This window comes from Streptomyces odontotermitis, assembly GCF_050510915.1.
In the GTDB taxonomy this organism is placed as follows: Bacteria; Actinomycetota; Actinomycetes; order Streptomycetales; family Streptomycetaceae; genus Streptomyces.
The window spans coordinates 1-55,500 of the sequence record NZ_JBNJLS010000032.1 but is presented as its reverse complement, the minus strand read 5'-3'; the positions used below and the strand labels follow the sequence as shown (position 1 = coordinate 55,500).

Sequence of the window (55,500 nt, the reverse complement as noted above, 5' to 3'; positions counted from 1 at the left end):
CGGGCGGCAACTCCGTCCTCCAGTGGACGCCGCACGGCATGGGACGGCACGCGGCGGAGCTCGCGGACCTCGCGCGGGACTCGGGGGTGCGGATCGTCGCCGCGACGGGCCTGCATCAAGCAGCCCACTACACCCGGGAGTTGCTCGACGGCCTGCGCGCGACCGGCCTTGCCGAGCTGTTCGTGCGGGAGCTGACCAAGGGCATCGGCACGACCGGCGTACGGGCGGGTCTCATCAAGGTCGCGGGCGGCTTCCACGGTCTGGACGCGCACGCCCGCTGGACGATGGCGGCGGCCGCCGAGGCGCACCACGCGACCGGCGCCGCCATCACGGTCCACCTGGAGCTCGGCACCGGCGCGCTCGACGTACTCGACCTGCTCTGCGGCGAGTTGGGGGTGCCGCCGCACCGGGTGGTCCTCGGTCACCTCAACCGCGCCCCCGACCTCGTCACCCACCGGCAGGCCGCCGACGCGGGCGCCTATCTCGCCTTCGACGGGCCCTCCCGTGCGCACCACGCCACGGACTGGCGGATGCCCGACGCCGTACGGGCCCTCGCCGACGCCGGGTTCGGGGAGCGGATCCTGCTGGGCGGCGACACCACGACGGCCGGGGCGCGTTCGGTGAGCGGCGGGCCGGGCATGCCGCATCTGCTGCGCCGGGTGCGGCCGCGGCTCGAACTCGCGGTGGGCAAGGACCTGGTGGACACGATCCTCACGCGCAACCCGGGGCGCGCGTTCGCGGTGGAGTGGCCCGCCTGAGCCCCTCCCCGGTCCGGACGTGAGCCCGAGCCACGGGTCCGATCCACGGGTCCGATCTACGTGTCCGATCCACGTGTCCGAGCCGTCAGCGCCCGGCCGCCGGCCGCACCCGTCAGGCCGCCACCTGGCGGAACTCCGCGGCGACATGGGCCAGCAGGCGGCCGGGCGCGTCCTCCTGGATCGCGTGCCCCGCCCCGTCGACCCAGATGAGCTCGGCGTGCGGAACGCGGTCGTGCAGGAAGTGGGCGAACTCCGGGGGCAGCAGGCGGTCTTCGGTGCCCCAGATGATCCGTGTCGGCACCTCGACGGAGCCGAGGAGGTGCTCGAACTCGGCGGTCTCGGCGGGGCCGATGTGCCGGTACTGGCGGTAGAAGGCGTCCTGCCCCTCCTCCCCGCGCCAGGGCGCCAGATGGGCGTCGAGGACCTCCGGCCGGTAGCCGGTGTGCGTGGCACGCCTCAAGTGGGCGGCCACCAGCGCCTCGTGGGCGTAGTCGGGGAGGCGGCCGAACACGTCGGTGTGCTCCCGGATGAGCTTGAAGTAGCCGGTGCCCCAGGGGCCGCCGCCCACCGCGTCGACCAGCGTCAGGTCCCGGTAGTCGGCACCCTCCAGAAGCAGCGCCCGCAGCGCCACCGCTCCCCCGATGTCGTGCGCGACGACGCCCGGCCGCTCCAGGCCCCAGTGGTCGAGGAGCCGCCGGAAGATCCTCGCCTGCGCGGTGATCGAGACGTCCTGGCCCGCGCGCCGCTCCGACTGCCCGTAGCCGAGCAGGTCCCAGACGTAGACCGTGCGGGTGCGGGCGAGGGCCGGTGCGATCTCGCGCCAGATGTACGAGGAGAAGGGCGAGCCGTGCAGCAGGACGACCGGGTCGCCCTGGCCCGACCGGGACCAGCGCACCGTTCCGTCGGGCGTCTCGAAGCTCTTCTCAAGGTTCCAGCTCATGCGTGCCGCCACCTCTCCAGGCGTTGCCGGGGCGTCGTCGTCCGTCAGTTCGTCACGACCAGTCCGTCAGTCCGTGACCACCAGTCCGTCAGTCCGTCAGTCCGTCACGGCCAGACGTTACCAGTTAGACAGCTTTAGAGGTAACGCACGAGAAGGCGGACCCCGCCCCGTATTGCACTGTGCGTTCCAAAACAGGTACGGTTCCCCCATGGCCCGACCGAGGACTTTCGACGAGGAGCGGGCCCTGGACGCGGCGATGCACGCCTTCTGGTCAAAGGGCTTCGAGGCCACCTCGACCCAGGACCTGTGCGACGCCACCGGACTGGGCCGCAGCAGCATCTACAACACCTTCAGCAGCAAGCAGGACCTGTTCCGGCGGGCCCTCACCCACTACATGGACTCCATGACCAACGCCCAACTGGCCATCCTGGAGGACGAGAAGAGGACGCCGACCGCACGCATCCAGGCCATGTTCGACCGGGTCGTCGACGGCGACTTCGAGCACCGCGAGGACGGCCGGAGCATCGGCTGCCTGACCGTCAACACGACGATCGAGCTCGCCGGGCGCGACCCCGCGACGGCCGCGATGCTGGAGCGCGACCTCCAGCGGCGCCTCACGGCCCTGCGGGCCACCCTCGAAACGGGACAGCGGACCGGAGAGATCACCTCGCGACGGGACCCGGGCGAGCTCGCCCGCTTCCTCAATGCCGTGATCGGCGGGATGCGGGTCTCCGGGCAGGGCGGCGCCGACCGTGCCACCCTGGAGTCCATCGCGGCCACGGCGATGGACGCGCTCATCCGCTGACCCCGCATCCGCTGACCCCGCATCCGGCGGCCCCTTCCCTCCCCTCGACTCCCCTCAACTCCCCGCAGTTGCCCTCGACTGCCCTCGGGTGCCCTCACTCGGCTCAAGCCCCTTGCTCGGGGCGGCTCTTGCCTGCCCATATTTTGCACTGAACATTCCAATACTCCTGGAGCTTCCATGCCCCGCGCCGTATACGTCCTGGCCCTAGGCATCTTCGCCATGGTCACGAGCGAATTCGTCGTCGCCGGACTCATGCCGCAGATGGCCGACGGACTCGACGCCACCATTCCGCAGGTCGGGTATCTCATCACCGCGTACGCGGCGGCGATGGCGATCGGCGGGCCGTTCCTGACGGTCGCCGTGCTGAAGATGCGTCAGAAGTCGGCCCTGATGGTGCTGTTCGCCGTCTTCCTGGGCGGCAACGTGCTCGCCGCCCTCGCTCCCGACTACTGGACGATGCTCGTCGCGCGCCTCGTCACGGGCGTCGCCTCACAGGCGTACTTCGGCGTGGCCATCTCACTGTGCGCCCGGCTCACCCGGCCCGAGGTGCGCGGCCGGGCCGTCGCCGTCGCCCTCAACGGGCTGATGCTGGGCACGCTGCTCGGCCTGCCGCTGTCCACGGTCGTCGGGGAACACTTCGGCTGGCGCGCCGCGTTCTGGGCCATCACCGGTCTGACGGTGCTCGCCGCCCTGGCCACGCTCGCCGGGGTGCCGCGCCTGGAGAGCGCCGCGGAGGAGGGCGGACTGCGCCAGGAGCTCGGCGCCTTCCGCAGCCCGCGGCTCTGGCTGACGCTCACCACCAGCACGTTCGTCATCGGCGCCACGTTCTCCGCGTTCAGCTACCTCAACCCGATCCTCACCGAGGTGACCGGCTTCGCGACCGGCACCGTGCCGCTGCTGCTCATCGCGTACGGCGCGGCCACCGTCGTGGGCAACACGGTCGTCGGGCGGCTCGCCGACCGGCGCACGCTGCCGGTCCTCGTCGTCGGCCTGCTGCTCAACCTCGGGTTCCTGACCGGCTTCGCGCTGCTGGCCCAACTGCCGGTGCCCGCCGTGGTGTTGATGATGGGCATCGGGCTCGTCGGCGTCACCATGAACCCCGCCCTGGTGACCCGGGTCCAGCGCACCGGCAACGCCCGGCCGCTGGTCAACACCGTGCACTCCTCGTTCATCACGTTCGGCATCATCATCGCGACCTCGGTGGGCGGACCCGCGATCGACGCCTTCGGCCTGCGCGCGCCGCTGTGGATCGGCGCCGGCCTGGCCGTGCTCGGGCTGCTGAGCCTCGTACCGGACCTGAGGCGCCGTCAGGAGAGCGCGCGGGCCGCGGAGTCGGAGCCCGCGCCGGAGCGGGAGCCCGCGCCCGTCGCCCAGATCAGCCCCGCGTCCGCGGCCTAGCCCAGCACCCCGAGGGGGTCGTCGAGCACCGGCTGCCAGGCCAGCTCGGCGGCCCCCACCAGGCTGTTGTGGTCGAGGGTGCAGGCGAGGATCGGCACGCTGCCGCTGCGCCCCCACAGGCTGCGGTCGGCGACGACGGCGCGCAGCCGCTCGGCGTCCGCCTCCAGGAGGGTGCGGTGCAGCCCGCCGAGGATGATGCGGTCCGGGTTGAGGATGTTGACCAGGCCCGCGAGCCCCTGGCCGAGCCGGTCGATCATGGCCTCGGCGGCGGCGCGTACGCCCGGGTCCGCGTAGGCGTCCCGGAGCAGGGCGTTGGCCTGCTGGAGCAGGCCCTCGGGGCCCGGCTCGCGTCCGGCCTCGGTGAGGAACGCGAGAGGGTCCGTCTCGACGTCCAGGCAGCCCCGGCTGCCGCAGTGGCAGGGGCGGCCCTCGGGGTTCACGGTGAGGTGCCCCACTTCGAGGGCGAGGCCCGAACTCCCGGTGTGCAGGCGCCCGTCGAGGACGAGGGCGCCGCCGACGCCCCGGTGCCCGGTCGCCACGCAGAGCAGGTCGCGGGCGCCGCGGCCCGCGCCGTGCCGGTGCTCGGCGAGCGCGGCGAGGTTCACGTCGTTGCCGGTGAACGCCGCGCCCTCGATGCCCGCCACCCGCACCTGCTCGGCGAAGAGGGCGCGGACGTCGGCGCCCGCGGGCCAGGCCAGGTGCAGCGGGTTGAGGGCGGTGCCCTCCGGCTCGGCGACGGCGGACGGCACCGCGAGCCCCGCGCCCACACACCGCCGCCCGGTCTCCCGCAGCAGCCCGGCACCCGCCGCGACGACGGCGCCCAGCACCTCGGCGGGGTCGGCGCCGACCGTCTCGCAGCCCGGCGCCGTGGCGACGATGCGCCCGCCGAGACCGACGAGAGCCGCCCTGAATCCGTCGGTGTGGACCTGGGCCGCGAGCACCACGGGTCCCGCGTCCGCCACCGAGAGCCGGTGCGAGGGCCTGCCCTGGGAGCCCGCCGCGGCGCTCGGCCTGGCGTCGATCCGGATCAGGCCGAGCGACTCCAGCTCGGCGGCGACGACGCCGGCCGTGGCCCGGGTGACACCGAGTTCGGAGGTGAGCAGGGCCCGGGTCGGGGCCCTTCCCGTGTGGACCAGTTCAAGAGCGGGACCGAGCGCGCCGCGCCCCCGTTCGAGCCGGGTGCGCGCGGTCCCTGCCCCCTCGGCTCGGGGGGCCGCCTTGCCGTTCATGACGGTGAGTCTCCCATGATCCGTACGCCGTCCGGCCGTTCGGCCGCCGTCGGCTCCATCTCCGCTGTTCTCTGTTCGCCGGTCGCCCTTTGCCGGTCGCCGGTGGTGGGGCGGGGTGGGGACGCGGCGGTATGTCCGTCCTCGAAAAGCCGGGGGCGCCGGACGAGTACACGAGTACTCGGGTGGGTGGGGTGCTGTACTGCGGGTGGACATACCGCCGCGTCCCCACCCCTTGCGCCGCCGTCTGACTGCGCGTGCACGGCGGGTGAGGGATCCATCGCGTCCGGCGGTCACAGTGGGAACCGACTTGCTTGCTCGTACGTGGGGACCTTCCCCCCTCGCACGAGGGCACGTCCCTTGCCCGCAAGGTCGATACCCCCTGGCCACAACCCCGAACTCCCTTGTCCCCGCGCACGCGTGACCACCCGCACGGCCCTCCCGGCCGCCGCCGCAAACCGCCTTGTCCACAGCTGTCCCACACCCTACTCTGACTTTGTGCCGCTACTAAACAAACTCGGGACCGCAACGTCGCGGCCCCCCTCGCCCACCCCTTCCGACCTCGTCCGCCTCCGAGTCGTCCTCACCGTCTTCTTCGCGCTGGACGGTTTCATCTTCGCGGGGTGGGTCGTGCGCATCCCCGCCATCAAGGAGCAGACCGGCGCCTCGTCCAGCGCCCTGGGGCTCGCGCTGCTCGGCGTCTCCGTGGGGGCGGTGATCACGATGATGCTGACCGGGCGGCTGTGCCGCAGGTTCGGCAGCCACCCGGTGACGGTCGTCTGCGGCGTCCTGCTGTCGCTGAGCGTGGCGCTGCCGCCGCTGACCCACTCGGCGCTCGCGCTCGGCCTGGTCCTGCTGGTCTTCGGCGCGGCGTACGGCGGCATCAACGTCGCCTTCAACAGCGCCGCCGTCGACCTCGTGGCCGCCCTCGGCCGGCCCATCATGCCGAGCTTCCACGCGGCCTTCAGCCTCGGCGGGATGGTCGGCGCGGGCATCGGCGGGCTCATCGCGGGCTCCCTCTCCCCCACCCGGCACCTGTTCGGCCTCACCGTGATCGGGCTGATCGTGACGGCCGTCGCGGGGCGCGCGCTGCTGCGCCTGCGGCCCCCGGCGCCGCCGGGCGGCGGCCCCCGGCAGGACGGCGCTCCGCGCAGCCTCACCCCGCGCACCCGCGGGCTGGTCGTCGTCTTCGGCCTGATCGCGCTCTGCACGGCGTACGGCGAGGGGGCGCTCGCCGACTGGGGCGCGCTCCACCTGGAGCAGGACCTCGACGCCCACCCGGGCGTGGCCGCCGCGGGCTACTCCTGTTTCGCGCTCGCCATGACGCTCGGCCGCGCCACCGGCACCGTCCTGCTCGAACGGCTCGGCCGCACCAGGACGCTGGTCGCGGGCGGCGCGACGGCCGCCGTCGGCATGCTGCTCGGCGCCCTCGCCCCGTCCGTGGGGGCGGCGCTCCTCGGCTTCGCCGTCACGGGCATCGGGCTCGCCAACATCTTCCCCGTCGCCGTCGAGCGCGCGGGCGCCCTCGCCGGGCCCAGCGGTGTCGCGATCGCCTCCACTCTCGGCTACGGCGGCATGCTCCTCGGGCCGCCCGCCATCGGGTTCATGGCGGACTGGTTCACCCTGCCCACGGCGCTCACCAGCGTCGCCGTGCTCGCCGGAGTGGCCGCCGTCATCGGCTTCACCACCCGCCGGGCGGCGGTGAGTTGACGACCTGCGCGGACTCCGGGGTCCGGGCCCGCCGGGATGCCCCCCTCCCGGCCAGAATGGCGTCTATCCCCTGAGGGCCTGGGTGATCTGGCGCGTGGTCTGCTCGGCGACGCGGGGGTTGACGGCGGCGTACGCGGTGTAGGCGTTCAGACCTGTGGCGAGGGCCCACCCGCGGCCCCGCTCCCAGGTGGCGTCGTCCACGTCGAGCGCCGCACGGAACACCTCGCGACTCCTGGGCGACATCAGCGTGAAGGCGATCGTCAGGTCGCAGGCCGGGTCGCCGACGCCGAGCTCGCCGAAGTCGATGACCGCGCTGAGGCGGCCGTCGACGGTGAGGAGGTTCCCGGTGTGCAGGTCGCCGTGGAACCACACCGCGGGACGCTCCCATCCCGGAGCGCTCAGCGCCGCGTCCCACAGCTCGTTCATGGCCCGCGCGTCGAAGGCCGCGGGGCCGCCCGCGCCTCCGGCGACCTTCGCGATCGCGGCGCGGGTCGCGTGGTCCCGCCCGGCCAGCGGGGAGGCCGCGGGGGTCCCGTCCGGGTCGTCCGCCCCCACCAAGTCCGCTTCCGGAGGCACGGATTGAAGGGCCGTCAGAAAACCCGCAAGCTCGACGGCCGCCTCGGTCGAGTCGCCCAGGGCCGCCACCGTGGCCACCTCGCCGTCCAGCCAGCGCGACACCGCCCACGGCCAGGGATAGCCGAGGTCCGGCTCCCCGACGCCGACGGGCTCGGGGACGGCCAGCGGAAGCCGCGGGGCGAGCCTCGGCAGCCACCGGAGCTCCTTCGCGGCCTGCCCGACGGCCCCGGCGTGGCGGGGCAGCCGCACGGCAAGCGCCCGGCCGAGCCGGTAGATCACATGGTCCGAACCGGCCGGGTCGACGAGCCGCAGCGGCAGCCCGGCCCACTCGGGAAACTGCCTCGCGACCAGACGCCCGGCCAACGCCGCGTCGACGGCGGGCGGAACGTCCGTCCCGGTCTCGGTCACCAAGAGCAGCTCCAGCCGTCCGGCCCGCTCTGCGCGGCGGGCAGCCGGAGCCATCAGAAGGGGTCGAGGACCCGCCTGTCCACCGAATTCCGCGGCCCGCTCCGTGAGTTGCGGCCATGAGCCACAATCGCCGCATGGAGATTGCCGAGCACATTGACGTCCTGGAACGCGAGGGTCTGCTGCTCGCGCGCGCCGCGCAGGCGGCGGGGCCCGACGCCGAGGTGCCCACGTGCCCGGGCTGGCGGGTGCGCGACCTGCTGCGGCACATGGCGATGGTGCACCGGTGGGCCACGGCCTTCGTGGGCGAGGAGCGCACCGAGTACCGCAACGGCGGCGGGCCCTCGCCGCTGGACGGGGACGCGCTGCTCGACTGGTTCCGCGAGGGGCACGCCGCGCTGGTGGAGACCCTGCGGGCCGCCCCGGGCGACGTGCGGTGCTGGACGTTCCTGCCCGCACCGTCGCCGCTCGCCTTCTGGGCGCGGCGGCAGGCGAACGAGACGACCGTGCACCGCGTGGACGCCGAGGCCGCGCTCGGCGGTGAACTCAGCGCGAGCCAGGTGGAGTTCGCGGTCGACGGCATCGAGGAAGTGCTGTTCGGGTTCCACGCCCGCCGCTCCAGCAAGGTGCGCTCGGCCGAGCCCCGGGTGCTGCGGCTGCGGGCCACGGACGCGGGGGCGGACGCCGTGTGGACCGTACGGATCTCGCAGGACCCGCCGGTCGCCGAGCGCGGGGCGGCCGGTGACGCGGACGCCGAGGCGGTGGGGGACGCGGCGCGGCTGCATCTGGCGCTCTGGAACCGGGTGCCGTTCCCGGGGCTCACCGGGGACGCGTCGCTGGCCGCGCTGTGGCGGGAGACCTCGGGCGTGGTGTGGAGCTGAGCGCGGTCAGCCCGCGCAGGCTTCGCCCCGCTCCGCCCCCGTCAGCATCCGCCGCAGCACCGCGCGCTGCACCGGCAGCACCTCCGCGTGCAGCACGCGCCCCTTGCCGGTGAGCTCGACCCGCACCCCGCGCCGGTCCTCGCTGCACATGCCGCGGCAGACGAGGCCGTCCTTCTCCAGACGCCCGATGAGACGGGACAGCGCGCTCTGGCTCAGATGGACCCGGCCCGCGATCTCCTGCACGCGAAAGGCGGCGGAGCCGTCCTCGGCCACGCCCTCCGCGAGGACGTCCAGGACCTCGAAGTCGCTTGCGCCCAGGCCGTGTTGGTGCAGCTCACGGTCGAGCTCACAGAGGGTGCGCGCATGCACCGCGAGGATGTCGCGCCACTGGTCCACGAGCGACTGCTCGGCCGTCTTCGCCGCCATGGACGCACCGTAGCAGAGTTCGGCCATTTTGTTGCATCGGAATTAATTGCGCGCGCATACATCTTGGGCCGCACAAGTGGTTCCTTGTCCCTCCGCACGCCGCCCCCGACACTCGAGGGATGGGCCGACGCACACAGGCGGAGCGGGACGCGACCACCGTCGAGATCGGGTTCGCGCTGTTTGTCGCGGTCGGGCTCGCGGGCGCCGCCTTCCTGGCCGTGACGGGGCCCGCCCTGCTGCTCGACGTCTCGCCGGACACCTGGCGGACGGCGAAGCGGGGCGGCGCCCTCCTGGGGGCCGCGGTGTTCGTCCTGACCCTCGTGGTCGTGCTGGTCCGGCACAGCCGTACCGTCGAGGACTGGCGGCGGCGCGAGGCCGAGGATCAGCCCAGCCAGCCGGGCCGCACGAGCCCCGACTCGTAGGCGAGCACGACCAGTTGGGCCCGGTCGCGGGCGCCGAGCTTCACCATCGTGCGGCTCACATGGGTCTTGGCCGTGAGCGGGCTGACGACGAGGCGGCGGGCGATCTCCTCGTTCGACAGGCCGATGCCCACCAGGGCCATCACCTCCCGCTCCCGCTCGGTGAGCCCGCCGAGCGCGGCGGCGTCGGCGGGCTGCTTGGAGCGGGCCGCGAACTCCTCGATGAGGCGGCGCGTCACACCGGGCGAGAGCAGGGCGTCGCCGTGCACCACCGCCCGTACCGCGCGCAGCAGTTCGTCCGGCTCGGTGTCCTTCACCAGGAAGCCGGAGGCGCCGGAGCGCAGCGCCTCGAAGACGTACTCGTCCATCTCGAAGGTGGTGAGCATGACCACCTTCACGTCCGCCAGGTCCGCTTCCCGGGTGATGTGCCGGGTGGCTTCGAGGCCGTCGAGCCGAGGCATGCGGATGTCCATCAGGACGACGTCCGGGCGCAGTTCGCGCACCATGCGGACGGCCTCCTCGCCGTCCGCCGCCTCCCCGGCCACCTCGATGTCCGCCTGCGCGTCGAGCAGTGCCTTGAAGCCCGCCCGGACGAGGGACTGGTCGTCGGCGAGGAGTACGCGGATCACTGGTCCTCCTGGGGCGTGGGTGGTGCCGTGCGGGTGGGCAGAACCGCCGTGACGCGGAAGCCGCCGTCGGGCCGCGGGCCCGCCTTGATCGTCCCACCCAGGGCCGCCGCGCGCTCCCGCATTCCGGCAAGTCCGTTGCCGCTGCCGCCCGCGTCGGCGCCGGTGGCGGGCCCGTCGTCGTCGACGCGCAGGGTCAGCTCCGCCTTCTCGTACGAGACGAGCACGCCCGCGCGCCGCGAACCGGAGTGCCGTACGACGTTGGTGAGCGCCTCCTGGACGATGCGGAAGGCGGCGAGGTCGGTGCCCGGCGGGAGCTTCGGCGCCCGGCCGCGGGTGTCGACCGTGACGGTGAGGCCCGCGCTCGCGGCCTGCTCGACGAGTTCGGGGAGCCGGTCGAGGCCGGGGGCGGGGGCGCGCGGCGCGTCACCGGGGGCCCTGAGGGTGTCGAGGACCTGGCGCACCTCGCCGAGCGCCTCCTTGCTCGCCGACTTGATGGTGGTGAGGGCGGTGCGGGCCTGCTCCGGGTCGGAGTCGAGCAGCGCGAGGCCCACGCCCGCCTGGACGTTGATGACGGAGATGGAGTGGGCGAGCACGTCGTGCAGCTCCCGGGCGATGCGCAGCCGCTCCTCGTCGGCGCGCCGCCGCGCGGCCTGCTCGCGCTCGGCGCGGGCCTGCGCCCACTGCTCCCGGCGCACCCGGACCAGCTCGGACAGGGCGACGACCGCCACGATCCAGGTGGCGATGATGCCCTCCTGGCCCCAGGGGGCCCGGCCGTCGTCCGGCGGCAGATACCGGTACAGCCAGTGCCCCACCAGCAGATGCCCCAGCCAGAACATCGCGACGGCCCCCCACGCCGCCCTCCGGTGTCCCGCCACGATCGCGCCGTAGCAGCCGATCGCCACGGTCAGGAACACCGGCCCGTACGGGTATCCGGCGCCGAGGTAGACCATGGCGCAGGCCGCCGTGCCATAGGCCACGACCACGGGGTGGCGCTGGCGCCACAGCAGCAGGGCGGCGGCCGTGAAGAGCAGCAGCCAGCCGAACCAGTTCAGGCCGACGCGCTCTTGCGCCCCCTCGTTGTGTCCGGCGAAGTTCGAGCCGATGAGCACGAAGGCGGTGACCGCCGCCGTGGAGCGCCACGGCCACCGGCCGCTCCGCCCCTGCTCGCCCCACCACGGCGGCCCGTCCCGCAGGACGTGGGGTGGTCCGCGCCAGCCGCGCGGCGGACCGCCGCGCTGGGCTCTCTGCTGCTCTTCCATGACCGTCACGCTAGACGGCGGGGGCCGCCGCGGGCGTCAGTCGAGCGTGGCGATCACGCGTACTCCCGAGGGAGTACGGCGCTCGCCCGCCCCTCGTCCGGCCGCTCCTCGCGCAGCCCGAAGCGCCGGTGCAGGGCGCGCAGCGGGGCGGGGGCCCACCAGTTGGCGCGGCCCGCGAGCCGCATCGCGACGGGCAGGAGCAGGACGCGGATCAGGGTCGCGTCGGCGAGGATCGTCACGGCCGTGCCGACGCCGAGTTCCTTGAGGAACACGATGCCGCTGCCCGCATAGGTGAGGAAGGACAGCGCGAGGATCCCGGCGGCCGCGGTGATCAGCGGCGCGCTGCGCCTGAGTCCGGCGGCGACCGCCCGCGCGGTGTCGCCCACGCGGTCGTGCTCCTCCTTGATCCGGGCCAGCATGAACACCTCGTAGTCCATCGACAGGCCGTAGGCGACACAGAACATCAGCACCGGAATGCTGGGCTCGACGGCTCCGGCCGGGGTGAAGCCGAGGGGCCCCGAGAGATGGCCCTCCTGGAAGACCCAGACCAGGCAGCCGAACATCACCGCCAGGCTGAGCAGGTTCAGGACGGTCGCCTTCAGCGGCAGCAGGAGGCTCCCGGTCATCAGGAACAGGATCACGAAGGTGGCCACCAGGACGAGGGCGACGGCGTACGGGAGCCGGTCCAGCAGGGTGGCCCGGAAGTCGGAGGTCTCGGCCGGGTAGCCGCCGACGAACGCCGGAGCGGGCGCGGGCGTGTCCCGGATCCGGTCGACGAAGGCGGGCACGTCGCCGTACATCGCCGCCTGCGCGGGCACGACGCCGAGGCGGACGGCTCCGCTCCGCGCGGCGAGGCCGCCGGTGGCCGCCGGGCCCGTGCGGTGCCCGTCGCGGTAGCTGCCGGTGGGGGCGTCGACCTGGAAGACGCCCGGGACGCGGGACAGCCGGACGGCATACGCGCGCACCGCCGGGGCGTCGGCCGGGGCGCGCAGCACGATCTGCACGGTGTCGGTCGGCTCGGCGGGAAACTCCCGGTGGACGGTCTCGGAGGTGGTGCGCGAGGAGGTGCCCGCGGGCAGCGTCCGCTCGTCCGGGAGTCCGAAGCGCAGGCCGAGCAGCGGCGCGGCCATCAGCAGCAGCACGCCGACGACGGCCGCCCCGACCGCGAGCGGGCGCCGCATCGCGGCCCGTACCACCCGCTCCACCGGGCTCCGCCCGTCCGTCGGCACCCGCTCAACCCGCTCCACCCGCCGGCCCCAGCGGGCGAGCCCCGCGGGCAACAGGAGCAGCGCCCCGGACACCGAGGTCAGGACGACCAGCACACCGGCGTACGCGAAGGAGCTCAGGAAGAAGAAGGGGAAGACCAGGAGCGCGCTGAGCGACACCGCCACCGTGAGCCCGCTGAACACCACGGTGCGTCCGGCGGCGGCCGTCGCGCGGACCACGGCGTCCGGCTGCGCGTGCCCGGCCTGCCGCTCCTCGCGGTAGCGGCTGATGACGAACAGGCTGTAGTCGACGCCGAGTCCGAGGCCGAGCACGAGGGCGAGGTTGGCCGCGAACGTCGACACCTCGGTGACCTGCGCGAGGGCCCGCAGCCCGGCGAGCGTGCCGACGACGGAGAGCAGTCCGACCCCGATGGTCAGCAGGGCGGCGACGGTGCGCCGGTACACGAGGATCAGCAGAAGCAGCACGACGGGCAGGGCGAGCGCCTCCGCGCGCAGGAAGTCGGCGCGGGCCTGCTCTCCGACCTGCCGGGAGATCTCCTCCTGGCCGCCGACCTCGACCGTCAACTCCGGTGTGGTGCGGGTGAGTTCGGGTGAGACGGTGGCGAGCCGCGCACGCGTGTCGGTGGCGCTGCCCTCCATGCGGGCGAGCACGAGGGCGCGCCTGCCGTCGGCGGCGCGCAGGGCGGGGCTCCGCCCGTTCCAGTACGCGCTGACGTCCGCGACACCCTCGATCTTCCGCACCTCGGCGACCAGTTGGCGGGCCGCCGCCGTGGTGCGCGGCGAGTCGACGTCGCCGTCGCGGGCCGTGACCAGCAGGGCGAGGTTGGGGCTGCCGGTGCCGAACTCCTCGCGCAGGACCTGCGCCGCCCGCACCGATTCGGTCCCCGGCGCGTCCCAGCGTGCGAGGTCCAGGTCCGCCTGCGCGCCCGCTCCGTATGCGCCGAGGCCGAGGAAGGCCAGTACCACGCCGATCAGTACGGCGCGGGAGTGCCGCACCGTCAAGCGGCCGAGCCGGGTCAGCATCGCTGTGTCTGCCTCTCTTCCGGGACCCCCGTACGGGGTCCGTGCGGCCACCCTCACGGGCGGCGCTGACCGGACGCTGGAAGAGGCACTGGAAGATCCGCTGGAACGGGGCGCGGGTTAGGCTCGGGCCATGGGTGAGGGGATGCGCTTCGAACTGCTGGGCCCGGTACGCGCGTTGCACGCCGGAGCCGAGGTCCCCTTGGGGCCGCCCATGCAGCGCGCGGTGCTCGCGGTGCTGCTCCTGCAGGAGGGCCGCCCGCTCTCGTACGACGGTCTGGTCGAGGCCGTGTGGGGCGGTGCGCCGCCCGCCCAGGTGCGCAACCTCGTGCAGAAGTACGTCTCCGGGCTGCGGCGGGCCTTCCGCGCGGTGCCGCACCCGGGCCGCCACGACGCGGCGCCCGACAGCGGGCCGCGCCTCGCCTGGACGGGCAGCGGCTATCTGCTCACCGGCGCGGCCGCCGACGATCTGCACGAGCGGCGCCGTCTCGTCGACGAGGCCCTCTCCGCACGGCGCGAGGGCGAGCTCGGGCGCGCCGCCGCCCTCGTCGACCGGGCCGAGGCCCTGTGGCGCGGCGACTTCGCGGAGGGCCTCGGCGCCCCCTGCCTGGTGGCGGAGCGGCTGCGCTGGCGGGAGAAGCGGCTCACCGTCATGGAGGCGAGGATCGGCGCGGCGATCGAAGAGGGCCAAGCCTTCGCGTACGTCCACGAACTCGTCCGGCTCGTCGCCACGCACCCGCTGCGCGAACGCCTCGTCGAGCTCCTGATGACGGCCCTGTACCGCAGCGGCAGAGCGTCGGACGCCCTGCTCGCGTACGAGGAGGCGCGGCAGCGCATCGCGGGGGCCGTGGGCGCGGACCCGGGCCCGGCGCTGCGCGCCCTGCACGGGCGGATGCTGCGCCAGGACCCGCAGCTCCTCGGCTCAGGCAGCTCAGGGGGCTTGTAGGAGCAGGACGTCTCGGGGGGCGCCTAGGAAGGCGACGAAGGCGGTGCGGGTGCCTCGCGGTCCATCGCCGACAGGGCGCGGCCCGCCACCGGGTGGGTGCGGACGAGCTCGCCGAGCGTCGTCGTGCCGCGGGTGATGCGGGTGAACGCCCGCCACGCGGGCCGGAACGAGGTGATCGCCGCGTGCAGCATGCCGGGCCTGCGCTCGAAGACGGTCAGCATGCGCTTGCCGACGCCCATCTCGACGCCGAGGCCCGCCTTGATCGCGAAGGCGTAGTTGAGGGCCTGGCGGCGCGCGTCCACCGCGTCGTGCGCCTCGGCGATGCGGACCGCCCACTCGCCCGCGAGCCGCCCCGAGCGCAGCGCGAAGGAGATGCCCTCGCGGGTCCACGGCTCAAGGAGGCCCGCCGCGTCGCCGCAGACCAGGACGCGGCCGCGGGAGAGCGGGGAGTCGTCGCTGCGGCAGCGCGTCAGGTGGCCGGAGGAGATGGACGGCTCGAAGCCCGCGAGGCCGAGCCGGGCGATGAAGTTCTCCAAGTACCGCTTGGTGGCGGCGCCTTCGCCGCGCGCGGAGATCACGCCGACGGTGAGCGTGTCGCCCTTGGGGAACACCCAGCCGTAACTGCCCGGCAGCGGGCCCCAGTCGATGAGCACCCGGCCCGCCCAGTCCTCCGCGACCGTCGGCGGCACCGGGATCTCCGCCTCCAGGCCGAGGTCCACCTGGTCGAGCTTCACCCCGACATGTGCTCCTATGCGGCTCGCACTGCCGTCGGCGCCGACCACCGCGCGCGCGAGCACCGTCTCACCGCCCTGGAGGACCACCGCGACGGTGCGCCGGTCCGGGACCGCGGAGCCGTGCTGCTCCACGCGCGCGACCGTGACGCCCGTACGGATCTCGGCGCCCGCCTTCTGGGCGTGCTCGACGAGCTGCTGGTCGAACTCGGGGCGGTTGATGAGCCCGAAGAGCGTCTGCTTGGAGCGGCGCGTGCGCACGAACTTCCCGTCCAGGGAGAACGTGACCGCGTGCACCCGGTCGCGCAGCGGCAGCTCGAAGCCGGGCGGCAGGCTGTCGCGGGAGGGGCCGATGATGCCGCCGCCGCACGTCTTGTAGCGGGGCAGCTCGGCCTTCTCCAGGAGCAGCACACTGCGTCCGGCGACGGCCGCCGCGTAGGCGGCGGAGGCTCCCGCGGGGCCCGCGCCGACCACCACCACGTCCCAGACGTGTCGGGCGTCGTCCGATGGGTTCTCGCTGCTCACGATGGTCTACCGCTCCTGATCCAGCTGTTGGCCGCGCTTTCCGGTGCATCCTACGGCGGAGGCCGTGGCGTCCTCCCTGTGGGAGGATCACTGCTACCCACACGTACAACGTCGCACCCACGAGGAGCGTGCCCATGTCGCCGAATCCGATCGCCGAGACCGTCGCCTCGCTCATGCCGAAGGCGAAGGAGGAGCTCACCGAACTGGTGGCCTTCAAGTCGGTGGCGGACTTCGAGCAGTACCCGAAGGCGGAGAGCGAGGCCGCCGCGAACTGGGTGGCCGACGCGCTGCGCACCGAGGGCTTCCAGGACGTCGCGCTCCTCGACACCCCGGACGGCACCCAGTCGGTGTACGGCTTCCTGCCCGGCCCCGAAGGCGCCCCGACCGTCCTCCTCTACGCGCACTACGACGTCCAGCCGCCGCTCGACGAGGCCGCGTGGGTGACGCCGCCCTTCCAGCTGACGGAGCGGGACGGCCGCTGGTTCGGGCGCGGCGCCGCCGACTGCAAGGGCGGCGTCATCATGCACCTGCTCGCGCTGCGCGCCCTGAAGGCGAACGGCGGGGTGCCGGTCGGCGTGAAGGTCATCGCGGAGGGCTCGGAGGAGCAGGGCACCGGCGGCCTGGAGCGGTACGCGGAGCAGCACCCGGACCTCCTCACCGCCGACACGATCGTCATCGGTGACGCGGGCAACTTCCGGGTCGGCCTGCCGACGGTCACCTCGACGCTGCGCGGCATGATCCTCGTCCGGGTGCGCGTGGACACCCTCGAAGGCAACCTCCACTCCGGCCAGTTCGGCGGCGCCGCCCCCGACGCCCTCGCGGCCCTCATCCGCGCCCTCGACTCGCTGCGCGCCGAGGACGGCTCGACGACGGTCGACGGCCTGGCAGGCGGCGCGGTCTGGGACGGCCTCCAGTACGAGGAGGCGGACTTCCGCAAGGACGCGAAGATCCTGGACGGCGTGGAGCTCATCGGCGAGGGCTCGGTCGCCGACCGCATCTGGGCCCGCCCGGCCGTGACGGTGCTGGGCATCGACTGCCCGCCGGTCGTCGGCGCCACCCCGTCGGTGCAGGCGGGCGCGCGTGCGCTGATCAGCCTGCGGGTGCCGCCGGGCGTGGACGCCGCCGAGGCGACGAAGCTGCTCCAGGCCCACCTGGAGGCGCACACCCCGTGGGGCGCCCGTGTGGAGACCGAGCAGATCGGGCAGGGCCAGCCGTTCCGCGCCGACACCAAGAGCCCGGCGTACGCGGCGATGGCGGCGGCGATGAGCGAGGCGTACCCGGGCGAGTCGATGCAGTACGCCGGGCAGGGCGGCTCGATCCCGCTGTGCAACACCCTGGCCTCGCTCTACCCCGAGGCGGAGATCCTGCTCATCGGCCTGAGCGAGCCGGAGGCGCAGATCCACGCGGTCAACGAGAGCGTCTCTCCTGAGGAGTTGGAGCGGCTTTCGGTGGCGGAGGCGCTGTTCCTGCAGAAGTACGCGGAGCGCTGAGCCGTTCCCTTCGGGTACGCCCGATCTGCCCTCGGCCAAGGGCCCTCGCCTCGCGCGGGGGCCCTTCCTTACGGTCGGGTCATGGACGTTAACACGGTCGGGTCCTGGACTTCGGCGGCGGGGCGCGCGTGGTGCACGCCCCAGGGCACACGGACGGCAGCATCGAGGTCCATCTCCCCTCCCACGGTGTGCTGTTCACGGGCGACGCCATCGCCGTGTCCCCGCTGGACGGCCAGGTGATCCTCGGCGTCTTCAACGTCGACCGCGAGCGCGCCGACACGGCACTGCGGGCGGCCTACAGGAGCTCCACCGCCTCCGCGTAGTGGCACGCCACCGGCGCCCCGCCGCCCCGCTCCACCAGTTCGGGCACCGACTCCACGCAGGCCGTGCGCTCGCTCTCGGTCAGCTCGTTCGCGTACTTGGGGCAGCGGGTGCGGAAGCGGCAGCCGCTCGGCGGGCGGATCGGGCTCGGCACGTCGCCCTGCACGGTGATGCGGCGCCGGGCCCGCTCCTTGCGCGGATCGGGCAGCGGGATGGCCGAGATGAGGGCCTGGGTGTAGGGGTGGGCGGGGCGGGCGAAGAGCTGCCGGGTCGGGGCGATCTCCACGATGCGGCCCAGGTACATGACGGCGATGCGGTGTGCGACGTGCCGCATCACCGACAGGTCGTGGGCCACGAAGAGGAACGACAGGCCGAGTTCGCTCTGCAGGTCCATCAGGAGGTTGAGGACGCCGGCCTGGATGGACACGTCGAGGGCGGACACCGGTTCGTCGAGGACGATGACGCGGGGCCGCAGCGCCAACGCCCGTGCGATGCCCACGCGTTGGCGCTGTCCGCCGGAGAACTCGTGCGCGAAGCGGTTGCCGTGCTCGGGGTTGAGGCCGACGAGCCGGAGCAGCTCCCGCACCTCGGCGCGGGCACCGGGCCCGTACCGGTCGTGGATGCGCAGCGGCTCCGCCACGATCTCGTGGACGGCGATGCGCGGGTCGAGCGAGGCGTACGGGTCCTGGAACACGATCTGCAACTCCCGCCGCAGCGGCCGCATCTGACGTCGGCTCAACTCGGTGAGCTCACGGCCCTGGTAGCGGACCTGGCCCGCCGTGGCCCGCTCCAGGTTGAGCAGGGTGCGCGCCGTGGTGGTCTTGCCGGAGCCCGACTCGCCCACGAGGCCCAGGGTCTCGTTCTCGTACAGGTCGAAGGAGACCCCGCAGACGGCGTGCACGTCGCCGATGCGGCGGCGCAGGAGCCCGCGCGACCTGACCGGGAAGTGCTTGACGAGGTCGCGGACCTGGAGGACCGGTTCGCCGCTGCCGCCCTGGTCGCGCAGGGGCGGGAGCGGCTTGCCGGGCCGCGTGGTGGTGCCGCTCATGCGCGGTCGCCTCCTTCCTCTCCTTCGTCGGTGGACACATCCGCTTCGGTGGGCACGGCGTCCGCTTCGGTGGGCACGGCGTCCTTCTCGGCGGGCGCGGCGTCCGCCGGCCCGGCGCCGGGCTCCGTGCCGGTGAGCCTGGCCAGCGCCTCCGTGTCCGCGCCCGTCGCCTCGAAGACCTCCTCCGCGCCCGTGTCGACGAGCTGCTCGGAGAAGTGGCAGGCGGAGCGGTGGCCGCGCCGTTCGGTCTCCCGCAGCGGTGGCTCGTCGCGGTCGCAGACGTCCTGCCGCATGGGGCAGCGCGGGGCGAAGGGGCAGCCGGACGGCAGGTTGAGCAGCGAGGGCGGGGCGCCGGTGATGGGCGTGAGGCGCTCCTCCTCGCGGTCCATGCGGGGCAGCGAGCCGAGCAGGCCGAGGGTGTAGGGCATGCGCGGGGTGTAGAAGAGGTCCTCGACCGAGCCGTGCTCCACAATGCGGCCCGCGTACATGACGGCGACGCGGTCGGCGTGCCCGGCGACGACGCCCAGGTCGTGGGTGATGAGGACGAGGGCGGCGCCGGTCTCGGCGCGGGCGGTCTCCAGGGCGTCGAGGATCTGCGCCTGCACGGTGACGTCGAGCGCGGTGGTCGGCTCGTCGGCGATGATCACGGCCGGGTCGTTGGCCATGGCGATGGCGATGACGACGCGCTGCCGCATCCCGCCCGAGAGTTCGTGCGGGTAGTTGTCGACGCGCCGGGCGGCGTGCGGGATGCCGACGGTGTCGAGGAGGTCGACGGAGCGCTCGCGGGCGGCCTTGCGGGTGAGGCCCGGGTGGTGTCTCAGGAGGGTCTCGGAGATCTGGAAGCCCACCGTGTAGACGGGGTTGAGGGACGTCATCGGGTCCTGGAAGATCATCGCGATGCCGCTGCCGCGCACGTCCGAGAGCCCGGCGTCGGAGAGCCCGAGCAGCTCCGCGCCCTCGAACCGCACGGATCCCCGTACCCGCGCGGTCGGCGCGAGCAGCCCCATCACCGCGAGCGCCGTCACCGACTTGCCCGAGCCCGACTCCCCCACGATGCCGAGCGAGTCGCCCCGCTCCAGCCGGTAGCCGACCCCGCGCACCGCCCGTACGACGCCGTCCTCCGTGCTGAACTCCACGTGCAGGTCCTCGACTTCGAGCACCGTCTCCTCGGTCGGCCGGGCGGCCCGCACGCCCTCGCTGCTGCTCGTGTTCATCACTGGCGCACCCTCTGCTGGCGTGGGTCGAAGGCGTCGCGCAGCCCGTCCCCGATGAAGTTGATGGTCAGCGCGATCGCGATGATGAAGAAGCCGGGGATGTAGAAGAGCCACGGCCGGGTGTCGACGGCGGTCTGCGCCTGCGCCACGAGCAGTCCGAGCGAGGTGTCGGGCGGCTGCACGCCGAAGCTCAGGAACGACAGGGCGGTCTCGGTGAGGATGCCGGTGGCGACCAGGATGGTGGCGTTCACGATGATCGGGCCCAGTGAATTGGGCAGCAGATGGCGGAAGATGATGCGGGTGTCGGACGAGCCGAGCGCCCGGGCCGCCTCGATGAACTCCTTCTCGCGCAGGGACAGCACGGTGGAGCGCACCACGCGCGAGACGTACGCCCAGGTGAGTCCGGCGATGACGACGGCGATCCAGTACCAGGCCCCGCCGGTGCGCCCGGAGATGACGAGGGCGATGGCGAGCAGCGGCAGCGTCAGGACGAGGTCGGCGATCCGCATCATGACGGCGTCCACGGGCCCCCGGTAGAACCCGGCGACGGCACCCCAGACGGAGCCGATCAGCGTCGAGCCCAGCGCGATCATGACGGCGATCTTGAGCGAGGTCTGGGTGCCGCGCATCACCTGGGCGTACGAGTCGTAGCCCGAGGAGTTCGTGCCGAACGGGTGGTCCGCGGACGGGGGTTGGGAGTTGTCGGGGGTGTACGTCCCGTACGAGTAGTGCCACAGGTGCGGCCCGACGAACGCCCAGACGACGATGAGGAGCAGCACCACGAGGCTCGCCATGGCCGCGCGGTGGCGCAGGAAGCGGCGCAGGATCAGCTGGCTCTGGGTGCGCTCCTTGACGGTGAACTCCCCGTCGGAGCGCGGGCTTTCGCCTCCGACCGCCCTGGGTGCCTCGGTGTCAGTCATAGCGGATCCTCGGGTCCAGGACGGCGTAGAGGAGGTCGGCGAAGAGGTTGAAGACGATGACGATGACCGCGGAGAGCAGCAGCCACGCCATGGTGCGGTAGACGTCGACCTTGAAGGCCGACTGGACGAGCATCTCGCCCATGCCGTGCCACTGGAAGATCGTCTCGGTGATGACGACGCCGCCGAGCAGGCTCGCGATGTCGAGGGCGGCGACGGTGGTGAGCGGGATGAGCGCGGTGCGCAGGGCGTGCCGCGTCATGACCTTGCCGCGCCGGATCCCCTTGGCGCGGGCCAGGCGCACGTAGTCGCTGCCGAGGACCTCCAGCATGGAGGCGCGGGTGTAGCGGGTCCACGACGCGAAGGAGACCAGGGCGAGCGTGATCACGGGCAGCACGAGATGGCCGACGCGGTCGGTGAACCGGTTCCAGGCCGTGTCGTTCTCGAGGTAGGCGGACTTCTCGCCGATGGTGCCGAGGAAGCTGCTGCCGGTCACGTCGTTGAACCAGACGCCGCCCTGCTTGAGGAGGACGGCGAACCAGAACACCGGCATGGCCAGGAAGAGGAAGCCGATGAAGGTGATGGCGTAGTCGGACACGGAGTACTGGCGCAGCGCGCTGTACACCCCGAAGGCCACGGCGAGGATCAGGGCGATCGCCATGGCGGTGACCACCAGGACCAGGGTGACCCGGAACCGGGTGAACAGGTCGTGCCCGATGTCGAGGTTGGGCTCCACGGACGGCCCGAAGTCGCCGTGCAGCACGCCGGTGATCCAGTTCCAGTAGCGCTCGGCGGCGGGCTGGTCGGCGTGGATGTGGTGGGCGAAGGCGTCGACGGCGGCCTTGCTGGGCGGGGGCTGCCGGGACGTGGCGAAGTTGGCGACGGGGTCGCCCGCGTTGATGACGATGAGGAAGACGATCAGGGTGGAGGCGATGAGGACGGGGACGGAGACGAGGATGCGGCGCAGGGTGTAGGCGAGCACGGGCGTTCCCCCGGGCGTACGGGACGACTGGTGAGGCACCGGCCCCGGGTCAACCCCGGGGCCGGGCCATGCAGTTGGGCCTCTGCGACCCGCGGCTACTTCTTCAGACCCCACTCGGCCGTGTTGTACGGCGGGCCCACATTGGTGGCGTTGTCCCGCATGTTCACGTACCGGTTCTGCACGGCGAGGAAGGTCGGCTTCTGGTAGAGCGGCAGCACGTAGGCGTCCTTGACCATCACCGCGTCGGCCTGGTTGAGGAGCTGGGCCGCCTTCGCGGAGTCCGTCGCCTCGATGGCCTGGCTGATGAGGGAGTCCACCTTCTTGTTGCTGTAGCCGCCGTAGTTGCCGCCGCCTCCGGTCATCCACGCCTGCTGGGCGTTGCTGCCGGGGAAGGGCGAGGCCACCCACGCGAAGACGATGATGTCGTACTGGTGCCCGGCGAGCACCGTGCCGAGATCAGCGGCCCCGATGGGCTTGATGTTGATCTTGATGCCGAGTTGGGCGAGGGAGCTCTGCAGGATCTGGCACTCGCTCTGCCGCACCTGATTGCCCGTCGTGTAACGGCAGTTGAAGGGCCCGACACCCTTCCCGTCGGGCGTCTTCAGCGCCGACCCGACCCCGGTGAACTTGGCGTCGGTCAGATACTTCTTCGCCTTGTCGAGATTGCCCGAGCCCTGCCCGGTGGCGGTCACGACGTCCTGGTATCCGGCCTGTCCGGGCACCAGCATGTGGCTGCCGAGCTGCTTCACCTTCGGGTCGAACTGGCCGACCGTCTTGGCCATGATGTCCTTGACGCTGATGGCCGTGAACATCGCGAGCCGCAGCTCCTTGTACTTCCCGATCACCGGGTCGTGCAGATTCAGGTCGAAGTGCTCCCAGTTCAGGCCGTTGCTGATGGTGTACGTGACGTTCGGGATGTCCTTGATCTGCTTGACCAGGTCGACCTCGGGCTGCGGATAGATCCCCTGCACCTCGTTGTTGCGCAGGGCGATCGGCTCCTGGGTGGCGTCCGTGATGACCTTGAAGATCAGCCGCTCCAGGACCGGCTTGCGCGCGCCCCACCACTTGGGGTCGGGCATGAAGGTGGCGTGGTCGTTGTCCTTCCACTCCTTCATGAGGTACGGGCCCGCGGTGGCGTACTCGGTGGGCGGCGTCTTGCCGAAGTACCGCCAGGACTTGGTCATCTGAGCACCCGTCATGGTGGCGGCGCTCTTCCCGCCGCCGACCTTCATGGCGATGTGCGCCGGGTACAGCGGATAGCCCGCACCGAACAGCTGCTTCCAGTCCGAGTAGGACTTGGCCATCACCACGGTGACGGTCTTGCCCCCGTCGGAGCCCTTGACCGACTTGATGCGGTCGTAGCCGGCGGTGGACTGCGGCAGACACCCCTTGGTCTGGCTCTCGTCGCTCTTGGGCGGCGGCGGGCAGTCCTTGCCGTTGTTGGTGCGCCAGTAGTAGATGAAGTCCTCGGCGGAGATCGCGGTCCCGTCGTTCCACTTCGCCTTCGGGTTGATCTTGTAGACGAAGGTCTGCGGGCTCGTGCTCGTCTGGGTGGCCGAGGTGACGAGATCGGAGTTGAGCTTCACCGTGAAGTCCGGCTGCGGCACGAACACGGAGGGCAGGACGACCCCGAGGGCCTCGCCGTTCTCGAAGGTGTTCCCGTTCGTGTCCTGCACGTTCCACTGCTGGATGTTCTTCTCCATCGTGTACGTGAAGGAGCCGCCCGCCTTGGTCTCGGCGGAGTTGCAGGTGTTCGCCTTGCCCTCCTGCGAGCAGGCCGAGAGCCCCGCGGAGGACTTCTCCCCGTCGTCGTCCCCGCCGCCACCGCAGGCCGCGAGGACGAGCGTGAGCCCGGCGGCAAGGGTGAATCCCCTGGCGAGGGCGGAAGTCTGCGCGCGCATGTCCCTCCGTTCCGCCGGGCGGTGACCACCCGGCCCTGTGGAGCGGCCGAAGCCGCTAGAGGTGAGCTGCGCCTGTCACCGTAGGACTGTCCCGGTTCCGCGTAAGCTCCCGCGTCATTCCAGAAAGGTGACGTTCCGCCGTCAATTCCGCCTCAGAACGGCTGCTGGTCGGCAAAGTCCGCCGAGGGGAACACCCATCTCGGCCGAATGCCCGCGCCGTCGGCTCCCGTCCCATGTCCCACCCGTGGACAGGGCCCCCTCAGCCCACCGGAACACCGGCCTCCAAATACAGCGCGGCCCCGCGCTCCCGCGCCCGCAGCGCCCACCGCAGCCGCTCGTACCGCACCGGCGGCAGCAGCAGCGCCGCCTCCTGCTCGGTCACGAACCGCCAGCCGCGCAGCTCGGGCCCTGGCAGCAGCACCCGCTCGGCCTCCCGCCCGTCGAGCCGCCCGCCGTCGAAGAGGAACCGCATCCCGCCGTACCCCGGCGGCACGGGCGGCTCCCAGTCGGTCACCAGGAGCCGTGGCACGTCGACGAGTTGGATCCCGGTCTCCTCGGCGACCTCCCGCATCCCCGCGCGCGCGGGCGCCTCCCCCGGCTCGACGACACCACCGGGAAACTCCCACCCCGCCTTGTAGGTCGGATCGACGAGCAGAAACCGGTCCTCGTCGTCGAACAGGAGCACCCCGGCGGCGAGCGTCTCGCCGGTGGGCTCCGGCGTCTGCACGATGTCGCACACCGGCGCGGCCCCGCTGCGCACCGCGTCGGCGACGCGCTCGGCGATCTCGTACGGAGTGAGGGAGCTGACGTCGATCCGGTGGGCGTCGCCCCCCAGCCACCCCCGCACCGCCTCCCGGTACGGCTCGATGTGGTCGTACGACCACTGCCGCACCCCCACGTCCCCGTCGCCCGACCCACCCGTGGCGTCCAGCCCGGGTATGCGCTCCTCGCGGCCGGCTATTCGCTCCCGCAGGATCGTTTCGTCCACGTCGAGCAGGATGTGCCGCACCCGGATCCGCCGAGAGGCCAGGCCCCCGAAGATCTCGTCCCGGTACTCCTGCCTGAGCAGCGTCATCGGCACCACGAGGACGCCTCCGACCTCGGCGAGCAGCGCGGCGGCAGTGTCCACGACGAGCCGCCGCCAGATCGCCAGATCCTGATAGTCGCTCACCTCGGCGAGGCACTTGGGCGGCAGCAGGTACGGCAGTCCGCCACCGATGACCTCGGGGTCGAAGAGTGTGCTGTTCGGGATCAGCTCGATCAGCTCCTGTGCGGCGCTGGTCTTGCCCGCACTGAACGCGCCATTGACCCAAACGATCACGGTTCCCCCTCTTCTGTTGGCCCCCTGAGGCTTGCCCGCTTCAGCGTGCCACGGAAACCAAGGGACCGGGGCGGGGGGTGTCCTGCCTGGTGGCGAGGTGTCCCGGCGCCGTCGCCCCGCCCCCTCGCGCCCGCGGCCTCAACTGCCGCCCGGCTCCGTCTCGTCCGCCCGGTGGTGCAGCCGGGGCAGGTGGAGTCCGTGCCGGGTGGGGGGCGTGTGTTCGGCGGCCTTTGCGCGGGCGGCCAGTTCGGGGGACATCGCGTGGACGGCGTGGCTCCCGCAGTACGGGCAGACTCCGGTGGCCAGCGGTGACCGTACGGGCGTGCCGTCCTCGTCGGCGTACGCGAGGGCCTCCACGCCGTCGGCGTCCCTGATGAGCCTGACCTGGAAGGTCTTCTTCCAGGTGGTGCCACAGTCACCACAGGTGAAGGCGTACGTCTCCGAAGCGGCGCCGTCCGTGCCGTCGGTGTCGCGGGGTCCAGTCACGGCGCCTTCCTCCAGTGAGCGTGAGCCAGTGAGTCGGTGAACCGGTGAGCCCGGAGTTCCGGGAGGGACCCCCAGGCCATCACCAGCCCCCCGCCCCACACAACCGGCCGGGGCCGTCCGAGTGAGCCATTACCTGTCAAGTGCTTCTCGGAGACTTCACTCCATCGAGCGATAGCGAGGCTGCATGAATCGTTCCCGCACGCCAGGCTTGCCCGGCCCTCGATACGGTGAGCCACCACACGCCCCAGCCCCCGGCGGCCACCTCATTCGATGACCGTGACGTGCCGGCTCCACACGGAGTCAACTCGGCCCGCCACTGGGGGGATTCGTGCCACAGAGCGAACAGAGCCGCTTCGCGTACGACGGGTCGGACGGACCCGACGGCGCCATCGGCTCCGCGGAGATCCACGAGGCCAAGGGCGCCGTCGTGGTGGAGTTCCGGGGCGAGATCGACGTCGCCGCACGGCTGCGGGTCCTGCCCGTCCTCGACACCGTCACCGGTCGGCACGACGCGACCGTCGTCCTCGACCTGCGGCCCACCACCTTCTTCGACTGCTCCGGCGTCTCCCTGCTCGTGCGGGCCCACCGCAGAGTCACCGAGCGGGGCGGCCGCCTCTGCGTCGTCTGCGTCCGCCCCATGACCCTGCGCATGCTCCGCGTCACCCGGCTCCTCCCGACCCTGTCTCCGACGCCGACGCTGGACGCCGCGCTGCGCCAGCTCGGGGCTACCCCTTGCTCGACCCCAACGTCAGCCCAGCAATGAAGTGCCGCTGCAGCAGCAGGAAGACCAGCACCGTGGGCAGCGCCACCAGGACCGAGCCCGCTGCCAGCAGGTTGTAGTCAGTAAAAAACTGGCCCCTGAGGTTGTTGAGGGACGAGGTGATGGGGAGTTTGTCGGGGTTGGAGATGAAGATGAGCGCCCAGAGGAAGTCGTTGTAGATCCAGGTGAATTCGAGCGTCGCGAGGGCCGCGAGGGCGGGGCGGCACAGCGGCAGCGTGATGCGCCAGAACTGGGTCCACACGCCCGCGCCGTCGACGACCGCCGCTTCCAGGATCTCCTGCGGCAGGGTCCGCATGAAGTTGGCGAGGACGAAGACGCAGAAGCCGATCTGGAAGCCGACGTTGACCAGGATCAGCGCCCACAGCGAGTCGTAGAGCGTCAGGGAGTCCGACATCCACCAGGGCAGGGGGATCTTGAGGAACAGGGCGTACAGGGGGGTGACGATCACCTGGGGAGGCAGCAGGTTGCCCGCCGTGAACAGCATCAGGAGCCACAGGCCGCCACGCAGGCGAAGCCGGGAGACCACGAAGGCGACGAACGAGGCCAGGAACAGGGTCAGGACCACCGCGGGGATCGCGATCAGGAGCGTGTTCGTGAAGTACTTGCCCATCCCCGAATCGGTGTAGGCCGTGAGGTAGTAGTCGAACGAGAGGTGCTTCGGCCAGGAGAAGTAGCCGTTCTTCGCCGTCTCCTCGTACGGGCGCAGGCTCGCGTAGACCGCGAGGAGGAGCGGGGCCAGGAAGGCCAGCGAGACGGCCGTCAGGAAGAGGTGCGTGCCGTAGCGGCCCCTGCGGCGCGGGGGCCCGGAGTGTTCGGGGGCGCGAGGTCCCGCCCCGCGCACGGGAGTTGTCGTGCCGACGTCGGATGCGGTCATCGGTCGCGCGCACCTCGCAGCTCTTGGACCAGGAACGTGACGATGAAGCCCAGCGAGAAGACGAGCAGCACGACCGCGATGGCCGAGCCGAAGCCGATGCGGCTCGCCTCGCCGATGATGTTGTCGGTGATCAGGACGGAGAGCAGTTCCAGGCCGTTGCGGCCCTTGTTCACCGCGTACACGATGTCGAACGCGCGCAGCGCCTCGATCACCGTGATCACGCCGACGATGACGTTGACGGGGCGGAGCGTGGGGAAGACGACGCGGAAGAAGGTCTGACGGGCGCTCGCGCCGTCGATGGCCGCCGCTTCCTTCAGGGCCGGGTCGACGGCCTTGAGTCCGGCCAGGTAGAGGATCATCACGTAGCCGGTGTGCCGCCAGCTCGCGGCCAGCATCATCATCCAGATGTTGAGGTCGGAGTCGCCGAGCCAGTCGATCGGGTCCTCGTGGTTGTTCAGGATCGTGTTGACGACGCCCTGGTCGGTGCCGAGGATCAGCTGCGCCATGAAGCCGACGACGGCGAGCGAGAGCACCACGGGCATGTACAGGACCGACTGGTAGAAGCGGCTGAAGCGCACGCCCCTGTCGATCAGTACGGCGAGGAGGATGCCGAACGGCGTCGCCACCAGGCCGAGGAAGCCGACCCAGAGGAGGTTGTGGCGGACGGCCGGCCAGAAGGCGGGGTAGTTGTCGACGAGGCTCTCGTAGTTCTTGGCGCCCACCCACTGGATGTCGCCGATGCCGTCCCAGGACGTGAAGGACAGGCCGACCGAGGCCAGCGTGGGGCCCCAGACGATGACGAGGTCCAGGAGGACCGGGACGCCCAGGAGGAGGGCGAGCACGAGGCGGTCGCGGGGCGTGAAGCGGCGCGGGCCACGGGGGCCGCGCCGCCCTGCGCGCTTCGAAGGCGCCGTGTCCGGCGCGGAGTTCAGCGCTGAGTTCGGTGCCGTGTCCGGCGCTGAGCCCTGCGGGGAGTTCTGTGTGGAGTTCTGCACGGAAATCCAGTCCCCCACCGTCAGCTGACGGCCTGCGAGAAGATGTCCTTCTTCTGGCGCTCGATGCTGTTCACGAGGCCGTCGACGTCCTTCGGGTTGCCGATGAAGTCCTGCAGCGCCTTGATCATGACGGTCTGCGCGAAGTCGGGGCGGGTGTCGCGGTCCAGGAACTGGGATATCTGCTTCGCCTTGCCGACCAGTTCCGCCGACTTCTTCTGCAGGGGCGTGTACTTGGCCGTGTCGGCGCCTTCGTTGACCGCCACGTTGTTGGGGTCACCGGCGAGGTAGATCTCCTCGGCCCCGGGAGTGCCGAGCCACTTCAGGAGGTCCTTGGCACCATCGACGTTCTTGGACTTCTTCGCGACGAGGAAGCCGTCGATGGGGGCCTCCACCGCGTCCTGGCCGAATTCCGGGTCGATCTCGGGGAAGGCGAAGAAGTCGATGTCGTCGCGCTCGTTCTCGGGGAACTGCTGGCCCGGGTGCGGCATCCCGAAGACGGCCATGCCCGTGCGGCGCTTCTGCAGGCCCTGCCCGGCCTCCTCCCAGGTCCGGCCGAGCGCGCCCTTCTGGTAGTACGACATGAGCTCGCGCCACAGGTCGAAGACCTTCTTGACCTTGTTGTCGGTCCACGCCTCCTTGCCCGCCATCAGGGACTTGTGGAAGTCATAGCCGTTCAGCCGCATGTTGATGTAGTCGAAAGTGCCCATGGCGGGCCAGCCGTCCTTGTCGCAGAACGCGACCGGAATGCCGTCCTTGCTCATCTTCTTGGCGAGCGCGATGAACTCGTCCCAGTTCTTGGCCTGTTCATAGCCGTGCTGGTCGAAGAGGCTCTTCCGGTGGAAGACGGCCCACGGATAGTAGTAGTACGGCACGAAGTACTGCTTGCCGTCGTGCGTGGACTGGTCCTTGAGGGCGTCGGAGAATCCGCTGAAGCCCTGCCATACGTCGCTGACGTCGGTCAGCAGGCCCTTCTCCGCGAAGTACTGCATGCGATAGCCGGCGAACCACATGAAGACGTCGTCCGGCGTGCCCCGCAGATAGCGCGTGATGTTCTGCTGGAACTCGTTGTGTTCCGTGGTGTTGACCTTGACGGTCTTCTTGGACTTCTTCTCGTAGGCGTCGAAGGCCGCCTGGAACGCCTTCTTCGGCACGGCGTCCGAGGCGTTGGAGCCCATCGAGATCTGGTTCTTGTTGCCTCCAGGGCCGTCCCCGCACGCCGTGAGCAGGACGGGCAGGGTGAGCGCCCCGGCTCCGATCGCCGTACCCCGCAGGAGGTTCCGACGGGACATCCGATGTCCCGACATGCCCTCCGGCGCCACGGAACCGTCGAACGATGACTGTGCCATGTCCCCCTCCAGGGGTTCCAACCGAACACAACCGAACGCGAGGGTTGGATCTCACTCCCAACAGTCACCACCGTCAAGGGTTTTGGCGCCAGGTGCCCGAACCGTTACCGCTCCTCTTCCAACAGAGTCCAACACGGCCTACCGTAAGCGCGCACCCCTGACACCTCCTTGCAGCAATCCCCCAACTTCTGCGAGTACGGAGGACTTTGATGATGCGTCAGCATCCGCACCGTGCACCACGTCGAAGAGTCGTCGGATCCCTGGCCGCTGTGGTGGCGCTTGCCGGGGCCGGGCTCTGTGCCACCGGATCCGGGCCGGCCGCGGCCGCCACCGGATCCGCTTCCGCCGCTCCGGCCGCGTCGGGCGCATCAGCCGCGTCGGACGCATCGGCTGCGTCGGGCGCATCGGCTGCGTCGGTGGAGGGCGCCCCGCGTCTTCCGGGCGATCTCGCCCGGACCCCTCCCATGGGCTTCAACAACTGGAACTCCACCCACTGCCGGGCCGAGTTCAACGAAGACATGGTCAAGGGCGTCGCCGACATCTTCGTCGAGAAGGGCCTCAAGGACGCCGGGTACCAGTACGTCAACCTGGACGACTGCTGGGCGCTGCCCGCACGCGACGCCGAGGGCAAGCTGGTGCCGGACCCCAAGCGGTTCCCCAACGGGATCAAGGCAGTTGCCGACTACGTCCACTCCAAGGGTCTCAAGCTCGGCATCTACACCAGTGCGGGCACCAAGACCTGCAACAGCGCGGGCTTCCCCGGCGGGCTCGGCCACGAGACCAGCGACGCACGGCAGTTCGCCGACTGGGGCGTGGACTACCTCAAGTACGACAACTGCAACAACCAAGGCGTCGACGCCAAGAAGCGCTACATCACCATGCGGGACGCCCTGCGGGCCACCGGTCGGCCGATCGTGTACAGCATCTGCGAATGGGGCGAGAACAAGCCCTGGGAGTGGGCCGCCGACGTCGGGCACCTGTGGCGCACCACCGGTGACATCAGCGACAGCTGGGGCTCCATGCTGTCGATCATGAAGCAGAACCTGCCGCTCGCGCGGTACGCCGGTCCCGGGCAGTGGAACGACCCGGACATGCTCGAGGTCGGCAACGGCGGCATGACGGACACCGAGTACCGTACGCACTTCTCCATGTGGTCCGTGATGGCCGCGCCTCTGCTCATCGGCTCCGACCTGCGCAAAGCCACGCCCGCGACCTTCGACATCCTCGGCAACAAGGAGGTCGTCGCGGTCGACCAGGACCCGCTCGGCAAGCAGGGCGAGGTGCTCTCGTCCGAGGGCGGGCGCTGGGTCGTGGCGAAGGAGATGAAGGACGGCAGCCGCGTGGTCGCCCTCTTCAACGAGACGGGCAGCGCGCAGTCCATCAGCACGACCGCGAAGGCCGTCGGGCTCCCGGCCGCCGACGGGTACACGCTGCGCGACCTGTGGCAGCACAAGAGCTACAACACCGCGGGGACCATCGCGGCGACCGTTCCCGCGCACGGTACGACGCTGCTGCGTGTCTCGGCGGACGGTGGCTGGGCGACGAACCCGCCCGCCGCCCAACTCGCCCTGGACGGCAGCCCGTTCGTGGAGGCGGGCAAGGCGCGGACGCTCACCACGAAGGTCACCAACCTCGGCCGGACGCCGGCGCGTTCGGTGTCCGCCGCGCTGCGCGGGCCCTCGGGGTGGCAGGTGAAGGCGACCTCGCCGACGCGGGCGTCCGCGCTGAGCACGGGCAGGTCGCTGAGCACGACCTGGGCGGTGACCGCGCCCCCGGGGGCGTCCCCCGGGGCGTACGAGCTCACGCTCACCGCGGCCTACCGCTCTCCGTCCGGGGTCGGCGTCCAAAGTCAACTCCCGCTCCAGGCACAGGTGGTGGTGGCACCGCCCGCGGGCAAGTCGGCGCTGAGCGCGCTGCCGTGGCTGTCGGCGGAGAACGGCTGGGGGCCCGTTGAGCGCGACACCAGCAACGGTGAGAGCGCGGGCGGCGACGGCGGTCCGCTCACCATCAACGGCGTCACATACGCCAAGGGCCTCGGCGCACACGCCGACAGCTCGGTCTCGTACTACGCGGGTGGGTCCTGCGAGCGGGTCTCCGCGCAGGTCGGGCTCGACGACGAGAAGGGGGCGAAGGGGACCGTCGCCTTCGAGATCTGGGCGGACGGCAAGAAGGCCGCGTCGACCGGCGTTCTCACCAACGCGCAGCCCGCGCAGGGGCTTTCGGCCGATGTGAGCGGGGCGCAGGTGGTGCGGCTGGTGGTCACGGACGGGGGTGACGGGAACGACTCGGACCACGCGGACTGGGCGGAGCCTGAACTGACCTGCTGATCCCTGCGGGTGCGGGGGCTGGTGCTGATGGGTGGTGGGGCGGGGTGGGGACGCGGCGGTATGTCCGTCCTCGAAACGCCTCGGGCGCCCGACGGGTACATGAGTACTGGCTTGGGTGGGGTGCTGTACTGCGGGCGGACATACCGCCGCGTCCCCACCCCTCCCGCCGTCGCCCGTCTGCGGGTCGGCGGGTGGCCATTTCAGCCCGTCCGGCGTTTGAGGACGAGGCCGTTCAGGCCGATGGGGGGTCCGGGGGCGCAGCCCCCGGGTAGGTGCGCCAGGGCGACGGAGTCGCCGTATCGGGAAGGGGCGGGGTTGGGGAAAAGGCACCCGGCAGGGGCACCCGCACCCCGAAGGGCCTCAGCGGCCGACCGACTCGGCCGCCACAGCCCCCCGCTGCCGCCCAAGCACCCCGCCACCCCCACCCCGCCACCCCGCCAACGCAGCAGCCGCCGCCCCCACCAGCCCCGCATCAGATCCCAACAGAGCGGGCGCCACGGCGAGTTGGCGGACGAAGGACAGCGTGGCGTAGTCGCCGAGGGCGCGGCGGAGCGGGGCGAAGAGGACGTCGCCCGCCGTGGCCACACCGCCGCCGACCACCGCGATGTCGATCTCTACGAGCGTGGCCGTCGCCGCGATGCCCGCCGCAAGTGCCCGGGCCGCGCGCTCGAACGAGGCCAGCGCCGCCGGGTCCTGGGCCCGCGCCGCCCGCGCCACCGCCACCGCGGAGGTGTCGCCGTCCGGCCCCGGCCGCCAGCCGTTGTCGAGCGCGCGCCGAGCGATGTTGGGTCCGCTCGCGATCCGCTCGACGCAGCCGCGCGCCCCGCAGGGGCAGGGATCGCCGTCGAGGTCCACGCTGATGTGGCCGATGTGGCCCGCGTTGCCGGTGGGGCCGGGGTGGAGGGAGCCGCCGAGGATCAGGCCGCCGCCCACGCCCGTGGAGACCACCATGCACAGTGCGTTGTCGTGGCCGCGCGCCGCGCCCTGCCAGTGCTCGGCGGCCGCGATGGCCACCCCGTCACCGATCAGCTCTACGGGCAGCCCCCCGGTGGTGGAGCGGACACGGTCGACCAGGGGGTAGCCGCGCCAGCCCGGCACGTTGACGGGGCTGACCGTGCCCGCGGACGCGTCCACCGGGCCCGCGCTGCCGATGCCCACCGCCCCGGCCCGCCCCCACTGCGGGGAGCCCTTGAGCTCGGCGAGCACCTCGTCGACGGCCCGCATCACGGTGTCGCCGTCCTCGCGCGCGGGCGTGGGCCGCTGGGCGCGCAGCAGGATCCGGCCCTGGTCGTCCACCAGGGCTCCGGCGATCTTGGTACCGCCGATGTCGAGTGCGGCGACGAGGTCCGTGGGCATCAGTGTGGGATCTCCTGGTGTATCGGCAGGCCGGAGAGTACGTCGGACAGTCTCCCTTGCATCTGACAACGTTGTCCAGGCTCTATGCTCGACGCCACATGCTCATGCCCGCCATGGCCATGCACGCCAGCAAAGATCGATGCGACCGGACGACAGGACAAGGACAGCACACCGTGGCCGAAGGCGCCGACCGCCCGACCGTCTCCCCCCACCACCCCGCCGGAGGCCCCTCCCGTTCGCCCGGCAACCGATACGGCAACCGTCCCACCATGAAGGACGTCGCCGCGCGTGCCGGTGTGGGCCTGAAGACGGTCTCCCGGGTCGTGAACGGAGAGCCCGGCGTCACCCCGGACACCGAGCGCCGCGTCCAGGAGGCCATCGACGCCCTGGGCTTCCGCCGCAACGACAGCGCGCGCGTGCTGCGCAAGGGGCGCACGGCCAGCATCGGCCTCGTCCTGGAAGACCTCGCCGACCCGTTCTACGGGCCGCTGAGCCGGGCCGTGGAGGAGGTGGCCCGGGCCCACGGAGCCCTGCTGATCAATGGTTCCAGTGCCGAGGACCCGGACCGGGAGCAGGAGTTGGTGCTCGCGCTGTGCGCGCGGCGGGTCGACGGGCTCGTGATCATCCCGGCCGGTGACGACCACCGCTATCTGGAGCCGGAGATCGCCGCCGGTGTCGCCACTGTCTTCGTCGACCGGCCCGCCGGGAAGATCGACGCGGACGTGGTCCTCTCCGACAGCTTCGGCGGCGCCCGCGACGGCGTCGCCCACCTCATCGCCCACGGCCACCGGCGCATCGGCTTCATCGGTGACCAGCCGCGGATCCACACCGCCATAGAGCGGCTGCGCGGCTACCGCGCCGCGATGGAGGACGCGGGCATAGAGATCGACGAGTCCTGGGTGTCCCTCGGCGCGACCGCCCCGGACCGCGTGCGCGGGGCGGCGGAGTCGATGCTCTCGGGCCCGTCCCCGGTGACGGCCATCTTCGCGGGCAACAACCGTGTGACAGTGACGGCGGTCCGCGTCCTGACCGAGCACCCCCGCCCCGTCGCCCTCGTCGGCTTCGACGACATCGAGCTGGCGGACCTGCTGAGCCCGGGCGTGACGGTGATCGCCCAGGACGCGGCCCAACTGGGCCGCACGGCGGCAGAAAGGCTCTTCCGCCAACTGGACGGAGCATCGGGGCCACCGGAGCGCGTGGAACTCCCGACCCGCCTCATCATGCGGGGATCCGGGGAAATGCGGCCGGTGGACTGAGAGTTGCCCTCTGTCAGGGCGACTTGACGTCACCGACGATGTCCGCGCTGGCTCCGGCGGATTTGGGGTGGCCGGAGGCGGTGAGGTCGGGTCAGCGCCGTGCCACCCGCTCCTCCAGCACCCCCGTGGCCGTGTTGATCACGTCGTCCAGCACCCCTCGCGAGCGCACCAGGTCGGCGATCAGGGAGTCGATGCGGTCCCGCTCCGTGGTGAGCTCCTGGACGAGGCGGGGCGTCGCGATCTCGGAGGGGGCGCCGTCCGCGTCGCGCATGCACGGGAGCAGCTGGCCGATCTTCTTGCTGTGCAGGCCCGCGGCGTAGAGCTCCTGGATGAGGACCACGCGGTCCACCGCCGCCTCCCGGTAGTGGCGGTGGCCGCCGGGGCTGCGCTCGGACGCGAGGAGGCCCTGCTTCTCGTAGTAGCGCAGGGAGCGCTCGCTGACTCCGGTGCGCGCGGCCAGTTCGCCAATCCGCATGGTCCATCCCCTCCGTACGACAACGGACTTGAATCTGACACGGGTGTCAACTTCTAGCCTAGCGGCATGACGAACACGAAGAACACCCAGCACAGCGACCTCACCTCCGCCCTCTTCGAGACCGCTCGCCTCGGCAGCCTCTCCCTCCCCAACCGGCTCGTCATGGCCCCCATGACCCGCAACCGCGCCGCGGCCGACGGCGTCCCGACCGCCCTCATGGCCGAGTACTACGCACAGCGCGCCTCCGCGGGGCTGATCATCGCCGAGGCCGCGACCCCGAACGCCGTCGGGCAGACCTACCCCAACATCCCCGCCATTCACGGCGCCGCGCACGTGGCCGGGTGGCGGCAGGTCACCGACGCGGTGCGCGCCGCGGGCGGGCGGATGTTCCTGCAGCTGCAGCACGGCGGGCGGGTGGGGCACCCGGACAACAGCGGGCTCCACCCGGTGGCGCCGTCGCCGGTGCCGCTGCCCGACACCATCCACACCGCCGACGGGGCCCAACCGGCCGTCACACCAAGGGAGATGACGGTCGAGGAGATCCGTGGCACCGTCGCGGACTTCGCGGACGCCGCCCGCAACGCCGTCGCCGCGGGCTTCGCCGGAGTCGAGGTGCACGCCGCCAACGGCTATCTGCTCCACCAGTTCCTCGCCACCGGGACCAACCACCGCACCGACGCCTACGGAGGCTCGGTGGCCGGGCGCATCCGGTTCGTGGTCGAGGTCGTGCGCGCCGTGGCCGCGGCGGTCGGGCCCGAGCGCGTGGGGCTGCGCATCGCCCCCGGCGTCACCGCCAACGCGATGCACGAGGACGACATCGACGACGTCTACCCCGCGCTCATCGACGCACTGAGCGACGCCGGACTCGCATATCTGCACGTCGTGTACGCCGACCCCGAGCAGCCGCTGTTCCGGCGGATCCGCGCGGCCTGGCCGGGCGCGCTCATCGCCAACCCGATCCTGCCGCGCACCCGGATCCCCGCCGACGGCGGCCGGGCGGCGGGCGAGCGGCTGCTCGCCGCGGGCGCCGATCTCATCGCGCTCGGGCGGCCGTTCCTCGCCAACCCTGATCTGGTCGAGCGGCTGCGCACGGGGGCGCCCGTCAATCCCGTACGGGACGACGGACTGATGTACGTGGGCGGCGCCGACGGGTACACCGACTATCCGGCGCTGGCTCTCACCCCGGCCGCGTGAGGGCCCCGGGCAGCGGAGGGGCGGTCAGCAGACCGGCAGGCCCGGCAGCGGCTTGTCGTTCTCGCCGCCCTTCACGTAGACGTCGCTGACGAACACGTTCCGGTTGCCGCTGTCGTCGTCCGTCTTCGCCCACCAGACGTTGGTCCACTTCCCGTACGTCTCGCGGCGGCCCAGGTTCTGCTGGCAGTAGAAATAGTTGGTGCCCGCGTTGAGCGTGCCCGCGCGGTCGCCGGACGCGGTGTACGACGTCGCCGAGCGCCACACCGAGCAGTCGTACTTGCCGCCGCCCGTGGCGTGGCAGACCGGGGCCGGGGCGTCGCCGCCATCGCCACCGCTGCTGCCGCCCGTCGTGCCGCCGGAGCCTTCGGAGCCGCCGTCCGAACTGCCGCCCGTCGCCCCGCCGTCGGCATCGTCGCGCGTCGGCTTCGAGGTGGGGTCGGGGCGCTCGGTGGGCTTCTTCGAAGGCTTCTCGTCGTCCTCCGGACGCGACTGCTCCGGGCGGGGTCCGGGCTTCTTGCCGTGTCCCTGCTCGGACGGCTTGGGCGAGCGCGCGCCGTCGTCGAAGGCACCCGGGTCGCCCTCGCCGCCGGGCTCGGCGGTGGCGTCGGGGGAGGTCGCGTGCCCGGCCTGATCGCTCTTGTCCTCCTGGCCGTTGAGGAGCGCGACCGTGACGCCGGTGGCGGCGAGCACCACGGCCACGGCGACGGCGGCCAGCAGGGCGCGGCCCCGGCGGCGGCGTGGCGGCGTCGGCCCTTCCGGGCTCCGGCCCGATTCCGGAGCGGCCGGTGCGGGCTGGGGGTGGGCCGCCGGGGGCTGCGCGGCAGGCGGGCCGAAGCCGGGCGGGGGTGCGCTCGGGACGCTGCGCACCGTCGATTCGCGCGGGCGGGGCTCGGCTTCACGTTCGGCCTCACGCAGGCGCGTCGTGACCTCGCCCGGGTGCGCTGACGGCGAGCGCAGCGAAGCCGTCGCGGCGGCCGCGAGCAGCGCCCGCGCCTCCTCCGCCTCCGGGCGGGCCTGCGGGTCCTTGTCCATCAGGCGGCGCAGTACGGGGGTCAGGGCGCCCGCGCGGCGCGGCTCCGGCAGCGGTTCGACGACGATCGCCGTGAGCGTCGACCACGTCGACGTGCGGCGGAACGGCGACGCGCCCTCCACCGCCGCGTACAGCGTCGCCCCGAGGGCCCAGACGTCCGAGGCCGGGCCCGGGTCCTGGCCCTGGGCGCGCTCGGGGGCCAAGTAGTCGAGGGAGCCGACGAGTTCGCCGCTGCGGGTGAGGTGCGTGGACGAGCCGTCGCCGGGGTCCTCCATGGTGGCGATGCCGAAGTCGGTGAGGACGACGCGGCCGCCGTTCTCCAGGAGGATGTTGCCCGGCTTCACGTCCCGGTGCAGGACGCCGGCGCGGTGGGCGGCGGCGAGCGCCTCCATGACCCGGGCGCCGATGGCGGCGGCCTCGCCGGGGTCGAGGGTGCCGCGCTCGCGCAGCACGTCGTCGAGCGAGCGGCCGTCGATGAGCTCCATGACGATCAGCGGGCGTCCGTCGACCTCCGCCACGTCGTGCACGGCGACGACTCCGGGGTGGCGCACGCGGGCGGCGGCGCGGGCCTCGCGCTGCATGCGCACGCGCAGGTCGGCGAGTTCGGGAGCGCCCTCGTCCGTGTAGGCCCGCAGCTCCTTGACGGCGACCTCGCGGTGCAGGACCTCGTCCACCGCGCGCCAGACGACGCCCATGCCGCCGCGGCCCAGCTGCTCCACCACGCGGTAGCGCCCGGCGAGCAGTCTGCCGCCGCCACCTGCCTGTCCGTGCTCCCCCGAAGACACCGCTGCCCCGTCCCTGTCGCGCCAAGATTGGTCGCGTACAGAGTACGGGGCAGCGGTGACAGCACGTACTCGGTGTTACGAGGGTTACGGCTTCGTGCCCGAGCCCGAAGCCGTCAGGTCGGCGCGGCGCGGGCCGGCGAAGCCCTGCAGGCGGGCCAGCGTGAGACCGGTGAGCCGGGTGACCTCGCCCGCGTCCAGGGCGCCGCAGTCCAGGCCGCGCAGCAGGTAGCCGGCGAGGGCCTTGGCGGTGGCGGGCTCGTCCATGACGTCGCCGTCCGCGTTGTGGTGGGCGTAGGCGGACAGGCGCGCGGCGGCGGACTCGAAGCCCTCGCGGTAGAAGGCGAAGACGGCGGCGTAGCGGGTGGGGATGTGCGCCGGGTGCATGTCCCAGCCCTGGTAGTAGGCGCGGGCCAGGGCGCGCCGGGTGAGGCCGTAGTGCAGCCGCCAGGCTTCGTGGACCTTCTCGGTGGAGCCGATGGGCAGGACGTTGGTGGAGCCGTCCGAGACGCGTACGCCGGTGCCCGCCGCGGCGACCTGCATGATCGCCTTGGCGTGGTCGGCGGCCGGGTGGTCGCTGGCCTGGTAGGCGGCGCTCACGCCGAGGCAGGCGCTGTAGTCGAAGGTGCCGTAGTGCAGGCCGGTGGCGCGGCCCTCGGCGGCCTGGATCATCTGGGCGACGGCGGCGGTGCCGTCGCTGGCGAGGATCGACTGGCTGGTCTCGATCTGGATCTCGAAGCCGATGCGCCCCGCCTCCAGGCCGCGCGCCTTCTCGAACTCCTCCAGGAGGCGCACCATCGCGGTGACCTGCTCCGGGTAGGTGACCTTGGGCAGCGTGAGGACCAGTCCGTCGGGGAGGCCGCCCGCCTCCATGAGGCCGGACAGGAAGACGTCGAGGGTGCGGATGCCCCGGTCGCGTACGGGCGCCTCCATGCACTTCATGCGGATGCCCATGTACGGGGCTGTTTCTCCAGGGGCGCCGTTCTTGTACGCCTCGGCGATCAGACGGGCGGCGCGGGCGGCGTCCTGGTCCTCGTCCTTGCCCTTGTAGCCGTCCTCGAAGTCGACCCGGAGGTCCTCGATGGGCTCGCGCTCCAGCTTGGCGCGCACGCGGTCGTAGACGGGCTGCGCGAGCGCGTCCGAGAGGCCGAGCGCGGCGGCGAAGGAGGCGGCGTCCGGGGCGTGCTCGTCGAGGGCCGCGAGGGCCTTGTCGCCCCAGGAGCGGATGGTGTCCGCGGCGAAGACGTCGCCGGGGACGTAGACGGTGTGGACGGGCTGGCGGGTGCCGGGGTCTCCCGGGTAGAGACGCTCCAGCTTCGCGTCCACCGGGGCGAGGGAGGCGCTGACGCCCTCGCTGACCGCGCCGGCGAGGCTCGTTGCCACCGTCTCTTGCTGACCCATTCCTGCACCCTCCACTCTCGCGGATCCCCGAAGCGTTTCCGCTTCCCGGAATCAACAATCCGTATAGCGAAGTTATCCGGCGAGCTTCCCGCAGGTCAACACCCTCTCGCCTGCCGGACCCCGCCCACAGGACGGCAGGAGTTCACCGCTGTCTCAGATCCTCCTTACACACTCCCCCGCGCGCACCTCATTCTGACCGCGCGACCTGACGTGAAGGAGTCCGTGTGCCGACCGACGACACCCGAGTCACGCGCCGCCTCGGCCTGCGTACCGCAGTGGCCGCCGCGGCGGCCGTCCCCCTGTTCTCGGCGGCGCTGTCAGCCGCTCCCGCGCGCGCGGTGGAGCGCCCGGGCTCCCGCCTGGAGGTCATGTCGTTCAACCTCCGCTATGCGAGCAGCACCCCGCCGAACACCTGGGCCGACCGCCGCCCGGTCACCCGTGAGCTCCTGCGTCGCGCCCGGCCCCATGTCGTCGGCACCCAGGAAGGGCTCTACCAGCAGGTCCAGGACATCTCCGCGGACCTCGGCCCGCACTACGAGTGGCTCGGCACCGGACGCGCGGGCGGCAGCCGGGACGAGTTCATGACCGTCTTCTACGACACCCGGCGCCTCGCGCCCGTCGCGTACGAGCACTTCTGGCTCTCGGACACCCCGAACGTGATCGGCTCCAACACCTGGGGCGGCGGCTCGATCCGCATGGTCACCTGGGTCCGCTTCCACGACCTGCGCACGGACGGCGACTTCTACGTCCTCAACACCCACCTGGACAACCACAGCCAGTACGCACGCGCGCGTGCCGCGAGTCTGATCTCCGAGCGCATCGCAGGGCTCGACCGCTCCCTGCCGGTCCTGGTCACCGGCGACTTCAACGTCGCGGCCCACAAGAACCCGGTCTACGACACGATGCTGGGCGCCGGGCTCGTCGACACCTGGGACGCGGCGGACCGGCGCAGCAAGGCGTACGCCACCTTCCACGGCTACAAGCCGCTGGTCCCCGACGGCGACCGCATCGACTGGATCCTGGCGACGCCCGGGGTGCGCGCGCACGAGGCGGTCATCAACACCTTCTCGCTCAAGGGGCAGTTCCCGAGCGACCACCTGCCCGTACAGGTGAGCCTGACGCTGTAGCGGTCCGCCCCGGCGGCACGCGCGAGGCCCCCGCCTCCGGAGCGACCGGACACGGGGGCCTCGCGGCGAACGTCAAGCGGTTCAGCCCTTGCGGGAGTTGACTTCTTCGGTCAGCTGCGGGACGACGTCGAAGAGGTCGCCGACCACGCCGTAGTCGACCAGGTCGAAGATCGGGGCCTCGGCGTCCTTGTTGATGGCCACGATGGTCTTCGAGGTCTGCATGCCCGCGCGGTGCTGGATCGCGCCGGAGATGCCGGAGGCGATGTACAGCTGCGGCGAGACCGACTTGCCGGTCTGGCCGACCTGGTTGGAGTGCGGGTACCAGCCGGCGTCCACGGCGGCGCGCGAGGCGCCGACGGCGGCACCGAGCGAGTCGGCGAGGGACTCGATGACGTGGAAGTTCTCCGCGCCGTTCACGCCACGGCCGCCGGAGACGACGATCGCGGCCTCGGTCAGCTCCGGACGGCCGGTCGACTCGCGCGGGGTGCGCGCGGTGACCTTGGTGCCGGTGGCCTGCGCCGAGAAGGAGACGGCGAGGGCCTCGACGGCGCCCGCGGCCGGGGCGGCCTCCACGGCGGCCGAGTTCGGCTTGACCGTGATGACCGGAGTGCCCTGCGAGACACGGGACTTGGTGGTGAAGGACGCGGCGAACGCGGACTGCGTCGCGACCGGGCCCTCGTCCGACGCCTCCAGGTCGACGGCGTCGGTGATGATGCCGGCCTTGATGCGGACCGCGAGGCGGGCCGCGATCTCCTTGCCCTCGGCGGACGACGGCACGAGCACGGCGGCCGGGGACACGGCCTCGTACGCGGCCTGGAGCGCGTCCACCTTCGGCACGACGAGGTAGTCGGCGAACTCGGCGGCGTCGTTGGTGAGGACCTTCACCGCGCCGTGCTCGGCGAGCGCGGCGGCGGTGTCGGCGGCGCCGTTGCCGAGCGCGACGGCGACGGGCTCGCCGACGCGGCGGGCCAGCGTGAGGAGCTCGAGGGTGGGCTTGCGGACGGCACCGTCCACGTGGTCGACGTAGACCAGAACTTCAGCCATGGGACTTCAATCTCCTGCGGTTACGAAGAAGTTGGGCGGTTTTTCAGGGGTGGCTGAAGCTCAGATGAACTTCTGGCCCGCGAGGAACTCAGCGAGCTGCTTGCCGCCCTCGCCCTCGTCCTTGACGATCGTGCCCGCGGTGCGCGCGGGACGCTCGGCGGCGGAGTCGACCTTCGTCCAGGCGCCCTCCAGGCCCACTTCCTCGGCCTCGATGTCGAGGTCGGAGAGGTCCCAGGACTCCACCGGCTTCTTCTTGGCGGCCATGATGCCCTTGAAGGAGGGGTAACGCGCCTCGCCCGACTGGTCGGTGACGGACACGACGGCCGGCAGCGAAGCCTCCAGCTGCTCGGAGGCGGCGTCGCCGTCACGGCGGCCCTTGACGACGCCGTCCTCGACGGAGACCTCGGACAGCAGCGTGACCTGCGGGACGCCCAGGCGCTCGGCGAGGAGCGCGGGGACGACGCCCGCGGTGCCGTCGGTGGACGCCATGCCGGAGACCACCAGGTCGTAGCCGGCCTTCTCGATCGCCTTGGCGAGGACGAGCGACGTACCGATGATGTCGGTGCCGTGCAGGTCGTCGTCCTCGACGTGGATGGCCTTGTCGGCGCCCATCGAAAGCGCCTTGCGCAGCGCGTCCTTGGCGTCCTCGGGGCCGACGGTCAGCACGGTGATCTCCGCGTCGTCCGCTTCGTCGGCGATCTGCAGAGCCTGCTCGACGGCGTACTCGTCGAGCTCCGACAGCAGGCCGTCCACGTCGTCACGGTCGACGGTCAGGTCATCGGCGAAGTGCCGGTCGCCGGTGGCGTCGGGCACGTACTTCACGGTGACAACGATCCTCAAGCTCACGCCGGCTCTCCTACTGCATCGTCTTTACTGGGCTGCTGCCTGTTGCAGGCAGCATAGGCGCCTGAAGCGGCGGATCCCGGTCGGGGCGGCCCGCGCTCCGACCGGAATATTACTCATGAGTACACCCAGTTCTTTCCCGCTAAGCAAGCGCTTTGAACTGTGACCTTCCCAACCCTGTGTGATCGGGCGCGGAAGGGCTCCGCCGGGAACTCTCAGTCGCGCAGCGCGTTGAAGCGTCCCTGCTGGTACAGGAGCGGGCGGCCGGGCCGCGCGGGGTCGCCGACGACGGGCTCGGCGAGCACGACGCGATGGTCGCCCGCGGGCACCCGCGCCACGATCCGGCAGACCAGCCAGGCGAGCGTCCCGTCCAGGACCGGCACCCCGTAGGGGCCCTCGTGCCAGCGGGTGGGCGCCCCGAAGCGGTCGGCGCCGCTGCGGGCGAAGGTGGCGGCGAGGTCCTGCTGGTGCTCGCCGAGTATGTGCACGCCGACGTGGTCGGTCTCGGCGACGGCGGGCCAGCTGGAGGCGCCGAGGCCGATCCCGAAGGAGAGCAGCGGGGGCTCGGCGGAGACCGAGGTGAGCGAGGTGGCGGTGAAGCCGACGGGGCCGTCCGCCGCGGCGGAGCGGGCCGTGATCACGGCGACCCCGGCCGCGTGCTGCCGGAACACGGAGCGCAACAGGTCGGGGGAGGCGAGCTGGTGAGGGGCGGAGACGTCGGGCGTGGCCGTCATGGAGTTGTCCTTCTGCTGGCGGGACGAGCGGTTCCGTGGCTGCTCAGCAGCCGGGACAGCGCGCACTGGCATGACGTGCGAGGTCCAGGTGAACGCGCTCGTACAGCAGGAGCTCCGGAGGCATAAAGGCAGGCTGACGACAGGTGGTGGGCACAGTCAAGTCCGTTCCGGGATATGAAAGATGCGTCACGGATCCCCTCCGGCCTGCGCGGACCCGCCGCGCCGCGGCCGGTTGAGGGTGCGTCATACGGCGGCGCCGAGCGCGGCGATGACATCGGCCTTGCGGGGCTGCCCCGAGGCGCGGCGCACGACCCGCCCGGCCGCGTCGAGCACGAGGACGGTCGGCGTCGAGCGGACACCCACGTCCCGTACGAGATCGAGGCGCTCCTCGGCGTCGATCTCCACGTGCGCGACGCCCGGCACCATGGCGGCCACGTCCGCGAGGACTCTGCGGGTGGCCCGGCAGGGCTGGCAGAACGCGCTGGAGAACTGGACGAGCGTGGCCCGCTCCCCCAGCGGCGCGCCCAGCACGGACGCGTCGAAGTGCCGCTCGGCGTCCTGTCCGCGCACCGCCGTCTCCCGCCCTGGTCGCTTTTCCGTCGTTCCACCCACTCACCACTACAGCAGCGCGGCGCTCCGGATGATTCCCGGGACAGGAAACGGGCAGGGAGTCAGAGGCCGGACCGGGCGCCGACGAAGGGGGACGACGTGACGAGAATCTCCTGGATGCGGGGCACCAGAGCTGGTCAGCCGTACGTTCTTGGGGCACGATCTGCGGGACGCCGAACTTACGGCTGCGTAACTTAAGCCGCTGGGCACCGCCGGGAGTCCCCTCCCGTGGCAGGCTCCCCCAGGCACAGATGAAGGGCCCTCCCCAACCCATGGCAGAACTCGTCTACCGTCCGGTGATCGGCGCCGCGAAGACCCTCTTCAAGGCGTGGGACCTGAAGATCGACTGCAAGGGATCGGAGAACATCCCGCGCACGGGCGGGGCCGTCCTGGTGAGCAACCACATCAGCTACCTGGACTTCATCTTCGACGGACTCGCGGCCCTGCCGCAGAAGCGGCTCGTGCGTTTCATGGCGAAGGACTCGGTGTTCCGGCACAAGGTCTCCGGGCCGCTGATGCGCGGCATGAAGCACATCCCCGTGGACCGCAAGCAGGGCGACGCCGCGTATGCGCACGCGCTGGATTCGCTGCGCTCCGGCGAGGTGGTCGGCGTCTTCCCCGAGGCGACGATCTCGCAGTCCTTCACCCTGAAGTCCTTCAAGTCCGGCGCCGCCCGCATGGCCCAGGAGGCCGGGGTCCCGCTCATCCCGGTCGCGCTGTGGGGCACGCAGCGGCTGTGGACCAAGGGCCACCCGCGCAACTTCAAGCGCAGCCACCTGCCCGTCACCATCCGGGTGGGCGAGCGCGTGGAGGCGCCGAAGGACCAGTACGCGGGTGCGATCACGCGCCGCCTGCGCGAGCGCTGCCAGGAGCTCCTGGAGGCCGCGCAGCGCGCCTACCCGGGCCGCCCCAAGGGCCCGGACGACACCTGGTGGCTGCCCGCGCACCTCGGCGGCACCGCCCCGACGGCCGACCAGGTGAAGGCCGCCGAGGCGCACTGACGCGACGTACCCGCTTAGCCGCGCGCGTGGACCGTGATCCGCACGCCGGGGCTGAACTTCTCCAGGAGCTCGGCGAGTTCGGCCGCCGCGGGCTCCAGGTCCGCGTGCGGCGCCATGCCCTCCAGGAGGAAGAGCGCGTTGACGGACTCCTCCGTCAGCCGCGTGCGGGTGCCCTGCCGCCAGTTCCAGCGGCGGCAGGTGACGCCCTCGGCGTCGCGCCAGACCACCTCGCCCGCGTCCGGGTGCTCGACGGCCCGCTCGCCGGAGGCGACGGTCACGAAGTCCTCGTCGCCGGTGGCGCGCACGAGCCGCATGCCGCCCTTGATGTGGTCCAGGTCCTCGCCGCCGACGGGGATCAGATGGGCCACGCTGATCGCGTTGTAGACGTCGACCAGGGCGTTGATGCGCGGCAGTCCGCCGTCCGCCAGGGCGCGCTTGGCCAGTGCCTCCGCGGAGTTGCGGGTGCGGTTCGGCTTGGCGCCGAAGGCCGTGTAGGCGGCGCGCCAGGCCGCGATGTGCGCGTCCTCGTGCGGGGCGCGGCCCTCCAGGCGTGCGGCGAGGCGGCGCGCGGCGTCGTCCAGGAGCGCCGAAGTGCCGTCCGTGGTCGGGCCGTTGACGAGGCCGTGGGCCTCGACGGCGATGTGGGTGAAGCCGGGCGCGAGGGCGCGGACCTCGTCGGAGACGGTCAGGTCGATGGTCATGGTCCGTCGTGCCTCACAGTTCGTGCGTCACAGGTCTGAGGGGTAGATCCGCCAGAGGTGCGGCCGGTCGCGGGCTTGCTTGAGCACGTCGAGCACCACCGGGCTCGGTTCAGCATACAGGACCGGATAGTCCACTTCATTGGACTCAGGATCCACGGGCCAGGCCAGCCGCTCCTCCCCGAGCCGGAACTGGGCGTCGACGCCCTCCGGAATGTTCCCGCGCGGATCCTGCCGGTGCCAGGCGCCGCCGAGGCGGACGGCGACCAGACCGTGCACGGAGTGGCCGCTGGTGTTGTCGTCCCGCAGCCGCTGGTAGCAGAACGCCGTCGGGATGTCCTCGGCGCGCAGCAGGGCGGCCAGGGCGTGGGACTTGGCGACACAGATGCCGGTGCGCTCCCGCAGGACGTCGGAGGCGCGCCAGGTGACCTCCATGCGACCCGAGTCCTGCGAGTGCGGGACGGCATCGCGCACGAACTCGAAGGCCGCGCGGGCGTAGGCATAGGTATCGGCGGATGACTTTGCGAGCCAGGCCGCCGTCTCGCGGACCAGTGGATGCTCGTGGTCGACGGCTTCGCCGGCGGCCAAGTACGCCGACAGGTCAGGGTTTTCCTGGATCAGCTGCATGGCACGGGAGCATAGGAATGCGACCGATCAAGAGTCAATGACTTTACGATCGGTCGCATACCTATGCAGAATTCTTCCCCTGCCCTCTAGCGGGCCATCTCCTCCTTGAGCGCCGCCACGAACCCGTCGACGTCCTCCTCGCGGGTGTCGAAGGAGCACATCCAGCGGACGTCGCCCGCCGCCTCGTCCCAGAAGTAGAAGCGGTAGCGCTTCTGGAGGCGCTCGCTCACGTCGTGCGGGAGGCGCGCGAAGACGGCGTTGGCCTGCACGGGGTGGAGGATCTCGACGCCGTGCACCGCGCGGACGCCCTCGGCCAGGCGCTGGGCCATCTCGTTGGCGTGCCGGGCGTTGCGCAGCCACAGGTCCTTGGCGAGCAGCGCCTCCAACTGCACGGAGACGAAACGCATCTTGGAGGCGAGCTGCATCGACAGCTTGCGCAGGTGCTTCATGTGGCGCACGGCGTCCCGGTTGAGGACGACGACGGCCTCGCCGAACAGCGCGCCGTTCTTCGTGCCGCCCAGGGAGAGGATGTCCACGCCGACGGCGTTCGTGAACGTCCGCATGGGGACGTCCAGCGAGGCCGCCGCATTGGCGAGGCGGGCGCCGTCGACGTGCACCAACATGCCGCGCTCATGGGCGAATTCGCAGATCGCGCGGATCTCGTCGGGCGTGTAGACGGTGCCCAGCTCGGTGTTCTGCGCGACCGAGACGACCTGCGGCATCGCCCGGTGCTCGTCGTCCCAGCCGAACGCCTGACGCTCGATCAGCTCGGGCGTGAGCTTCCCGTCGGCGGTCGGCACGGTCAACAGCTTGATCCCGCCGACCCGTTCGGGCGCACCGCACTCGTCGACGTGGATGTGGGCGCTCTCCGCGCAGATCACGGCGCCCCAGCGGTCGGTGAGCGCCTGCAGCGCCACCACGTTCGCGCCGGTGCCGTTGAAGACCGGGAACGCCTCGGCGCTCGCCCCGAAGTGGCCGCGGACGACCTGCTGGAGGTGGTCGGTGTAGTCGTCCTCCCCGTACGCGATCTGGTGGCCGCCGTTGGCGAGGGCTATCGCCGCCAGGACCTCGGGGTGCGCGCCCGCGTAGTTGTCGCTGGCGAATCCGCGGACGTCCGGGTCGTGGTGGCGGCGTGCGTCGGTCCTGGCGGTGGGGTTCACGGCTTCTCGGTCAGCCACAGGCGGTTTCCGTTCACTTCACCGGCGGGCCGCTCCCAGACCCCGGCGATGGCCTCGGCCAGCTCCTTGACGTCGGTGAAGCCCGCGAACTTCGCGCTGGGTCGCTCGGCGCGCATCGCGTCGTGCACCAGCGCCTTGACCACCAGGATCGCAGCCGCCGCGCGCGGCGCGTCGGCCCCCTCCGCCTTCGCCGCCTTGCGGAAGGCGTCACCGAGGGCCAGCGTCCACGCCTCGGCGGCCGCCTTGGAGGCCGCGTACGCGGCGTTGCCCGCCGTCGGCTTCGAGGCGCCCGCGGCGCTGATCAGCAGATAGCGGCCGTTGCCGCTGCGCTCCAGGCCGGCCTGGAAGGCCAGCGAGGTGTGCTGCACGGTGCGGATGAGCAGGTTCTCGAGCACGTCCCAGTCGGCCAGGTCCGTCTCCGCGAAGGAGGCGCTGCCGCGCCAGCCGCCCACGAGGTGGACGAGGCCGTCGATGCGCCCGAACTCCTTCTCCGTGCGGTCGGCCCAGGAGCGGGTCGCGTCCAGGTCGAGGAGGTCGACGGTGTCACCGGTGACGGTGGCGCCGCCGTGCGCGTACCGGGCGGCGTCCACGGCCTCCGCCAGGCGCGCCGCGTCGGCGTCGGCGGCGACGACGGTGGCGCCCGCCTCCGCGAGCCGCAGCAGCGTCGCGCGTCCGGCCGGGCCCGCGGCGCCCGCCACCGCGACCACGGCTCCGTCGAGCGCGGATCCGTTGGGTGCGGACATGGTCCTCGCCTCCTCGTTACGGCCGCTCACGCGGCAGCCATCGGCGCGTCCGAGGAAGCGGTGATCCCCTTGGTGGAGGCGATCACGTTCTTCAGCTTCTTGGAGAGCGCCTCATAGAACATGCTGAGCGGAAACTCGTCAGGAAGCACGTCGTCGACGAGTTTGCGGGGCGGCAGGGAGGTGTCCAGGGCGTCCGGGCCCTTGGCCCAGCGCGAGCCCGGGTGCGGCGCGAGATAGCGCGAGACCAGCTCGTACGCGGCGAACCAGTGCACGAGCTTCGGGCGGTCGATGCCCTCGCGGTAGAGGGTCTCGATCTCGGCGCAGAGCTGGTTGGTGACCTGCGGGGCGCGGTCCCAGTCGATCTTCAGCTTGTTGTCGGTCCAGCGGACCACGTCGTGCTTGTGGAGGTACGCGAACAGGAGCTGGCCGCCGAGTCCGTCGTAGTTCTTGACGCGGTCGCCGGTGACCGGGAAGCGGAACATCCGGTCGAAGAGGACCGCGTACTGCACGTCACGGGCCTGCGGGACGCCCTCGGCCTCCAGCTTCACGGCCTCCTTGAAGGCCGTGAGGTCGCAGCGCAGCTCCTCCAGGCCGTACATCCAGAACGGCTGCCGCTGCTTGATCATGAAGGGGTCGAAGGGCAGGTCGCCGTGGCTGTGGGTGCGGTCGTGGACCATGTCCCAGAGCACGAACGCCTGCTGGCAGCGGTCCTGGTCGGCGACCATCGCCCGGATGTCCTCCGGCAGTTCGAGCCCGAGGATGTCGACGGCGGCCTCGGTGACGCGGCGGAAGCGGGCCGCCTCGCGGTCGCAGAAGATGCCGCCCCAGCTGAACCGCTCCGGGGCCTCGCGCACCGCGATGGTCTCCGGGAAGAGCACGGCCGAGTTCGTGTCGTACCCGGACGTGAAGTCCTCGAAGGTGATGCCGCAGAACAGCGGGTTGTCGTAGCGGGTGCGCTCCAGCTCGGCCAGCCAGTCGGGCCAGACCATGCGCAGCACGACCGCTTCGAGGTTGCGGTCCGGGTTGCCGTTCTGCGTGTACATCGGGAAGACGACCAGGTGCTGCAGGCCGTCCTCGCGGTGGGCCGCGGGCTGGAAGGCGAGCAACGAGTCCAGGAAGTCCGGGACTTGGAAGCCGTCGTCGGCCCAGCGGCGCAGGTCGACGACGAGCGCCTCGTGGTACGCGGCGTCGTGCGGCAGGAGCGGCGCGAGCTGCTCGACCGCCGATATCACCCGGTCCACGGCGAGCTCCGCGACGGACCGCGACGGGGCGCCCTCCGCCTCGAAGTCGATCGAGCCGTCGGCCGACTGCCAGGGCCGGATCTCTTCCACGGCACTCTTGAGCGCGGGCCAGGCCGGATGCTCGACGACCCGCCCCTCCACGGAAGGAACAGCGCCCTCCGTACGTGCCTGCACAAGAATTTCCGTCATGACCCAACCTCCACGGGAGAACCTCGCGTAAAGACACCGTATGTGCGCGAGGTTCTCCTCCACAAGGGGAGCCACCGGAAATTATCCTGTGCCGCCCCATCTTTCAGAGATGTTTTTCCTGTCTTCCACGGTTCTGGCGATGGCCGACGCCACTCCTTCCCGTGCGGCCCGGGCCTCCGGCAGGAGCACGGGGAACCCGAAGAATCCGTGGAACATCGCCGGGAAGTACCCCTCCGTGACGGCGACGCCGGCCTCCTCCAGGAGCCGCGCGTAGGCCCGGCCCTCGTCGCACAGGGGATCGCAGCCCGCGGTGACGATGTGGGCGGGCGGGAGGCCGCGCAGGTCGGCGAGGGCGGGCGAGAGGTAGGGATCCCACCGCGCACCCCCCTCCCCCACGTACTGACTCAGAAACCACTCGCAGTGCGCCGCCGTGAGGAAGTAGCCCTCGGCATTGCGGCGGTACGAGTCCCAGGGCCGACTGGCGTCGGTCGACGGATAGACGAGGACCTGGAGCGCGATGTCCGGCCCGCCCCGGTCGCGGGCGGCGAGGGCGCCGACGGCGGCGAGATTCCCGCCCGCACTGTCTCCGGCCACCACCAACGCCCCCTGTTCACCGCCCAGTTCACCGAGGTGCCCGGCGGCCCAGCACACGGCGGCGTACGCGTCCTCGACGGCGGCGGGGAACGGGAACTCGGGCGCGAGCCGGTAGTCGACGGACACCACGGCCGCCCCCGCCTCCCGGCACAGGCCGCGCGCGGTCGCGTCGTGGGTGTCGAGCCCGCAGATCACCCATCCGCCACCGTGGAAGAAGACGACGGTCGGCCGCGCCCCCCGCGATTCCGTCGCCGGGTCGGGCAGGTAGACCCGTACGGGAAGGTCGGGCGCGCCCGGCGGCCCCGGGATCGTCCGGTCCTCGACGGCGCCGACGGCGGGCGGCTCGACCGGGGACGCGGGGGCCGCGGCCAGGATGCGCCGGGCCTCGACGGCGTCGGTGACGGTGCGGCCGAGGTCGGGGAAGTGGGCGGTCAGGGCGTCCACGAGGGGGCGGGCGGCGGGGGCGAGACGGTCGTCGGCCAACGGCTGGGACATTCAGGCCACCCCCGCCCCGTCCGCCTCGTTCGCCCTACCCCTCGCGTCTGCCCCATCCCTCGCGTCAGTCTCATCCCTCGTGCCCGCCTCATCCCTCGCGCTCGCCTCCTGGGCCCGGAAGTACGGGATCACCTTCTCGCCCCACTGCCGCAGCGTCTCCAGGCACGCCTCCTGCGGCACGGTGCCCATCTGGATGAGGCACATGATCTCGTCGGCGCCCGCGTCCCGGAGCCGCTCGACGTAGGCGATGGCGTCGTCGGCGGTGCCGTAGGCGTGCTCGGCGTTGAACGTGGCCGTGGACGTGGGGCGCACCGGGATGTTCTGCTCGTGCAGCCGCGCGACGACCTGCTCGGCGGCCCTGCGCATCTCGGCCGCCTCGTCGGTGCCCTCCACCACGGCCTCGTCCGGTATCCCGGCGCCCCCGTACCAGTGCCCGATGGACTGCGCGAAGAACCGCTGCCCGCGGATGCCCACGCTGCGGGCGGTCTCCCCGTCGTCGAGCACGATGGTCGGGCAGAGCACGGAGAAGTGGTCGTTGACGGCGCGCGACACGAACCGGTCACCGCGCCGGGCGGCGACGGCGGTGTCGTACGCCGCCCTCATCCCCGCGATCGACTCGGGCCCGGCGAAGCCCATCACCAGGGCGCCGACGCCGAGTTCGGCGGCCTGGGCGAGGGTCTCGGTGCGGCTGCACGCGAGGAAGAGCGGGGGGTGCGGGGTCTGCCGGGGCCGCGGCAGGATCGGGTGCGGGTCGATGTCGATGAGCTCCCCGTGATACTCGAGCTCATCGCCCTCCCACGCCTTCCCGATGATCCGCAGCGCCTCCTCGACCTCTTGGGCCGTGCGCTCCTTGTCCACCCCGCACAGCGAGGTCTCCTGCACGGTGCCGCCCCGCCCCGCGCCCAGGTCGAGCCGCCCGCCCGAGAGCAGATCGAGCGTCGCGGCGCGCTCGGCGACGCGCGCCGGATGGTTGAAGTTGAACGGCATGCAGACGACGCCGTGCCCGATCCGGATCGTGCTGGTGCGCGCGGCCACCCAGGTCAGGAAGATCTCCGGGGCGCTCATGTGCGCGTACCACTTGAGGGAGTGGTGCTCGACCGCCCAGATCCGGTCGAAGCCCATCTCCTCGGCGAGCACGGCCTGTTCGACGCTGTCGTGGAAGAGCTGGTGCTCGCGCTCGACGGTGGGGTCGGCCAGTTGGGCCTCGAAGATGACGGAGAACTTCACTGTGCCTCCAGGGAGTTGGGGCGGTACGGGGCCTCTCGTATGCCTAATAGGTATATGACTAACCGTCATATCGTGAAGGTGCAAGGGGATTGCGCACACGGCCGTCGCCCCGGAGCTGGGCGCGAAGGCGCTCCGGGGCGCACAGTCGGACCCCTCGGGCGAGAGCGTGGAGGTACCTGGTCTCCCGCCCGCCTCACCGTGATCCGGCGGCGCTGCGGGGTGCCCGAGCCCACCGGCGTCGAACCAGTCACCGAACCATGCCGTCGTCCTTGGCCTGCGTGGCGAATCCGTCGATACCCAGGGGGTCGTCATCGGTGAGGTGAGGGCGGATGTCGTCGATCCAGCGCCACACGCTGGCCTGGCCCATGCGCACCCGCAGTTGCTTGTCGAACATCGTGAGCAGGGGCAGCGGACTCGCTGCACCGCCGTGGACGCCGCTGATGGAGAGCGTGCCGCCGCGCCGGACCGCGTCGATCACGGCGTCCGTTCCGCGGCCCTGGGTGAGGTCCCGTACCGCTTCACCCAGGTCCTTGCCGTACTCGCGCAGATCCAGGACGGTGACGCTGCCGCCGGGCGGGAAGTCGGCGTACTCGACGGCCTGCCAGGCGGTGGGCAGGACGTCGGACAGGTAGACGAACCGGTCGTCCGGCGGGCCGTCCGGCACCTTGATGGGCGGCGCCGGGCGGCAGGGCCGCTGGGCACGCTGGTGGCCACGGTGCTGCTCGCGATCGGCTGACTTTCCCCCGCTCCGATGTGCCGGCCCGACGCAGCAATTGCCCCGACTCCAGGGGCGGGCTCGCGCCCCGTGGGTACCGGTCCCGTATGGGCGACATTCTCGTGGGCACGTGCTCGTGGACCGACCCGGCGCTGGTGCGCAGCGGCTGGTATCCGGCCGGGCGGCGGGACGCCGAGGGACGGCTGCGGTATTACGCGGGGCGATTTCCGGTCGTCGAAGCCGACGCGTCGTACTACGCCCTGCCGCAGGAGCGCGTCAGCCGGCTGTGGGCGGAACGCACGCCGGACGGATTCACCTTTGACGTCAAGGCGTTCTCGTTGCTGACCGGGCATCCCACACGCGAGGCCGCCATGCCGGACGGGCTGCCGGCCGACGCCCGGGACAGCGGCGTGCTCGACGAGGTGTGGGCGCGGTTCGCCGAGGGAGTCGGACCGTTGCGGAGGACGGGGCGCCTGGGCAGCGTGCTGTTCCAGTTCCCGCCGTGGCTGCGGCCGGGAGCCCGGGCCGAGCGGATCCTGGAGCGGACCGCGGAACGTACGAACGGCTGGCCGGTCGCCGTGGAGTTCCGGCATTCCGACTGGTGGCGTGCGGGGCGGGCCGAGTCGACGTGCGCCCGGCTCGCGGACCACGGCATGGCCGCCGTCGGCGTCGACACCGTCCAGGGGCTGCCCTCCTCCCTGCCACCCGTCGCACCTGTCACCACATCCCGGCTTGCCGTGGTGCGATTCCACGGGCGCAGCCCGTCGTGGGGGCGGGGAAGCAAGGAGGACCGCTTCCGGTACGCGTACGCCGAGGGCGAACTCGCCGAGTGGCTGCCCCGGTTGAGTGAGCCGGCCGAGCGGGCCGAGCGGGTCCACGTGCTGTTCAACAACTGCTGCGGGGACGCCGCCGTGCGGGCAGCCGAGCAGATGGACCGGCTGCTGCACGCAGGTCGTCGTGCGTGACCGGCGGCAGGTCAGCGGGTGTCCGTCTCCCCGCCGGTCACCGCGATCACCTCGCCCACGGTGAAACTGGAGTCGGCGTCGGACGCCAGGTACACGTAAGCCGGGGCGATCTCCTCCGGCTGGGCCGGGCGGCCGAGCGGCGTCTCGCTGCCGAGCCGGGACAGGCCGTCCTCGGGCATGTGCGGGTCGGAGTTGTTCAGCACCGTCCATGTCGGGCCAGGGGCCACCACGTTGGCGCGGACGCCGCGCTTGGCCAGGTGCGGGGCGATGGACTTGGTGAACGTGATGACGGCGGCCTTGGACGCCGCGTAGTCCATCATCGTCGTACTGCCCTTCAGGGCTTCCTCGGTCGCCGTGGCGATGATGGCGTCGCCCTGGTCGAGGTGGGGCAGGGCGGCCATGACGAGGTGGAAGTACGCGTAGGCGTTGGTCTTGAACGTACGGTCCCAGTCCTCCGCGGTCAGCTGCTCCAACTCCAACTTGCTGTTCAGATACGCCGCGTTGCTCACCAGGATGTTCAGCTTGCCGAACTCGGCGACCGTACGGGCCACGGCGTCCTGGCAGAAGGCCGCGTCACGCAGGTCGCCGGGCAGCAGCAGGCACCTTCGCCCCGTCTCCTCGATCAGCTGCCGGGTCTCGTCCGCGTCGGGCTGTTCCCCGGGCAGGTGGACGATGGCCACGTCGGCGCCTTCGCGCGCGTACAGCAGAGCGACAGCCCTGCCGATCCCGGAGTCGCCGCCGGTGATCAGCGCGGCCTTTCCGAGCAGCTTGTCGGCCGCCTTGTAGCGTTCCGCGCGAAAGCGGGGGCTCGGGGCCATGTCCCTCTCCAGGCCCGGGGGTTGCTGCTTGTTCGCGGGGAAGTCCGGAGTCGGCTCCGTCACTCCTTGCGGGGTGCCGGGAGGGGACCCGGTCGTCGCCCCGGTCCGCGACGTCCCTGCCTCGGCCATGGCTGTGCTCCTTCCAGCGGTTGTCCGTCAAGCACTCGTCACGATCACGAGTCCGGGCCGGGTTCCCTCTGCTGTGGTGCGGAAACCGCTGCTCCGGCGTGGCCGGCCCGCTGGTGGGTACTCCGGCGTCATGCGAATGAGCGTGGTGGACGCGGGTTCCCATACGGTGCGACTGACCGTGGTGGACACGGAGGCCGGAGCGCCGCTGCCGGTGCACACCGCCAAGCGGCGTCTGCGCCTGGCCCAGCTCGTCGGGCCCGACGGCACCATCGGGCCCGAGGCGATGGACCGGCTCGGGGACGCAGTGGCCTCCGCACGGGAGGAGGCCCTGAAGCAGGGTTCGGGCGAGCCGTCGGCCTTCGCCACGGCGGTCGTGCGGGACGCCCCGAACTGTGTGGAGGTCCTCGACGAGGTGCGGCAGACGTCCGGCGTACCACTGCACGTGCTGCCGGGCGAGGTCGAGGCGGAGGTGACCTTCCTGGCCGCGCGCCGGTGGATGGGGTGGCGCAGCGGTCCGCTGCTCGTCCTCGACATCGGCGGGGGTTCGCTGGAGGTGGCGTTCGGCCGTGGCCGCCTGGCCGACTTCGCGCTCTCGCTCCCCCTGGGCGCCGACCGACTGACCCGCGCTCACCTGCACGGCCAGGATCCACCCGCGCCCGCGGACCTCAAGGCGCTGCGCCGCCTGATCCGGCACGAGCTGCGGGACGTGGCCGAACGTGTCCGGTGGGAGGCCCCTCGGACCACCGTCGCCACCTCGCGGACCTTCACACAGCTGGCCCGGCTCTGTGGCGCGGCCGCCGGGCATCAAGGGCCCTTCGTGCGGCGCGAGTTGCTGCGCAAGGACCTCCGCCACGCGGTTCACCGCCTGGCGGAGCTCCCCGCCGACGAGCGGGCCGGCCTGCCGGGCATCTCCCGGCCTCGTGCGAACCAGTCCCTCGCGGGAGCGCTCGTGGGCCACACCGCGATGAAGCGGATGGGCATCCGCCGACTGACCGTCTGCCCCTGGGCCGTGCGCGAGGGCATCCTTCTACGCCGCATCGAAGAGGGCGACGACTGGTGGGACGCACTCGCCCCCGCGGCCGGACCGGACCGGCAAGAGGTGCGGTCCCTGCACCTCGCAGGTCGGCACCTCACCTCGTCGCGCAG

Annotated in this window: 50 protein-coding genes and 2 pseudogenes (1 of these 52 only partly in view); 17 read left to right on the top strand and 35 right to left on the bottom strand. The window is 71.9% G+C overall.

All coding sequences use genetic code 11. From position 1 onward, the window contains the following. A protein-coding gene (locus ACQB60_RS43770) for a phosphotriesterase family protein (RefSeq protein ID WP_496931681.1) crosses the window boundary here: on the top strand, nt 1-758 show its 3' portion. It extends 163 nt beyond the left edge of the window; only the last 758 of its 921 coding nucleotides appear in the window; the start codon falls outside the window, past its left edge; its stop codon occupies nt 756-758. A gap of 112 nt (nt 759-870) precedes the next feature. Here ACQB60_RS43770 and ACQB60_RS43765 read toward each other — a convergent pair whose 3' ends face one another. Beyond that, entirely contained in the window at nt 871-1,698 is an 828-nt protein-coding gene (locus ACQB60_RS43765) for an alpha/beta fold hydrolase (protein ID WP_496931680.1), read from the bottom strand. A 208-nt stretch (nt 1,699-1,906) separates the two neighbouring features. Here ACQB60_RS43765 and ACQB60_RS43760 point away from each other — a divergent pair, with 208 nt between their 5' ends. Continuing rightward, nucleotides 1,907-2,503: a TetR/AcrR family transcriptional regulator gene (locus tag ACQB60_RS43760; protein ID WP_496931679.1), complete on the top strand. Its 597-nt coding sequence runs from the start codon at nt 1,907-1,909 to the stop codon at nt 2,501-2,503. A 177-nt stretch (nt 2,504-2,680) separates the two neighbouring features. After that, a complete protein-coding gene (locus ACQB60_RS43755; protein WP_496931678.1) occupies nt 2,681-3,901 on the top strand; it encodes an MFS transporter in 1,221 nt (406 codons plus the stop codon). Here the strand turns inward: ACQB60_RS43755 and ACQB60_RS43750 are convergent. Further along, a complete protein-coding gene (locus tag ACQB60_RS43750) occupies nt 3,898-5,130 on the bottom strand; it encodes an ROK family protein (RefSeq protein ID WP_496931677.1) in 1,233 nt (410 codons plus the stop codon). The two genes, ACQB60_RS43755 and ACQB60_RS43750, sit on opposite strands and share 4 nt — an antisense overlap. Nucleotides 5,131-5,625: 495 nt before the next feature. Between ACQB60_RS43750 and ACQB60_RS43745 the strand changes: the two genes are divergently transcribed. Further along, nucleotides 5,626-6,837 carry an MFS transporter gene (locus ACQB60_RS43745; protein WP_496931676.1) on the top strand — a complete coding sequence of 404 codons (1,212 nt, stop codon included), beginning with the start codon at nt 5,626-5,628 and terminating at the stop codon, nt 6,835-6,837. A 63-nt stretch (nt 6,838-6,900) separates the two neighbouring features. Here the strand turns inward: ACQB60_RS43745 and ACQB60_RS43740 are convergent, their stop codons facing one another. Next, the gene (locus ACQB60_RS43740; protein ID WP_496931675.1) at nt 6,901-7,821 is read right to left on the bottom strand and encodes an aminoglycoside phosphotransferase family protein; all 921 of its coding nucleotides are present in this window, start codon (nt 7,819-7,821) and stop codon (nt 6,901-6,903) included. 134 nt (nt 7,822-7,955) lie between these two features. Here ACQB60_RS43740 and ACQB60_RS43735 point away from each other — a divergent pair, with 134 nt between their 5' ends. Further along, nucleotides 7,956-8,699, top strand: a complete 744-nt coding sequence (locus ACQB60_RS43735) for a maleylpyruvate isomerase family mycothiol-dependent enzyme (protein WP_496931674.1) — start codon at nt 7,956-7,958, stop codon at nt 8,697-8,699. Between the two features lie 6 nt (nt 8,700-8,705). Here the strand turns inward: ACQB60_RS43735 and ACQB60_RS43730 are convergent, their stop codons facing one another. Next, nucleotides 8,706-9,125: a MarR family winged helix-turn-helix transcriptional regulator gene (locus ACQB60_RS43730; protein ID WP_496931673.1), complete on the bottom strand. Its 420-nt coding sequence runs from the start codon at nt 9,123-9,125 to the stop codon at nt 8,706-8,708. A 119-nt stretch (nt 9,126-9,244) separates the two neighbouring features. Here ACQB60_RS43730 and ACQB60_RS43725 point away from each other — a divergent pair, with 119 nt between their 5' ends. Continuing rightward, nucleotides 9,245-9,547: a DUF6332 family protein gene (locus tag ACQB60_RS43725; protein ID WP_496931672.1), complete on the top strand. Its 303-nt coding sequence runs from the start codon at nt 9,245-9,247 to the stop codon at nt 9,545-9,547. Here ACQB60_RS43725 and ACQB60_RS43720 read toward each other — a convergent pair. From ACQB60_RS43720 to ACQB60_RS43710, 3 genes are read right to left on the bottom strand one after another with little or no spacing between them, the layout of a single operon-like run. Beyond that, nucleotides 9,508-10,173, bottom strand: a complete 666-nt coding sequence (locus tag ACQB60_RS43720; RefSeq protein WP_496931671.1) for a response regulator — start codon at nt 10,171-10,173, stop codon at nt 9,508-9,510. The genes ACQB60_RS43725 and ACQB60_RS43720 overlap by 40 nt on opposite strands. Further along, nucleotides 10,170-11,432: a sensor histidine kinase gene (locus ACQB60_RS43715; RefSeq protein WP_496931670.1), complete on the bottom strand. Its 1,263-nt coding sequence runs from the start codon at nt 11,430-11,432 to the stop codon at nt 10,170-10,172. Before ACQB60_RS43715 ends, ACQB60_RS43720 begins: the two co-directional genes overlap by 4 nt. A gap of 53 nt (nt 11,433-11,485) precedes the next feature. Then, complete coding sequence (locus ACQB60_RS43710) at nt 11,486-13,681, bottom strand: MMPL family transporter (RefSeq protein ID WP_496931669.1); 2,196 nt, start codon at nt 13,679-13,681, stop codon at nt 11,486-11,488. A 130-nt stretch (nt 13,682-13,811) separates the two neighbouring features. Between ACQB60_RS43710 and ACQB60_RS43705 the strand changes: the two genes are divergently transcribed. Beyond that, a complete protein-coding gene (locus ACQB60_RS43705; RefSeq protein ID WP_496931668.1) occupies nt 13,812-14,624 on the top strand; it encodes an AfsR/SARP family transcriptional regulator in 813 nt (270 codons plus the stop codon). A gap of 23 nt (nt 14,625-14,647) precedes the next feature. On the opposite strand, the gene ACQB60_RS43700 is transcribed toward ACQB60_RS43705, so the two are convergent. Next, entirely contained in the window at nt 14,648-15,880 is a 1,233-nt protein-coding gene (locus ACQB60_RS43700) for a geranylgeranyl reductase family protein (protein ID WP_496931667.1), read from the bottom strand. Between the two features lie 134 nt (nt 15,881-16,014). Between ACQB60_RS43700 and ACQB60_RS43695 the strand changes: the two genes are divergently transcribed. Both ACQB60_RS43695 and ACQB60_RS43690 read left to right on the top strand, forming a co-directional pair. Further along, entirely contained in the window at nt 16,015-17,370 is a 1,356-nt protein-coding gene (locus ACQB60_RS43695; protein WP_496931666.1) for a dipeptidase, read from the top strand. A 95-nt stretch (nt 17,371-17,465) separates the two neighbouring features. Further along, a pseudogene (locus tag ACQB60_RS43690) lies at nt 17,466-17,660 on the top strand (MBL fold metallo-hydrolase); the annotation flags it as partial. A gap of 5 nt (nt 17,661-17,665) precedes the next feature. Here ACQB60_RS43690 and ACQB60_RS43685 read toward each other — a convergent pair. The 7 genes from ACQB60_RS43685 to ACQB60_RS43655 form a co-directional block, all read right to left on the bottom strand. Next, entirely contained in the window at nt 17,666-18,739 is a 1,074-nt protein-coding gene (locus ACQB60_RS43685; RefSeq protein WP_496931665.1) for an ABC transporter ATP-binding protein, read from the bottom strand. Next, on the bottom strand, nt 18,736-19,953 hold the full coding sequence (locus tag ACQB60_RS43680) for an ABC transporter ATP-binding protein (RefSeq protein WP_496931664.1): 1,218 nt from the start codon (nt 19,951-19,953) through the stop codon (nt 18,736-18,738). Before ACQB60_RS43680 ends, ACQB60_RS43685 begins: the two co-directional genes overlap by 4 nt. Then, nucleotides 19,953-20,873 (bottom strand): ABC transporter permease, encoded by a 921-nt coding sequence (locus tag ACQB60_RS43675; protein ID WP_496931663.1) that lies wholly within the window; start codon nt 20,871-20,873, stop codon nt 19,953-19,955. Before ACQB60_RS43675 ends, ACQB60_RS43680 begins: the two co-directional genes overlap by 1 nt. Further along, nucleotides 20,866-21,852, bottom strand: coding sequence for an ABC transporter permease (locus ACQB60_RS43670; protein ID WP_496931662.1), 987 nt, complete (start codon nt 21,850-21,852; stop codon nt 20,866-20,868). The genes ACQB60_RS43675 and ACQB60_RS43670 overlap by 8 nt, the downstream gene beginning before the upstream one ends. Before the next feature lie 95 nt (nt 21,853-21,947). Then, nucleotides 21,948-23,753 carry an ABC transporter family substrate-binding protein gene (locus ACQB60_RS43665; protein ID WP_496931661.1) on the bottom strand — a complete coding sequence of 602 codons (1,806 nt, stop codon included), beginning with the start codon at nt 23,751-23,753 and terminating at the stop codon, nt 21,948-21,950. Nucleotides 23,754-24,012: 259 nt separating this feature from the next. Continuing rightward, on the bottom strand, nt 24,013-25,074 hold the full coding sequence (locus ACQB60_RS43660) for an NUDIX hydrolase (protein WP_496931660.1): 1,062 nt from the start codon (nt 25,072-25,074) through the stop codon (nt 24,013-24,015). Nucleotides 25,075-25,212: 138 nt separating this feature from the next. Then, nucleotides 25,213-25,560, bottom strand: coding sequence for a hypothetical protein (locus ACQB60_RS43655; protein ID WP_496931659.1), 348 nt, complete (start codon nt 25,558-25,560; stop codon nt 25,213-25,215). 328 nt (nt 25,561-25,888) lie between these two features. On the opposite strand from ACQB60_RS43655, the gene ACQB60_RS43650 reads away from it, so the two are divergent. After that, entirely contained in the window at nt 25,889-26,323 is a 435-nt protein-coding gene (locus tag ACQB60_RS43650) for an STAS domain-containing protein (protein WP_496931658.1), read from the top strand. On the opposite strand, the gene ACQB60_RS43645 is transcribed toward ACQB60_RS43650, so the two are convergent. From ACQB60_RS43645 to ACQB60_RS43635, 3 genes are all read right to left on the bottom strand, one after another. Beyond that, complete coding sequence (locus ACQB60_RS43645; RefSeq protein ID WP_496931657.1) at nt 26,286-27,215, bottom strand: carbohydrate ABC transporter permease; 930 nt, start codon at nt 27,213-27,215, stop codon at nt 26,286-26,288. The genes ACQB60_RS43650 and ACQB60_RS43645 overlap by 38 nt on opposite strands. After that, nucleotides 27,212-28,147: a carbohydrate ABC transporter permease gene (locus ACQB60_RS43640; RefSeq protein ID WP_496931701.1), complete on the bottom strand. Its 936-nt coding sequence runs from the start codon at nt 28,145-28,147 to the stop codon at nt 27,212-27,214. Before ACQB60_RS43640 ends, ACQB60_RS43645 begins: the two co-directional genes overlap by 4 nt. 83 nt (nt 28,148-28,230) lie before the next feature. Then, nucleotides 28,231-29,499 carry an ABC transporter substrate-binding protein gene (locus ACQB60_RS43635; protein ID WP_496931700.1) on the bottom strand — a complete coding sequence of 423 codons (1,269 nt, stop codon included), beginning with the start codon at nt 29,497-29,499 and terminating at the stop codon, nt 28,231-28,233. Between the two features lie 269 nt (nt 29,500-29,768). Here ACQB60_RS43635 and ACQB60_RS43630 point away from each other — a divergent pair, with 269 nt between their 5' ends. Continuing rightward, nucleotides 29,769-31,883, top strand: a complete 2,115-nt coding sequence (locus tag ACQB60_RS43630) for an NPCBM/NEW2 domain-containing protein (protein ID WP_496931699.1) — start codon at nt 29,769-29,771, stop codon at nt 31,881-31,883. A gap of 360 nt (nt 31,884-32,243) precedes the next feature. Here the strand turns inward: ACQB60_RS43630 and ACQB60_RS43625 are convergent, their stop codons facing one another. Continuing rightward, on the bottom strand, nt 32,244-33,239 hold the full coding sequence (locus tag ACQB60_RS43625; protein WP_496931656.1) for an ROK family protein: 996 nt from the start codon (nt 33,237-33,239) through the stop codon (nt 32,244-32,246). Between the two features lie 269 nt (nt 33,240-33,508). Here ACQB60_RS43625 and ACQB60_RS43620 point away from each other — a divergent pair, with 269 nt between their 5' ends. Beyond that, nucleotides 33,509-34,495: a LacI family DNA-binding transcriptional regulator gene (locus ACQB60_RS43620; RefSeq protein WP_496931698.1), complete on the top strand. Its 987-nt coding sequence runs from the start codon at nt 33,509-33,511 to the stop codon at nt 34,493-34,495. Nucleotides 34,496-34,586: 91 nt separating this feature from the next. On the opposite strand, the gene ACQB60_RS43615 is transcribed toward ACQB60_RS43620, so the two are convergent. Then, nucleotides 34,587-34,970 (bottom strand): MerR family transcriptional regulator, encoded by a 384-nt coding sequence (locus ACQB60_RS43615; RefSeq protein ID WP_496931655.1) that lies wholly within the window; start codon nt 34,968-34,970, stop codon nt 34,587-34,589. Between the two features lie 66 nt (nt 34,971-35,036). Here ACQB60_RS43615 and ACQB60_RS43610 point away from each other — a divergent pair, with 66 nt between their 5' ends. Then, complete coding sequence (locus ACQB60_RS43610) at nt 35,037-36,164, top strand: alkene reductase (RefSeq protein WP_496931654.1); 1,128 nt, start codon at nt 35,037-35,039, stop codon at nt 36,162-36,164. Nucleotides 36,165-36,188: 24 nt separating this feature from the next. Here ACQB60_RS43610 and ACQB60_RS43605 read toward each other — a convergent pair whose 3' ends face one another. Together ACQB60_RS43605 and ACQB60_RS43600 are read right to left on the bottom strand one after the other, a co-directional pair. Further along, on the bottom strand, nt 36,189-37,979 hold the full coding sequence (locus ACQB60_RS43605) for a serine/threonine-protein kinase (protein ID WP_496931653.1): 1,791 nt from the start codon (nt 37,977-37,979) through the stop codon (nt 36,189-36,191). Between the two features lie 84 nt (nt 37,980-38,063). Further along, nucleotides 38,064-39,377, bottom strand: coding sequence for a DUF6986 family protein (locus ACQB60_RS43600; protein WP_496931652.1), 1,314 nt, complete (start codon nt 39,375-39,377; stop codon nt 38,064-38,066). 224 nt (nt 39,378-39,601) lie between these two features. On the opposite strand from ACQB60_RS43600, the gene ACQB60_RS43595 reads away from it, so the two are divergent. After that, nucleotides 39,602-40,504: an endonuclease/exonuclease/phosphatase family protein gene (locus tag ACQB60_RS43595; protein WP_496931651.1), complete on the top strand. Its 903-nt coding sequence runs from the start codon at nt 39,602-39,604 to the stop codon at nt 40,502-40,504. Nucleotides 40,505-40,585: 81 nt separating this feature from the next. Here ACQB60_RS43595 and ACQB60_RS43590 read toward each other — a convergent pair whose 3' ends face one another. The 4 genes from ACQB60_RS43590 to ACQB60_RS43575 all read right to left on the bottom strand — a co-directional run bounded on the left by ACQB60_RS43590 (nt 40,586) and on the right by ACQB60_RS43575 (nt 43,695). Continuing rightward, nucleotides 40,586-41,548: an electron transfer flavoprotein subunit alpha/FixB family protein gene (locus tag ACQB60_RS43590; protein WP_496931650.1), complete on the bottom strand. Its 963-nt coding sequence runs from the start codon at nt 41,546-41,548 to the stop codon at nt 40,586-40,588. Nucleotides 41,549-41,608: 60 nt separating this feature from the next. Next, nucleotides 41,609-42,394: an electron transfer flavoprotein subunit beta/FixA family protein gene (locus tag ACQB60_RS43585; RefSeq protein ID WP_384843826.1), complete on the bottom strand. Its 786-nt coding sequence runs from the start codon at nt 42,392-42,394 to the stop codon at nt 41,609-41,611. A 212-nt stretch (nt 42,395-42,606) separates the two neighbouring features. Next, a complete protein-coding gene (locus ACQB60_RS43580) occupies nt 42,607-43,125 on the bottom strand; it encodes a flavin reductase family protein (RefSeq protein WP_496931649.1) in 519 nt (172 codons plus the stop codon). A 243-nt stretch (nt 43,126-43,368) separates the two neighbouring features. Continuing rightward, nucleotides 43,369-43,695 (bottom strand): thioredoxin family protein, encoded by a 327-nt coding sequence (locus ACQB60_RS43575; RefSeq protein ID WP_496931648.1) that lies wholly within the window; start codon nt 43,693-43,695, stop codon nt 43,369-43,371. A 311-nt stretch (nt 43,696-44,006) separates the two neighbouring features. Here ACQB60_RS43575 and ACQB60_RS43570 point away from each other — a divergent pair, with 311 nt between their 5' ends. After that, on the top strand, nt 44,007-44,735 hold the full coding sequence (locus tag ACQB60_RS43570) for a lysophospholipid acyltransferase family protein (protein WP_496931647.1): 729 nt from the start codon (nt 44,007-44,009) through the stop codon (nt 44,733-44,735). 14 nt (nt 44,736-44,749) lie between these two features. Here the strand turns inward: ACQB60_RS43570 and ACQB60_RS43565 are convergent, their stop codons facing one another. The 8 genes and pseudogenes from ACQB60_RS43565 to ACQB60_RS43530 form a co-directional block, all read right to left on the bottom strand. Continuing rightward, entirely contained in the window at nt 44,750-45,436 is a 687-nt protein-coding gene (locus ACQB60_RS43565) for a B3/B4 domain-containing protein (RefSeq protein ID WP_496931646.1), read from the bottom strand. Between the two features lie 27 nt (nt 45,437-45,463). Beyond that, the gene (locus tag ACQB60_RS43560) at nt 45,464-46,060 is read right to left on the bottom strand and encodes a transglutaminase-like domain-containing protein (protein ID WP_496931645.1); all 597 of its coding nucleotides are present in this window, start codon (nt 46,058-46,060) and stop codon (nt 45,464-45,466) included. Nucleotides 46,061-46,146: 86 nt separating this feature from the next. After that, nucleotides 46,147-47,220, bottom strand: a complete 1,074-nt coding sequence (locus ACQB60_RS43555; protein ID WP_496931697.1) for a threonine aldolase family protein — start codon at nt 47,218-47,220, stop codon at nt 46,147-46,149. After that, the gene (locus tag ACQB60_RS43550) at nt 47,217-47,981 is read right to left on the bottom strand and encodes an SDR family NAD(P)-dependent oxidoreductase (protein WP_496931644.1); all 765 of its coding nucleotides are present in this window, start codon (nt 47,979-47,981) and stop codon (nt 47,217-47,219) included. The genes ACQB60_RS43555 and ACQB60_RS43550 overlap by 4 nt, the downstream gene beginning before the upstream one ends. Before the next feature lie 26 nt (nt 47,982-48,007). Continuing rightward, a complete protein-coding gene (locus ACQB60_RS43545; protein WP_496931643.1) occupies nt 48,008-49,411 on the bottom strand; it encodes a DUF6421 family protein in 1,404 nt (467 codons plus the stop codon). Nucleotides 49,412-49,492: 81 nt separating this feature from the next. Continuing rightward, complete coding sequence (lipP1, locus tag ACQB60_RS43540; protein ID WP_496931642.1) at nt 49,493-50,500, bottom strand: LipP1 family hormone-sensitive lipase; 1,008 nt, start codon at nt 50,498-50,500, stop codon at nt 49,493-49,495. Continuing rightward, entirely contained in the window at nt 50,501-51,727 is a 1,227-nt protein-coding gene (locus tag ACQB60_RS43535; protein ID WP_496931641.1) for an LLM class flavin-dependent oxidoreductase, read from the bottom strand. A gap of 247 nt (nt 51,728-51,974) precedes the next feature. Continuing rightward, nucleotides 51,975-52,400, bottom strand: a pseudogene (locus tag ACQB60_RS43530) (MDR/zinc-dependent alcohol dehydrogenase-like family protein); the annotation flags it as partial. Nucleotides 52,401-52,549: 149 nt separating this feature from the next. On the opposite strand from ACQB60_RS43530, the gene ACQB60_RS43525 reads away from it, so the two are divergent. Further along, complete coding sequence (locus tag ACQB60_RS43525) at nt 52,550-53,407, top strand: DUF72 domain-containing protein (protein ID WP_496931640.1); 858 nt, start codon at nt 52,550-52,552, stop codon at nt 53,405-53,407. 11 nt (nt 53,408-53,418) lie between these two features. Here ACQB60_RS43525 and ACQB60_RS43520 read toward each other — a convergent pair whose 3' ends face one another. Further along, nucleotides 53,419-54,354: an SDR family oxidoreductase gene (locus ACQB60_RS43520; RefSeq protein WP_496931639.1), complete on the bottom strand. Its 936-nt coding sequence runs from the start codon at nt 54,352-54,354 to the stop codon at nt 53,419-53,421. Between the two features lie 130 nt (nt 54,355-54,484). On the opposite strand from ACQB60_RS43520, the gene ACQB60_RS43515 reads away from it, so the two are divergent. Further along, nucleotides 54,485-55,500, top strand: a 1,016-nt coding sequence (locus ACQB60_RS43515; RefSeq protein ID WP_496931638.1) for a Ppx/GppA family phosphatase, incomplete at its 3' end; no start/stop codon positions are given.

Bases quoted from the DNA above. Each gene is read 5' to 3' on its own strand.
- ACQB60_RS43765 (WP_496931680.1), bottom strand. From the start codon at position 1,698: ATGAGCTGGAACCTTGAGAAGAGCTTCGAGACGCCCGACGGAACGGTG.
- ACQB60_RS43760 (WP_496931679.1), top strand. From the start codon at position 1,907: ATGGCCCGACCGAGGACTTTCGACGAGGAGCGGGCCCTGGACGCGGCG.
- ACQB60_RS43755 (WP_496931678.1), top strand. From the start codon at position 2,681: ATGCCCCGCGCCGTATACGTCCTGGCCCTAGGCATCTTCGCCATGGTC.
- ACQB60_RS43750 (WP_496931677.1), bottom strand. From the start codon at position 5,130: ATGAACGGCAAGGCGGCCCCCCGAGCCGAGGGGGCAGGGACCGCGCGC.
- ACQB60_RS43735 (WP_496931674.1), top strand. From the start codon at position 7,956: ATGGAGATTGCCGAGCACATTGACGTCCTGGAACGCGAGGGTCTGCTG.
- ACQB60_RS43730 (WP_496931673.1), bottom strand. From the start codon at position 9,125: ATGGCGGCGAAGACGGCCGAGCAGTCGCTCGTGGACCAGTGGCGCGAC.
- ACQB60_RS43725 (WP_496931672.1), top strand. From the start codon at position 9,245: ATGGGCCGACGCACACAGGCGGAGCGGGACGCGACCACCGTCGAGATC.
- ACQB60_RS43715 (WP_496931670.1), bottom strand. From the start codon at position 11,432: ATGGAAGAGCAGCAGAGAGCCCAGCGCGGCGGTCCGCCGCGCGGCTGG.
- ACQB60_RS43710 (WP_496931669.1), bottom strand. From the start codon at position 13,681: ATGCTGACCCGGCTCGGCCGCTTGACGGTGCGGCACTCCCGCGCCGTA.
- ACQB60_RS43705 (WP_496931668.1), top strand. From the start codon at position 13,812: ATGGGTGAGGGGATGCGCTTCGAACTGCTGGGCCCGGTACGCGCGTTG.
- ACQB60_RS43695 (WP_496931666.1), top strand. From the start codon at position 16,015: ATGTCGCCGAATCCGATCGCCGAGACCGTCGCCTCGCTCATGCCGAAG.
- ACQB60_RS43685 (WP_496931665.1), bottom strand. From the start codon at position 18,739: ATGAGCGGCACCACCACGCGGCCCGGCAAGCCGCTCCCGCCCCTGCGC.
- ACQB60_RS43680 (WP_496931664.1), bottom strand. From the start codon at position 19,953: ATGAACACGAGCAGCAGCGAGGGCGTGCGGGCCGCCCGGCCGACCGAG.
- ACQB60_RS43675 (WP_496931663.1), bottom strand. From the start codon at position 20,873: ATGACTGACACCGAGGCACCCAGGGCGGTCGGAGGCGAAAGCCCGCGC.
- ACQB60_RS43665 (WP_496931661.1), bottom strand. From the start codon at position 23,753: ATGCGCGCGCAGACTTCCGCCCTCGCCAGGGGATTCACCCTTGCCGCC.
- ACQB60_RS43645 (WP_496931657.1), bottom strand. From the start codon at position 27,215: ATGACCGCATCCGACGTCGGCACGACAACTCCCGTGCGCGGGGCGGGA.
- ACQB60_RS43635 (WP_496931700.1), bottom strand. From the start codon at position 29,499: ATGTCCCGTCGGAACCTCCTGCGGGGTACGGCGATCGGAGCCGGGGCG.
- ACQB60_RS43630 (WP_496931699.1), top strand. From the start codon at position 29,769: ATGCGTCAGCATCCGCACCGTGCACCACGTCGAAGAGTCGTCGGATCC.
- ACQB60_RS43625 (WP_496931656.1), bottom strand. From the start codon at position 33,239: ATGCCCACGGACCTCGTCGCCGCACTCGACATCGGCGGTACCAAGATC.
- ACQB60_RS43620 (WP_496931698.1), top strand. From the start codon at position 33,509: ATGAAGGACGTCGCCGCGCGTGCCGGTGTGGGCCTGAAGACGGTCTCC.
- ACQB60_RS43615 (WP_496931655.1), bottom strand. From the start codon at position 34,970: ATGCGGATTGGCGAACTGGCCGCGCGCACCGGAGTCAGCGAGCGCTCC.
- ACQB60_RS43610 (WP_496931654.1), top strand. From the start codon at position 35,037: ATGACGAACACGAAGAACACCCAGCACAGCGACCTCACCTCCGCCCTC.
- ACQB60_RS43600 (WP_496931652.1), bottom strand. From the start codon at position 39,377: ATGGGTCAGCAAGAGACGGTGGCAACGAGCCTCGCCGGCGCGGTCAGC.
- ACQB60_RS43590 (WP_496931650.1), bottom strand. From the start codon at position 41,548: ATGGCTGAAGTTCTGGTCTACGTCGACCACGTGGACGGTGCCGTCCGC.
- ACQB60_RS43580 (WP_496931649.1), bottom strand. From the start codon at position 43,125: ATGACGGCCACGCCCGACGTCTCCGCCCCTCACCAGCTCGCCTCCCCC.
- ACQB60_RS43570 (WP_496931647.1), top strand. From the start codon at position 44,007: ATGGCAGAACTCGTCTACCGTCCGGTGATCGGCGCCGCGAAGACCCTC.
- ACQB60_RS43565 (WP_496931646.1), bottom strand. From the start codon at position 45,436: ATGACCATCGACCTGACCGTCTCCGACGAGGTCCGCGCCCTCGCGCCC.
- ACQB60_RS43560 (WP_496931645.1), bottom strand. From the start codon at position 46,060: ATGCAGCTGATCCAGGAAAACCCTGACCTGTCGGCGTACTTGGCCGCC.
- ACQB60_RS43550 (WP_496931644.1), bottom strand. From the start codon at position 47,981: ATGTCCGCACCCAACGGATCCGCGCTCGACGGAGCCGTGGTCGCGGTG.
- ACQB60_RS43545 (WP_496931643.1), bottom strand. From the start codon at position 49,411: ATGACGGAAATTCTTGTGCAGGCACGTACGGAGGGCGCTGTTCCTTCC.
- lipP1 (WP_496931642.1), bottom strand. From the start codon at position 50,500: ATGTCCCAGCCGTTGGCCGACGACCGTCTCGCCCCCGCCGCCCGCCCC.
- ACQB60_RS43525 (WP_496931640.1), top strand. From the start codon at position 52,550: ATGGGCGACATTCTCGTGGGCACGTGCTCGTGGACCGACCCGGCGCTG.
- ACQB60_RS43520 (WP_496931639.1), bottom strand. From the start codon at position 54,354: ATGGCCGAGGCAGGGACGTCGCGGACCGGGGCGACGACCGGGTCCCCT.